Origin of the sequence: Bacillus sp. MT(2024), from assembly GCF_036362845.1 — a bacterium.
GTDB lineage: Bacteria > Bacillota > Bacilli > Bacillales > Bacillaceae > Bacillus > Bacillus velezensis.
In genome coordinates this window covers 230687-288357 of the sequence record NZ_CP143632.1, presented here as the reverse complement: position 1 = coordinate 288357, position 57671 = coordinate 230687, and the positions used below count along the sequence as shown (strand labels likewise).

Here is a 57671-nt window from a genome sequence, read left to right as displayed (position 1 = left end):
CTGCTCCTGAACCTGCTTTTGTTTGTTGAAATAGTGGATAATAAACGTGACCACAAACGCAGCGATGATGATTCCGAAGAACACCACGTGCGGCATTTCATAATCAAAGGCGCTCGCCGCCATTTTCACGGCGATAATCCCGATCAGCACAAAAGCCGTGTTTTCAAGCTCAGGGATTTTATCAATTAACACAAGGAATACTTTTGCGACTGTACGCATCATGAGAATGCCGAGCATACCGCCGATCAAGAGCACCCACACTTTTTCCGATACCGCAAACGCGGCTAAAATGCTGTCAACAGAGAAGGCCAGATCCATTAACTCAACTGAAACGACAGTGGCCCAGAAAATTCCGAACGTACGGACCATCCATGAATTTTTCTTCATGCCTTCCGTATCGTCATCACCTTCTCCGATCCAGAAATGCTTAATGACGAGCCAAGCCAGGTACAGCGCGCCAAGCACTTTGATCCACCAGAACTTAATGAGCAGCATCCCGATTCCGATAAAGATAAAACGGAAAATATATGCCCCGAACAATCCGTATGTTAATGCTTTCTTCCGTTGTTTTTCAGGCAGATGCCTTACCATAACCGCAAGCACTAACGCATTGTCGGCCGACAGCAGCCCTTCCAGCAGAACCAAGGAACCGATCAGCCCCCATGATACAGGGTCAGTCAGCACCTCACCCCACATTTTCCAATCAAAAAAGGAAGCGTAGGTCGACATAATATGATGTAGAAAATCCAAGTTTTTTCCTCCTATTTAGTAAAACGGTAATTTCCTGCTTACACCTGCAAGCCGTAATTCCGGCAAAGTGATGCCAGACCGCCGGAAAACCCGCTGCCGATGGCGTTAAACTTCCACTCAGCCCCATGGCGGTAAAGCTCACAAACGACAACCGCCGTTTCAATCGAGAAGTCTTCCCCTAAATCGAAACGAAGCAGTTCATTCTGGCTGTTTTCATCGACGACGCGCACGAACGCGTTCGAAACTTGTCCGAAATTTTGGCCGCGCGCTTCCGCATCATGAATCGTGACGGTGATGCCGATCTTTTCAATATTTGCGGGTATTTTTGAGAAGTCGACGATAATTTGTTCATCGTCTCCCTCGCCCTCGCCCGTCCGGTTGTCTCCCGTATGGATGACGCCCCCGCTCGGGTGTTCCAGGTTATTGTAGAAAACAAAATCAAGATCATTTACACAGTTGTCATGGGCATCGACAAGAAAAGCCGACGCGTCAAGGTCAAAGTCATGCCCTCCGGAGTACTTGTTCGTATCCCAGCCTAAGCCGATCACCGCTTTTGTAAGACCGGGGTTCGTTTTTGTCAGATCAACACGCTGTCCTTTCGCCAATTGAATAGCCATGTGCCGTCTCTCCCTTCTGTGCTTGATATGGTTTTAGCCGATTTGCAGGCCGTAATCTGTCGCAATACGGGCCAGTCCGCCTTGATAGCCTGAGCCGATCGCGGAAAATTTCCATTCGCCGTTATGTCTGTAAAGCTCTCCTGCGATAATGGCTGTTTCAATTGAGAAATCTTCAGCCAGATCGTAGCGGATCAGCTCTTCATTTGTCTCTTCATTGACAATGCGAACGAACGCGTTGGAAACTTGTCCGAAGTTTTGGCCGCGCGCTTCCGCTTCATGAATCGTGATGACGAATGAAATTTTGTCAATAGCGGCAGGCACCGCGCTCAGGTTGACCCTTACGCTTTCGTCATCGCCTTCGCCCTGGCCTGTGAGGTTGTCGCCTGAATGTGCGACAGAGCCGTTTCCGCCTTCAAGCTGATTATAGAAAATAAAATCATCGGGCGACGCGCATCTTCCTGCTTCATTTAATAGAAAGACGCTGGAATCTAAATCAAAATCATGTCCGCCGTCGTATTTGTTTGTATCCCAGCCAAGGCCGACAACGACTTTAGAAAGACCCGGATTTGTTTTAGTCAAATCTACTTTTTGTCCTTTTGCCAATGAAATTGCCATGTGTGCACTCTCCTTTTTATCGTTTAGGCGTATCGGTTAACGATATCGCCGATTTTTGTATCGTTTGTGCCTTCTCCTACCGCGGCGAATTTCCACTTGCCGTCCTCGCGGTAGATTTCAGCCGCGATCAGGCTCGTTCTGCCTGAATAGTTATCTCTTAAATTGTACGTCACCAGTTCTTCGCGATTAGCCTGATCAACGACGCGGATGAACGCGTTTTGAATCATGCCGAAGTCCTGTTTTCGTCTGACGCAGTCGTAAATATTGACGACAAACACAAGTTTATTAATCTGAGCGGGCACTTTCGCCAAATCGATGAGAATTTGTTCATCATCGCCGTCGCCTTCACCCGTCAGATTGTCACCCGTATGTACGACACCGCCGCACCGGCTTTTCAGATTGCCGAAATAGATGACGTTTTTGCTGTCTGTCATTTTATCATTTTCAAGCATCAGTACGGAAGCGTCACAGTCGATATTGGCACCGCCTCCGCCGAACAGCTTTCCGAAAAAGCCGCCGGATGATACAGGGTCCCAGCCGAGTCCGACCAGCAGTTTTGACAGGCCGGCTTTTCCTTTTGTTAAATCAATCCGCTGTCCTTTTTGTAAAGAGATCGCCATATGATTCACTCCTATTCTGTAAGGGTGCCGCTAAGCACGCCGCAAGTGCGCATTTTTACTAAATTCCGGGACAAGAATCCCGGTGTTTATTAAGATATACGTCTTTTATTATATCAAAGTTTCATAAAACATAAGAATTTTTGGCGAAAAACGGCGAAAAATTACTTCCTATATTCTCCTTCGTTCCGGAGAGAATAGAGAAAACAAAGAAATTGACGGGGACTGAACATTTTTCCTATCCTTGTATCAATACATGTCAGGAAAGGGGCAGACGAGTGATTGATTTAAGCATACTTGATCAGGCGCCCGTATCCAAAGGAAACGGGCCGCACGAGACGCTCCGCCGTTCAGCGGAGCTCGCCCGCCTCAGCGAAGGTTGGGGCTATAAGCGGTACTGGTTTGCCGAGCATCACGGCACAAGAGGGCTCGCAAGCGTTTCGCCGGAAATTATGATCGCTCATACCGCCGCAGCCACAACATCCATCCGTGTCGGATCAGGCGGCGTGCTGCTGCCGCAGTACAGCCCCTATAAAGTCGCGGAAACTTTCCGTCAGCTTGAGGCGCTGCATCCGAACCGGATTGACCTTGGGGTCGGACGCTCACCGGGAGGCACGACGAAAATCCGGCTCGCCCTCACAGACGGGGTAAAGAAAAGCATGACCGAGTTTAACAGGCAGCTTCAGGATTTATCATCCTTTCTGACAGATTCGGTTCCCTCGGACCATGCTTATGCCGGAATAAAAACAGCGCCCTTGATTGAAACAGCCCCGCAGCTTTGGGTGCTCGGCCTCGGGGAAAACAGCGCCAGACGCGCCGCTCTTCAAGGTGCGGGCTATGTCTTCGGCCATTTCATTAATCCGGAACGCGGGGAAAAAGCCTTTCAGATCTATCGGGACCATTTCCGGGCTTCCGCCCATTTTTCCGCTCCCGCCTCGCTCTGTGCCATTTTCGTCATATGCGCAGCTACGGATGAGAAAGCGGAAGAACTCGCCTTAAGCCAGGATTTATGGCTTCTTCGTGTCGGAAAAGGCGCCGACAGCCGCGTGCCGAGTGTGGAAGAAGCGAAGGCTTATCCGTATTCGCCGGAGGACCGTAAACAGATTGCAGAAAACAGGAAGCGGATGGTGATCGGCTCACCTGCCGCAGTGAAACGCCGTCTGCTTGAACTTTCCGAACGTTATCAGACAAAAGAGATGATGGTGCTGTGCAACGTCTTTGATTTCGAAGCAAAAAAAGAGTCATATGAGCGTCTTGCTGATATATTTCTGTAAAAAAAAAGCCGCCAAACGGAGCAGCAGATGAAACTGCTGCACCGCTTAACGGCGGTTTTTTCGTTCTTTTCCTTTTTTAAACGCATTCCAAATCCCCTGCAGCATAAAGCCGAGCAGAAGCAGAATGATTAACAGTAAAGTGATTGACGGCCCCGGAGGCGTTCCGAGCTGGTACGAAGACGTCAGCCCCATGAACACACTGAAAAGAGAAATAATAATGGCTGCCGCAAACACCCATTTAAACCCTTTGGCGATACGGATTGCAAAAGCCGCGGGCAGTACGAGGAGCGCGGAAACGAGCAGCACGCCGATAATCGGAATAATGACCGAAATCGCCAGCCCCGTCACGATGCTGAATGACATTGACAGGAGGTTTGTGTTAATGCCTGATGTCTTCGCCGTCGCCTCGTCAAAGGTAAGCAGATAGAGCGGTCTGTTTAATATAATGAAATAAAGCAGAATCAGCAGGGTAATGCCTCCGATAATATAGACCTGCTGCTGGCTGACCGTGACAAGCGATCCAAATAAATATTGATCGATGCTCATCGATGCGCCGCCTTTTGACAGGCTGATCAGAAACATCGCAAACGACAGCCCGGCCGCCATTAAGATTGCGATGGATACCTCTGAATATGTACGGTATGCCCGCCGCATATATTCGATGCCGATCGCTCCGATCGTGACGACAACGATGCTCGCCGCCGTAATATTGGTACTGAGAAAAAAACCGATGGCCACGCCCGACAATGAAATATGAGACAGCGTATCCGCCATCAGCGCCTGTCTTCTCAGCACGAGATATACGCCTAATATCGGCGCCATAATTCCGATCATGCTTCCCGCTAGAAAAGCTCGTCGCATGAATTCCAAGTCAAACATTTCCATCCGCCTTTTTCTCCCCTCTCAAGCCGTATGACTTTATCCAAATACTGCTGTACTTCGTTTTGTTCGTGTGTCACCATGACGACGGTGCGGTTGTGATTTTTCACCTGATGGTGCATAAATTCGTAGAAACCCTGTCTGCTTTCATAATCAACCGCGGTTGTCGGTTCATCAAGCATCAGCAGATCCGGATTGCTTGCAAGCATTCTCGCAATGCAGATTTTCTGCTTCTGTCCGCCGGATAAATCGCCGATTTTCCGGTGGCGGAAATCCCACATTTCCACCATCTTCAGCGCGTTTTCCACCTCGTGGTGATCCGTTTCGTTCAATCGTTTAAACCATTTTCCTTTCGTATAACGGCCTGATTGCACAAGCTCCAGAACTGTGCTTGGGAATCCTGCGTTAAATGAAGAAATCTGCTGCGGAACATAGCCGATTGTCAGGCGTTTTCCGGCTGCGTTTTTTTTACTGATCTCGGCCGTTCCTTCCCAAGGTCTGAGCATGCCGAGCATGACTTTCATGAGCGTCGATTTTGACGCGCCATTCGGTCCTGTAATGCCGACGAATTCGCCGCTTTTGATTTCCAGCGACACACCGTCAAGCACGGGTGTATGCGAATAACCAAAAACGATATCCTGTAATGTAACGAGATTCATGCTGACCTTCCTTTCCCGCATAGAAATAGTGTGCACCCCGCGGCGCACACTATGTTATTTAACCAATAGCGAATCTTTCAGTGCATCAAGGTTTTTCTCCATAATGTCGATATAACCGATGCCTTTATCCCGTTCTTTTTGGCTTAAACCTTCCAGTGTATTGAGCACTTCCGTTTTCGCGCCGATTTCACCGGCAAGTGTATCTGCAACTTTAGGCGATGCAACTTCTTCAAAGTAGATGATCTTCACATCATGCTTTTTGGCAAACGTTTTGAGATCCGCCAGTTTGGCCGCACTCGGCTCTTCTTCAGGAGAAAGGCCTGCAATCGCGACTTGTTTTAAGCCGTATTCTTTGGCGAGATAGCTGAATGCTGCGTGCTGTGTGATCAATTCTTTTTTCGACGCTTTATTTAATGTTGTACGGTATAGTTTATCAAGATCCTGCAGTTTTGCAATATATTCTTTACTATTTTTCTCATAGTATGCTTTATTCTTCGGGTCCTGTTTTACGATCTGCGCCGTAATGGTTTTGACCTCTTTTTGCGCAAGAACCGGGCTGAGCCACACGTGAGGGTCCATGCTGCGGCTGTGGTCATGACCGCCGTGTCCATGTTCCTCTTCCTCTTCATCCGAACCTTCGAGCAAGTCAATTCCTTTCGACGCCTTTACAAACTTCGCATGATCAGAGCTCATGCTTTTTTCCGCTGAAGGAACCCATGTCTCCATATATTCGCTGTTGTATACGAAAAGATCGGCGTTTTGAATGCCGGCGATATCCTTCGGCGTCGGCTCCCAATCATGGGGTTCGACCGAAGACGGGATGAGAATGTCTACATCGCCTTTGTCTTTGACAATTTGTTTCGTGAATTCGTACATAGGATAAAAGGTCGTCACGACGTGCAGTTTGCCGCTTTTCGAAGAACCTGACGAACCTTTCGAAGATGAATTGCCGCAGCCCGCCGCGATTAAAAAGCATGCCGCAATGACAATGATTCCGCTCCATTTTTTAAACAAGCCGTTTCCCCCTGTTCTGTAAATCAGAATGATGACGATTTCCAAAGCGTACTTTCTCGTTCATTTGTTACCTATACCATAATAAAACGAAGTAATTACGTTTTGCAAGAAATTTTTTTCTAAATTGATAACCGATTTACCTAAAAAGCCCCCGCCATGTATGGACGGGGGCGTCGTATCACATATCAGGCAAGCAGATAGACTCTTGTTTCATAAGGGCGGAATGTGATGCGGGATTCCGCGCCGCCGTTATTTTCATAGTTGCTGAGAAGCAGCTCGGCCCTTTCAGGTTCGGAGCCGTCCGGCCAATAAAAGGCGGCTTCTTCTTTCGATACGTTGCTGATGGACATGAGTTTTTGTCCGTTTGCCTGTCTTTCATACACAAACAGCTGCGGGTCATCGGGAAACAGCAGCGTGTAGCTGCCTTTTATGATATCAGCATACTGTTTTCGCAGGCGGATCAGTTTTTTGTAAAAGTTCAATATAGAATCGGGATCATCCTGAGCCTCGGCAGCATTGACGGTTTTGTAATTGGGATTGACCTTCAGCCACGGTTCGCCCTCCGTAAATCCGGCATTCTTGCTGCCGTCCCACTGCATCGGTGTACGGGCATGATCGCGGCTTTTCGCCATAATGGACGCCATGACTTCTTCTCTGTCACGGCCCATTTCAAATACCCTTTTATGATACATATTGACGGTCTGAATATCTTGATAATCCTCTATTCTGTCAAACGGAGCGTTTGTCATGCCGATTTCTTCCCCCTGGTAAATGTACGGCGTGCCTTTCATGAAATAAAGCAGGGCGGCAAGCATTTTGGCGGATGCTTTGCGGTATGTGCCTTCGTCTCCGAAACGGGATACGATCCGGGGCTGGTCATGATTGCACCAATACAGCGTATTCCAGCCTTGATGTTCCAGTTTTTCCTGCCAGTCTGTGAGCACTTTCTTCAAATCGGCCAGCTCAAGCGGTTTTACATCCCAATGCTCTTGGCCCGGCTTTTGATCAAGCTCCATATGCTGAAAATGAAAAATCATATTCAGTTCATGCTCATCGGTTCCCGTGTAGACCAGTCCTTCCTCAGGCGTCACTGATCCGGCCTCGCCGACCGACATCACGTCATATTTAGAAAATACCGCTTTCGTCATTTCTTTTAAGTAATCATGTATCCGTGCTCCGTTTGGCCGGAAAGGCTTCGGATCGGCCCGGCGGGCGATGTAATCTTCATATGGCGGCAAGTATTCTTTTTTTGACAGAAGATGAAGCTGGTCTATTCGCAATCCGTCCACGCCTTTATCGAGCCAAAATCTCATCATCTCGTATACTGATTGCCGAACCTCGGGATTTTCCCAATTCAGATCGGCTTGTTTGACGGCGTTCATATGCAGGTAATATTCGCCCGTATGTTCTTCGTACTGCCAGACGGATTGTCCGTAATCCGACACCCAATCGGTCGGCGGGCCGTCCGCGGTGCCCGGCCGCCAAATATAATAATCGCGGTATTTGCTGTCCGGATTCATTTCCGCCTCTTTGAACCAAGGATGCTCTGTTGATGTATGATTTAAAACGAAGTCCATCACAAGCTTTAATCCGCGGCTGCGGCATTCTGCAAGCAGATCGTGAAAGTCCTCCATCGTTCCGTATGATTCCATAATCGCTTGATGATCCGTCACATCGTAGCCGTTATCGACGTTTGGCGACGGATAAATCGGGCAGATCCATATCACATCAGCGCCAAGTTCTTTTATATAATCGAGACGCGCGATAATCCCCCGCAGGTCGCCTATGCCGTCGCCGTTCGTATCTTGGAAGCTTCGCGGATAGATTTGATAGACAACGGCGTCTTTCCACCAGTCACTCGCCATCTTGCGGCCCTCCTGTTTTTTAGAGAACCATTTCCTTTATGATCCTTACCTAAACAAAAAAGAGAAGGTTTCCCCTCCTCTTTTATCTTTCCAGCTGAGACGGATAAAGCGTCATGCCTCCGTCGACGAAAAGTGTCGTTCCGGTCACGTAACTTGCTTCCTCAGACACCATCCAAGCGGCGGCCGCGGCGACTTCTTCCGGTTTTCCGAAGGCGTTCATCGGAATTTTTTTCAGCTGGGCCTGTTTATGTGTTTCATCTTCCAGATCCTTATTGGACTCTGTGGCGATCGTTCCGGGAGCGATGGCATTCACCCGGATGCCTTTGTCTGCGTAATTGAGCGCCATCGTTTCCGTCATCATTTTGATACCGCCTTTGGATGCCGAGTACTGCACGTTTTCAGGACGCGGTATTTGCTGATGAACGCTCGATATGTTTAAGACCGTTCCTTTTTTGCCGCGCTCGAGCATATGTTTCAGTGCCGCTTTCGCCCCCAAAAAGGTGCCGGTCACGTTGACGTCGATGACCCTTTGCCAATCCTCCAGGCTCATTTCATGGGGCATCGCTTCGGCTCCGTTAAAGCCGGAATTATTGACCATCACGTCCACGCCCCCGAAATGCTCCTGAGCGGCATTAAACAGCGCCTGAATCCCTTCTTCTGAGGAGACATCGGCTTTTACGGTGACGGCTCTGCCTCCCGCTTTCTCAATGATGTCCGCCGCTTCTTCCGCTCCGGCGGAATCACCGAGGTAGTTCACTACCACATTCATCCGCTCCTTGCCGAAGCGTTCGGCAATGGCTTTTCCGATTCCTTTCGAAGAACCTGTTACGATCGCTGTTTTTCCCTGTAAATCCTGATACATTGTCTCATTTCCTCCCTGATGTTAATACAGAGCATGTACCCGGTTTTAATCGGCTGAAAACAAAAGGAATCATAAAAAGAACGATGAAACCGAAGCTCCCTCGTTCTTTTTTTCATTATGCGTAGTTGTTCATTTGCAGCCTTTTTTGCACGCCGACAAGCCTGCTGAAAAAATAAGATGCCGCTTTGTAGTTCTCCCGTTTATGAAAGAAATGAGCCGCGTCCTGAAGCAGTTCCTCTGTGTCAGCCAACAGCTCCTTTGATTCCAGGATGTCAAAATACTCTTTGAGCGAATCCTGTCCGCCTTCCCCCTGATAAAGCTCTTTAATCAGACGGAATTTCGTCATATAGATCTCATCTTCCCAATCCGCCGCGCTTCTCATGCCCCGCGCGCAGCTGGCGGCGGCTTCACTGTATTTTTCCGTTTTAAAGTAGATATGTGTGAGTGAAAAAACAGCCTGGATGACCTGCCGGAAGCTGTGTGCTTCAAATCCGGCAGCCGCCCGTTCAAAATCCTCCGCCGCCTTGCAAAAGTCACCCAGACTGTACATACAGTGCCCGATATTATAATAGGCCGCAGCAATCATATATTGATCATCAAGCCGCTCCGCGTGCTCCAAGGCGCATTCGAGGTATTCCAGCGCTTTTTTATGCTGCTGGGCGTCCATCAGATTTCCGGCAATGATAAATTTGCACTGCACCCTTCTCATTCCGTATAATTCATATTTCTTGTAAATATCAAGCGCCTGTCCCGCGTAATTCATCGAAAAGAAAGTCTGCTTGATATGATAGTACACCTCAGAAATTTTATACAGAAACTCGGCTTTCTCTATGTCATCTTCCACATATTCAAGCTTTTCCTCAGCCCGCTTATAATGAGAAATCGCTGAGATGAAGTTTTTCTGCTTAAATTCATACATTCCTCTGAAATAGTAAAAATAATATTCCAGTAAGCCGGTCAGCTTTTGCTGGTTCATCTCAATCTCAGTGAGCATTTCAGAGAACGGAGGCTGGCAGTCGCCGTCTTTCATGGGTTTTAATTTATCCAGCATGATGCGGTGCCTAAATTCCATCAATGAAAAATACAACAATAAATCCTGATTTTCTTCCATATCTTCGAGTTCATATTGAATCTCCCGCTTCAGCGCTTCAGCTTTATCGGCTTCAAACGCGCGGATCAGCTTATACCATTCATTCATCTTAACGGCCACTTCTTCAGATGGAATCTTGGATTTCATAGATTTGCCTCCTTCCTCCGGCTACTAATTATGTTATATTTTATCATAGCAAATTTATGGCAGTGAGCAAACAAAGATTTTAATCAATTAAAGAAAGAGAGAATTCACCATGAAACTACCAGTCAGAATTGCACTGCTTTTGATCCTCTTCTTTTCCGCAGACCTATGTTTTTCCTATGTGCAGAAAGAACTGAGGCCGCAGACGGCATTACAAGATAGAGCCATTCCAAGCGCTCTTCATCCGCTCGTGAAACAGAATGCGGAGCTATTGCGGACGGCCGCTCTGAAAAAAGGCATCACCGTCGTTATCACAGAGGGTTTCAGATCAATTGAGGAACAAAACGAATTGTACCGTCAAGGACGTTCAAAAAAAGGAAATATCGTCACCTACGCAAAAGGCGGGGAATCTTACCACAATTACGGCCTTGCGATCGACTTCGCCCTGCAAAAAAAGGATGGAAGCCTGATTTGGGATATGACGTACGACGGAAACCGAAACGGCACGCCCGATTGGCTTGAGGTCGTATCGATTGCCAAAACGCTCGGTTTTGATTGGGGAGGCGATTGGAGAGGCTTTAAAGATTATCCTCATTTACAAATGATCCCTGGCTAATAAAACCTTTTCTTTTTTCGCTTTTGCGCATCAATGTACGGAGGATAGACCGGCCTGTACACAAGCTTATATCCTTCATTGCCGGACGGCGTAAAATCGCGCTGCCACTCCAGCCGCAAATGGAAATCGGATAAAAAAGCGGCCTTCGCTTCTTCGGGAGTAACGGCCGGCACCGGATTGATCTTCTCCAGCTGCTCCGGGTCAATGTCAGGCGCCATGTAAGCTTCCACAAGCCCCGTTACGGGACTGACAAGTATTCTCGCAGCGCCGAACCGCAGCGGAATATCCTGATGCCATACGGAAAAATGGAAGCGGAACCTGCCCCTTCCGTCCGTTTTCAGCGGGTTCATTTTAAAAAACTCGTCCGCTCTCGGATAAAGCTTGTATAAAAATTGAAGCGCGACGGTCTCACACTCTTCCGCAGAATAAAAGGCCGGGCCCTGATGCTCAATAAAAGATTTAAAGGCTGTCATTTTCCCTGTCTTTTTGTCCGTTTTCATCTTCATTGTATTTTTGTTGCTGCTTTCAAAATAGCTTTCGATACTCAAATCTTTCCGTTCCGGAACCGACCCTTTCCGCCATGTCGTTCCGATCTCATCCCCGAGATCGCGCCGGCGCGTCTGAACCATATCCGAGGTAAACCCCATCAATTCATCCAGGCTGATTTCCCGTTTATGTTCAAACGCGGGAAGCGGTTTTGCCGGCTCATTCCTGTCTTCGCAAAGCTGCTGATCCGGCACGATATCATCTTCACCGGCCGGATAGCTGTAAGCCGGCAGAATCGGTTCATAGACGAGACGCGGTATTTTCTCAAAATTGACCACATCATAGACGAGACTGAATGTCAGCACACTCATATAATGCGAGACGACTTTTTCCCGATCGACAAATGTTTCCGGGACGGGCGCTTCACCCTTATCCCCGTAATAGATAAACTGCACGACGAAGCCGCTCCTGGTTACATCAACGAAAAAACCTGAATCGGGAAGCGGCCGGCCGAGCACTTTTTTTGTATAGATAAATCGGATGCACCCATTGCGTTCTTCCCTCGCCTGAAAGATGAAATTCATAAAAGTAAGCGGGCGGTGTCTCGCCGCAAACCGAAGAGCCGTCAGCTTTAATTCGGCGTCTGACAGCTGCATGTCTGAACCCGGACAGTCGTTGCGTGAGTATGTAAGCAAAGATCCGTCGTCGCCCAGCTCAATCGTTACCGTTTTATCCGGATGGTTACGATCTTTCCATATATAATAGGCTCTCGTTTTTTGTTTTTCATCATAATCTTCTATTTCAAGCTCATAGTGCGGCGGTATGTTCCCGATCTCCAGCGCTTTTTTTCTCAGATGTTCTTTCAGCAATGGGGTCATCCTTTCAGAAGAGTGTATAAAAAAGAACTGTTTTTAATTATATAAAAACGTCCTTATCCTTTTAAAGGGAAGAAAGTGCCTTTTATGTGTCTATTTTTAGCAAAGAGGGAAAAGAGCCGTATTCAGAGCGGCTGTTTCCCATACAAAAGTCACATTTCCCATGAAAGACCCGGGACGAACGCCCATGACCTTCAGCCTATTAAACTCGTGATCACTTCTCCCGTATGAGCCTCAATAAACCGCGGGAAAACCGGCTTATATACGAGCCTGTACACTTTTCCGCAGCTGCCGTCTTCGTAACAACGATCCCAAGCGAGCTCGGCTTTGATGGCCCGGCGGATCGCGTCCTTCGCCTCTTCCATTGTCAATGAAGGAACGGGATCAATTTCCTCGAGCTCTTTCGGATCAATTTCCGGCGGCATATAAAACGTGACAAGACCCGTCTTTTTGCTGACGCAGATTCTCCCCTCTCCGAATCGCAAATCAACGCCGCCTGAACAAGCCTTATATGTAAGTCCCACGTTTTCTCCTTCATCATCCGGCTCATCATATTGAACCCGGAAATACTGATCCGCTTCCGGAAACATGGCGAACAAAAAGCGGATGGCCATGTGATGGCATTCTTCCTCGGAAAACTCCGGTTCGCCTTCACTTTGTATAAATGACATTACCCCGGTGAGCCGGCCCGATTCTTTATCATACCTTGTTTTCAATACATGTTCATTCCGCTCTTTTAACAGACTTTCTAAGCTTTTATCTTTCCGTACGGATTTTGTTTTTTCAGGACGCCAGGCAATGCCGATGCGGCCGTCCCCAAGATCGCTTTCCCTCTCTTTATAAAAACCGTCGTGCAGCCCGATCATGTCATTGATGCTCATCTTTTCCACTTCAGGTGCAGGGCATGAAATCGGGACATACGGCAGCGTGCCGTCTTCCAGCTCTTCATATTCGTCTATTTCTGCATTCTCTTCCTTCAGGTCAGCCGATATCGGCCGCGTCGGAGACACGATTTCATAGACGAGATGGGGCTTGTCATCCCCCTGCACATAGACGGACTGATGCAGTACGGTGAACAACAGCTCCGCTTCAATATGTTTGACAAAGTGAGCCAATGCTTCCCGCTTGTCCGCAATTGTTCCGGGTCTTAAGAGATTATCGGCCTTCCCATGGTAAGAAAAGCCGGTTACTTCCCCTGTCAAAGACAGGTCGACGTAAAACCCGGTCAGCGGAAGCGGCAGACCGTCAGCCATCTGAACATAGGAATATCTCACATCACCATCATTGGCGGAGCCGCTGTTTTCCAATTCGAACTCAGCCAATGCCCCCGGACGATGGGTTTCTAAAAACGCCCGCATCCGTTCTTCTATGTCCGATTCCGAAAGAGCCGGCAGATCAGTCCGGAAAGCCGGACGGGATAAGGATTTCAGTTTTCCGTCCCGGTCTAGTTCAACCATGATGCCGGCTTCCGGATCATTCTTATCTTCCCACCAAAACAAAACCTCATCTTCCTGGTATTCTTCCACATTACTCTCGTAGCGGGCAGGTACGTTTCCGATCCGGAGAGCCAGCTGTTTCAATTCTTCTTTTTTCATCATAACACTTCCTTTTCTTCCAAAAATATTGATGATTACCAAGACTCTTTTATACAAAACTAGTATAATTAACCTGTCTGTCTTCATGACTATTGAATTAATCATTATAACAACAGGGGGTAAACCAGATGTCCATCAAAAAAATGAGCGCCGTGTTTTTCATACTGCTTCTCACGGCATTTACCGCCGCATGCAGCAGCGAAACGAGCGGCGGCCAGGAAAGCAGCACGGCGAAAGTGAAAATAAAAGAGACGGCATGGGCCGCTTCAGACGATACTGAACATCCGGCCGCGCTGAAAGTAACGGTCACCGTCAAAAATACGGGCAAAGACCCGCTTACCGTCAAAAGCAGCGACTTCTCGCTTTATCAGGATGACGCGAAAACAGCGGCGGCCGATAAGGATGACCAGATGCAGAGCGGCACGCTTCATGCGGGCAAGACAGTGACGGGCAATCTGTACTTCACGGCTGACGAAGGCAAATCATATGAATTGGTATATCAGCCGCAGGCAAAAGACGCGAAGCCTTTATCTTATAAACTGAAAGTCAAAGGCACAGCCTCAAACGCAAAACCTGACCCGGCGGACGCATTATCCGCATACATTGATGTGATGCTGTACGGCAAGCACAATAAAGATTTCACCCGCCTGACCGGTGTAAATGAAAAAATGACGGCCGCCGCATATCAGGAATCGGCGAAAGCCAGCTTTATCGCTTCTGCAGGCATTTCACAAGAACAGGCGGATTCAAAAGCCATTTCCGCTATTATTGAAGCCATGTCATCAGCGCTTCGGGATAACACAGAGCTCAAGGTGCATACCAAATCCATGTCAGGCAAAAAAGCCGTCCTTGAAGCAAAAGTGACGCCGCTTGATATGTCTCCGCTTGCGGGCCAGCTGCAAGACCGCGTGCAAGACTATGCCGGAAAGCACCCCGATGCTGATGAAAACGAAATTGTCAGCCACCTGCTTTCTGTCTATCCGGAAGAGTTTATGCGCCTGAAACCGGCTTCTTCTTCCGTAACAAGAGAAATCGAGATGAAGAAAAACGCCCGCGGCCAGTGGTATCTGGATACAGACGCGGATCTGGAAGGATTGACAGAAGCGTTTTTGAAAACGTCCTGACAGCAAGAAAGGAAATAGCGCAGGCTATTTCCTTTTTTTATTTTCACTTGAAGATGTCACTGATATATTGAACCTCATCCTCGGTCAACTGCACATCAAGCGCGCCCAGATTGTGTTTCAGCTGGCTGGGGCGTTTGGCTCCGGGAATGATCGCATCCACCGCCGGCTGCGACAGAAGCCACGCGAGTGCGATATGCGCTGTCTGCGCCCCTTTTTCTTCCGCAACGGACCGAAGCTTATCCACTCGCTCCAGGTTTTGGTGAAAAGCTTCTCCCTGAAACGGCGGCCTGTTTTTTCGGCTGTCCTCAAAGACTGTGTCTTTTGTAAACTTTCCCGTCAGCAAGCCGGAAGCAAGCGGAAAATAAGGAATAAAAGAAATGCCGTTCTTTTCACAATAAGGCAGCAGATCATGCTCCGCCTCACGCTGAATCAGTGAATATTCCGATTGAAAAACCTCTAAATAACCGTCGGCGTTAAACTCCTGCAATTGCCGGAAGCTGAGATTGGACGCGCCGATTGCTCTGATTTTCCCTTCGTCCTTCAGTTCTTTTAGCGTGCCCGCCACTTCGGAGAGCGGTGTTTTGCCGTCAGGGAAGTGGACGTAATACAAATCAATTACGTCTGTTTTCAGCCGCTTCAGGCTGTTTTCCGCCTCACTCCGGAGAAATTCACGGCTGTTGTCCAGCTCGATTTGTCCGTTGACCTCTTTGTGCGCGCCTTTTGACGCAATCACGAGGCTGTCCCGCACGCCGCGCTCTGCAACAACTTCACCGATTAACTCTTCGGAACGCCCCAAACCGTATATAAACGCCGTATCAATAAAATTGACGCCGCCGTCCAACGCTGTGCGGATGAGTTCTTTTCCCGTTTCATCATTAAGATTCGGAAACAGATTATGTCCTCCGACCGCATTAGCGCCAAAACCGATACGCTTTACCCGTAAATCCGTCCTGCCCAGCGTACGTGTCTCATCCATGGCTCAGGCTCCCTTCCTTTTATCGCTCTGTTTAGTATTAGATAACCGGTAAGAATTATCCTGCCCCGAGAGCATTTCTGCAGAAAAAACCTTGAAAAGCATGTGCCCTTCAAGGTTTTTTGGCTGTGTATTAAGATGTCAGAGCTGCGGCGAAGCGTTCGGCTTCATCCGTGAGAGCACCCTCAATTTCCTTATAACGGCTGGAAATCGTTGAGGCGCTGACGCCGTACTTCTTCGCCAGCTTAGCTTGAGAAACGGACGCGCCGTTCAGAGAAATACTGTTTACGTAATATTCGACCGCCGCCGCGAAAGCTTCCGGCTTTCTGATCGTCGGTGTTTTTTTGACACAGAACGTTTTCCACAGGTCAATAACGGCCGGAACCAGCTCAGCCGGGTATTCATCCCCGCTCAGGCCTTTTTCAATAGCGTCCGCCGTTTCCTTCTCCATGTCGTTCGCCCACTCTGTCTGTTTTTCTTCAGCAGCCTGCTCAGGCTCTTCCGCCGTTCCTAAAAGAGCGGCCAGCACAGTGTCGAAGTCCTCCTGCATAAAGCGCTCAGGCGATTTTCCTTCCGCAAGGGCCGGGGCAGCCGCCTTTTTCACTTTGCTGATTAGAGCTTCGGTCCGCTTCACAGGGAAGATCGTAAACTGCATGAAGAACTCCGCTTTTTCCGCTTCGTGGATCGGATAGCCGAGAATCAGGCTTCCCGCCGGCGGAAGATCCTGCTGGCTGACGTCCATTTCCACTTTGAATTGTTTTTTCGTCATCACATCTTCAAAGTGAATCATTCCTTCTTTCACATCTTCAAGCACCATAACCGCTGGTGTCATGCTTTTCCATGATTCAACGATTTCCCGTGTTTTCGGGCGGTTGATGCCGCCGGCTTTTTTCTGAAGATATTCTTCAAAAATCGTCTTGCCGCCTGCCAGCGGACGGAAGAAAATTCCCCAGATGCCGAGGTTGAAGACTCCGATGTCTTTAGTCTGTCTGTCCAGCTCCGTAATGAACTCATGCTGGTTAATAAATGATGATATGCCGTCTCTATGTGCTGTAAAGGCGTACTCCATTAAGCTTTCCTGAATCTGTTTCGCTTCTTTTGCCGCGATGTCTGCCGGAATGGCAGCTTCTTTGCTTCCGCAGCATTTTTTATATTTCTTCCCGCTGCCGCATGGGCAAGGGGCATTTCTTTTCACTTTTCCCACAATAAACCCTCCGAATTCTGATATAACTTTATTATTTTAACAAAAATAACTTCAGAGGGCTTGGTTTACGGCGAAAAAAGAATATGGAAGAAAAAAAGACCCCGGGATATTCTCATTCTCCGGGGGCTTTGAAACTGTTAATTTGTATTTTGTCCGCCGCCATTCAGACCTTCTTTAATCAGCCCGTTTACTTGGCTGTTCATCAAAAGTCCGATGTGTCCGACACCGTGAATCTGCACGTTTTTCCCGCCGATCAGTCGTGACAGCGGGTTCAGGACAATCAAGTCCGCTGAGCTGTAAATCGATGTATATAAAATCTTTTGGTTCGGATCAGTCCCCGGAAGCGCCCGGTTGGTCACAAGGCCGTTCGCTCCGCCGAGTGTGACGACGTTTGCGATTTTGTCTCCGCCGTCAAGATTTTTAATGTAATAGAGCGTGTTGGCGCCGCCCATGCTGTGCGCGACGATATCGACTTTTTTCGCACCTGTTTCGCTGAGCACTTTTTTCACGTAATTGGACAGTCTCGGCGCATTGTGTCTGTTGTTTCCGGTTTTGTCTAAGAAATCAATGGCGTACATCTCTTTTCTTGACCAGCCTTGGGATGCCAAATATGTTTTGATTCCCGCGAAGTTAAAGGACGCCCCGCCGATTCCGTGGACCATGACAACAGGGTTATGCCCTGAGGAGGCTTTCGATACGGTCGGCTGGAAGGCAAATACGGAAATGACGGACAGCATGCAAACTGTAAGAATCGCTAGGATTTTGCTTTTGATTTGTTTCATGAACTTTCCTCCTGCTATGTAATATTTTTGCAATTTTCATTCTATTAGAGAAGGAAAGGAAAAAATAGTGTATTTTTTACTGTTTTCAACAATTGAAAAAGAGGCGAAAAAATGAGAAAGACGCCCCTTTCCCGAAAGCACCCCTATGCTTTAATACGTCATACCGAAAAAGGAGAGAACACCCGGTTCTCTTCTCCTAGTACTCATTGAAATAGGTTTGAATCCGCTTAGGATCATGCGTTTTTGTCAGCGCGAGCATGAGAAGAATCCGCGCTTTTTGAGGGTTGAGAGAGTTTGAAGCTGTCAAATGGTCTTTTTCATACTCTCGATTAGGTGTTACCGTTCCGTTTCCCGTTCTTGTGGAACGGACGACCGCCAGCCCGCTTTTGACCGACTTTACGGCGCCTTTTAGCGCCGCATCAGACATTGAGCCGTTTCCCGGGCCTGCAAAAATAATGCCTTGCGCCCCTGATTTTGCGGCGGCTTCAAAGAGATAGCTTCCGTCATTTTGATAGCCGTATATAATATCGACCTGCGGCAGTTTATCAAGTTTATCTATCTTGAAATCTGTATCCTTCGTATGCTTTCGGGTGATGATGTTATTAAAATAGACGTCATCAGCAATTGTTCCGATATAACCCATTTCTTCCGATTTGAAAGTGTCGGTCGCGGTTGTATTGGTTTTTGTCACATAACGCGCCGAAGCGATTCTGTCATTTAATACGACAAGCGTCCCCTTGCCTTTCGCCTCAGGCGCAGCCGCTGTTTTTACCGCGTTATATAAGTTGGACGGCCCGTCCGCTCCGATCGCCGTGGACGGCCGCATTGACCCGGCGACAACAACGGGCTTGTCACTTTTGACTGTCAAATTGAGAAAGTAGGCGGTTTCCTCAAGTGTGTCTGTTCCATGTGTAATGACAATGCCGTCTGTATCATCAGACTTGAGCAGCTTGTTTACCCGTTTTGCAAGTTTCAGCAGTGTCTCGTTATTCATATTCTGGCTGCCGATATTCACAACCTGTTCTCCGCTCACATGCGCGACCTCTTTTATCTCCGGAACGGCCTGAATCAGGGCATCAACTCCGATTGCCCCCGCCCGGTACTCCGTAGCGGACGTCTTCGAAGGAGCAGCGCCTGCAATTGTGCCGCCGGTGGCAAGAATTTTAATATTCGGAAGTCCGTCTTTTTTCGCAGAGGCTGCGGCTGCCATCTGGGGCGGTGTTTCTTTCGTTTGAGGAGATTGGGAGCAGCCGGCCGCGATGAAGAGCAAAGCCGTGATAAATGTAATGAAGGGCATGAATTGTTTTTTCATTCTTTTCTCTCCTTTTCTTTATTTATGAAGATTTTCCTCTCACCGGTCAACGCGCTTGTCAGGCAACCTTCCGAAGAAAATAACCGTTAAAAATTCTTGACACCGTCATGCGAAATCCAGATAATAGACCAGTCACTATATTTTAAATTTGTCACAAATCAGTAAGGTGGGAACATTATGAGCTATGGAGATTCTCGTGAAAAAATCCTCGCCGCGGCAACCAGGCTGTTTCAGCTTCAGGGGTATTACGGCACGGGACTGAATCAGATTATTAAAGAAAGCGGTGCGCCGAAAGGTTCTCTTTACTATCATTTTCCGGACGGCAAAGAGCAGCTCGCCATTGAGGCTGTCAATGAAATGAGCCATTATATCCGTATGAAAATAAAAGAAAGCCTTGATGCCTATCCTGATCCTGCGGAAAGCATTCAAGCGTTTTTACAGGACTTATCAAGCCAATTCACATGTCCGGAGAATTTTGAAGGGTTTCCTGTCGGTTTACTGGCTGCCGAGACTGCTTTAAAGAGCGAAAAGCTCCGGCAGGCCTGTCAAAGCGCTTATCAGGAATGGGAGAATCTGTTCGCGGGCAAATTAAGATCAGCTGGTTTTTCTGATGAGAAAGCGGCGGAAATCAGCACTGTTTTAAATGCCATGATAGAAGGCGGCATCATTGTGTCCTTAGCCAAAAAAGACAAAATGCCGATCCTCCATATTTCTAAACAAATCCCCAACCTGCTGAAGACATAAAATACGAGAGACATGTACGTATAGAAAGAGAGGAGAATGATTTTGGAAAACGCTCAGCCTTCCAAACAATATAAAGTCATGCCGATCATGATTTCTTTGCTGACGGCAGGGTTTATCGGCATGTTCAGTGAAACGGCGCTGAATATCGCCCTGACTGATCTGATGAAGGAGCTACATATCACTCCTGCGACCGTCCAGTGGCTGACGACGGGCTATCTGCTCGTTCTCGGTATTCTTGTGCCGATATCAGGTCTGCTTTTGCAATGGTTTACGACGAGACAGCTGTTTATCGTTTCACTCGCTTTTTCCATTATCGGCACGCTGATTGCAGCGCTTGCGCCGAGCTTTCCGTTTCTTTTGGCGGCAAGAATCGTGCAGGCTTTAGGAACCGGGCTGCTGCTGCCGCTGATGTTTAATACAATCCTCGTCATCTTCCCGCCGCATAAGCGCGGAGCGGCGATGGGGACGATCGGGCTTGTCATCATGTTCGCTCCTGCGATCGGTCCGACATTTTCAGGGCTTGTGTTAGAGCATTTGAACTGGCATTGGATTTTCTGGATTTCCCTGCCGTTTCTTGTGTTGGCTCTTTTATTCGGCATCGCCTACATGCAGAACGTGTCTGACATTACAAAACCGAAAATTGACGTGCTTTCCATTATACTGTCTACGATCGGGTTCGGCGGCATCGTATTCGGATTCAGCAATGCGGGCGAAGGATCAGACGGCTGGTCAAGCCCGACGGTTATCGGTTCGCTCACTGTCGGCGCGATCGCGCTCATCTTATTTTCCATCAGGCAGCTGACAATGAAGCAGCCGATGATGAATCTGCGCGCTTTCCGCTATCCGATGTTTGTTCTCGGTGTCGTGATTGTGTTCATCTGTATGATGGTTATCTTATCGACAATGCTCCTATTGCCTATGTATTTACAAAGCGGACTGATGCTGACGGCGTTTACGTCCGGGCTCATCCTGCTGCCGGGCGGTATTTTAAACGGCTTTATGTCTCCGGTGACGGGGCGTCTGTTTGATAAATACGGGCCGAAGTGGCTTGTCATTCCCGGGTTTGTCATCACGGCAACTGTGCTTTCGTTTTTCTCAAACATTAACGGCGCTTCAACGGCGCTTCTGATTGTCGCGCTTCATACATGCCTGATGATCGGTATTTCCATGATCATGATGCCGGCGCAAACGAACGGCTTAAATCAGCTGCCGCCGGAATTTTATCCGGACGGAACAGCCATTATGAATACGCTCCAGCAGATGGCCGGCGCAATCGGCACTGCGGTGGCGGTCAGCATCATGGCTGCCGGCCAGAAGAATTATATGAGCACCGCGAAAAACCCGAATGATCCTTCCGCATACTCTCACGCGCTGATTGCGGGCGTCCAGCACGCCTTTATCTTCGCGATGATTGTCGCCGTTGTCGGCTTGATCAGCGCTTTCTTTATGAAACGGGTCAAAGTGAATCATTCATAAGAAAACAGCAGGCTCCCCGTGAGTCTGCTGTTTTTTTATATACCGCGCGCTTCAGCCAGTTCATCAATCGCATAGATCAGATCGTCAGCCGTGTTATAGAAATGAGGCGCCAGCCGGATGATTTGTCCGCTGGGTGCGCATACGATGTTTTTCCGCCTCAACAGCGCAGCCGTTTCCGCCGCTTTTTCATCCCGTATGGAAATCATGCCGGGTCTGTCATCGGCAGACGGCGGCCCTGTGAGATTCAGTCCTTTTTCAGAAGCGTATTCATACGCAAATGCGCTGAGTTTTTTTACTTCTTGGTGAATACGGTCTGTGCCGGCATCGTTTAATAGAGATAAAGCCGCCTGTGCCGCATATATGCTGATAAATGCCGGGGTCCCGGTCTCAAAGCGTTTGGCTCCGTCCGCATAAGAAAAACGGGTTAAATCCGGCATCGACGCCCGCTGCTGCCCGAACCACCCGGTGACTTTCGGCTTCAGCCGTTCGGCAAGTTCCTTTCTGACATAAAGAAACGCCGTTCCCGGTATGCCGAGCATATACTTTCTCGCGCCCGCGGCCAGCATGTCAACTCCCCATTCTTTTACATCAATCGGGATGTGCCCCGCAGATTGATAAGCATCGACAAAAAGAAGCGATCCCTTCTTTGCGGATATCTCGGCAATGCGCTTCATATCCTGGACAAACCCCGACGTATATGACACATGGGGCACACAGGTGAAAAGCGTCTGCTCCGATATGTACGTCTCATACCGCTCTAACGGGATCATTCCATCTTCAGACGGCACGACTGAAAGCTCCATCTCAGTCTGTGCCTTCAAAATGTGGGCGATCGCAGGAAAATCCAATTCCGTATACACCGCCTGTTTCTTTCGGCAATCCGTTAAAGCAGAAACGACGGCAGAGACAGCAGCCGTTACTGAAGGTAAAACGGCGATTTCTTCAGGATGGGCGCCGATCAATTTCGCAAATTCACACCTTGCCTGCTCCGTACGTCCAATGGCTTCTTCCCAGTTTCCGCCATGCTGAAGCAGGCTTTCCTGATAGTCATTGACCGCTTTTGAAACCGGCAGGGCAAGAGCGCTTTGAGAGCAGCTGGCGAGCATCGTATGTGTGCGGAGCGCCGGAAATAAAGATCGGTATTGCACCAGAGGCGAATTCAAGACATGTTTCCCCCTTCGGCAGGAATATATGTCCATTATAGAGTATGGTAAAAAGAAAAGGAGGGTTTTATATGGAGAAAAAAGTATTGCTGACAGGCTTTGACCCGTTCGGCGGGGAAACGATCAATCCTTCATGGGAAGCGGTCAAACGGCTGGACGGTGCCGCTGAGGGCCCCGCCTCTATCGTATCTGAACAAGTGCCGACCGTTTTTTATAAGTCTCTTGCCGTGCTGCGCGAAGCGGTCAAAAAGCATCAGCCTGACATTATCATTTGTGTCGGACAGGCAGGCGGCAGAATGCAGATCACGCCGGAACGGGTCGCAATCAATCTGAATGAGGCGCGCATACCGGATAACGAAGGAAACCAGCCTGTCGGGGAAAACATTTCTCAAGGCGGTCCCGCAGCCTATTGGACCGGCCTTCCGATTAAACGGATCGTTGAGGAAATCAAAAAGGAAGGCATTCCCGCGGCTGTATCCTACACGGCGGGGACGTTTGTATGCAATCATCTCTTTTACGGGCTGATGGATGAAATCACCTGCCATCATCCGCACATCCGCGGCGGGTTTATACACATCCCGTACATTCCGGAGCAAACCTTGCAGAAGTCTGCGCCGAGCCTCAGCCTGGATCTCGTGACAAAAGCGCTCAAAATCGCCGCGGTGACCGCCGCGGCGCATGAGGACGATATTGAGACCGGCGGAGGCGAACTTCACTAAGCTGCAGACGGCGGCGCCTCGGCCCATTTCTTCCGGTAAACGATGCGGGACAGCGTCACACTGATTTCATAGAGGACGAGCAGCGGAATCATGACGAGAAAGTCAGACATAAAATCCGGCGGCGTAATCAGCACCGAGACGACGATCAGCAAAAAATACGAAAGCTTCCGCGCCTTTGCCAGCCGGGTTGGATTCACGATTCCGAGCCGTGTCAGAAACATGACGGCCAGAGGCATTTCAAACAAAAATCCGAACGGCAATGTAAGATTCAGCATAAAGGTAAAATACTTGTCCGCCGTAAATACCATGTCAAAATGGCCGGCGGATAATTGTGTTAAAAATCCGAGCACAATCGGAAACAGCACAAAATACCCGAAGGAAATTCCGATAATAAACAAAAGCGAAAGCCCCGGAATGTAAAGCAAAGCGGCGCGGCGTTCAAACGGGGTCAAAGCCGGCGCCGTAAACCGCCAGAGCTGAAAGGCCGCAACCGGAATCGCTGCCGTAAGGGCGCATATTCCCGCAATCATCATATACACCCATAAAATCTCGCTCGGCCCTAAAACGGCCAGCCTGCCATCCAAATCCTTGATCAGCCAGTCATAAATATCCTGCACAAACCAGCAGGCGCCGATAAAAAACACGAGAAAGGCGATAACGGTTTTAATGAGACGCTGCCGGACTTCCTCTAAATGCCCGATCAAGTGGGTTTCTTTTTTATCCAATCGTACATCCTCCTTATAGAGAAAGAGGCAGAAGCGGATTCGTCTGCCCCCATGTCAGGATTCAGCCTGCCGTTTTGTCTTTCTCAGCCGTCTGCTTGTCCGGCTCTTCATTTGAGACCAATGTTTTTGCGGCGCTTTTAAATTCAAGCAGCGTGCGGCCGGCGGCACGGCCGATTTCCGGAAGCTTTGAAGGTCCGAAAATGATGAGAGCGATGACGAAAATCAGGATCAACCCGGGAATGCCGATATTTGAAAACATGAGTGCGCCTCCTTATTGTGAGATTTTGGCCCGTTTCTTTCTCATTTGCTTTTCATGCGCATTGTTATGGGCGAAGAAACGATCCTCTTCCACCTCGTTTGACTGCTTTAAACCGCCTGCAACCGCCGCTTGAGAGACCTTCCGAATCCCCGTCTGGTCTTTTTGATAAATGAATGAAGCCCGCGTGGAAACCTCAGCCCCCGGCTCCGTCACGTACGGCACCACTCTGTAATCCGCTCTCCATTGGGCAGGCGTCACCGTACAGCGGACATAGCCGCGGTAATCGTTGAAAAACTTAATATGCGGGTTTTGTTTTAAGATCTGATCCGTATCGGCCCGTTTATCCGCCCCGTTTCCTCCAGATGTAATGGAAGTCCCGACGAATTCGACTCCGAAAATTTTTGAATTCGTTTGATTAAAATCGGTATGCAGGTTTGACGCCCAGCTTGCATGAACATCACCCGTCAGCACGATGACATTGTTCAGGTTTTTGCTTTTTATAAAATTGATGACCCGCTCCCGCTGAGCCGGGTAGCCGTCCCATGAATCCATGCTGTATATCGGATTGGCGGTTGTTCCGAAATTCCATTGCGCAAAAAAGATTTGCTGCGCCAGCACATTCCACTTCGCTTTTGAGGCGGCTAAATTTTCGAAGAGCCATTGCTCCTGCTCTGTCCCCATCAATGTGCGCTTCGGGTCTCTCCACTCATCAGAAGGCGGCTTATTCCCGTCACCGTTGGCCTGATCATCTCTGTACTGTCTTGTATCAAGCACATTGAACGATGCTAAATTGCCATAAGAAAATTGCCTGTACAGCCGCATATCAGGACCGTTCGGCAATGACATGCGCCTGAGCGGCATGTGTTCATAATAAGCCTGATAAGCTGCGGCCCTCCTGAGCACAAACGCTTCAACGGATTGGCCTTTTTCAGGGATAACATTGGCATAATTGTTTTCCACCTCATGATCGTCCCACGTCACGACCCACGGAAATGCGGCGTGGGCGGCTTTCAGATTGGCATCAGAGCGGTATTGGGCGTGACGGTTGCGGTAATCTGACAGTGTGTACACTTCGGCGCTGCTGTGCGTCCTGACATTTCCCGTTTTTGACACATATTCGTTCGGTCCGTATTCATAAATGTAATCTCCGAGATGGAATACGAGATCAAGCTTTTCCTTCGCCATATGTTTATACGCCGTATAATAGCCGTGTTCATACTGCTGGCATGAGGCAAATGCAAACGTCATGGCGGATACGTCAGCGCCTGGAGCGGGCAGCGTTTTCGTCCGGCCGACGGGACTGAGCTCATGCCCGCTTTTAAACCGGTAATAGTACACTTTATTGGGCTTGAGCCCGTCCGCCTCGACATGGACGGAGTGTCCGAGATTCGGCTTGGCCATTTCCGTTCCGCGTTTGACGATGTGACGGAAATGTTCATCTGCGGCGATTTCCCATTTTACCGGCACGGCCTGCTTCGGCATGCCGCCCCCATTCAGCGGGTCAGGGGCAAGACGCGTCCAGAGAATGACGCTGTCAGACAGCGGGTCGCCGGAAGCTACGCCGAGGGTGAACGGATAGTTTGAAAATTTTGGAGCGGCATTCACTTCAAACGCGCCGATGGATTGCGCGATCGCTAACCCAAGGGAAAGACCGGCGATTTTCCCGGCGCCCTGTATAAATGCGCGGCGGTCAAACGTATTGTTCTGAAAGCTTTTGTTCTCCAATTCCTTGATCCATTCATCTAAACGGCCGTCATGTGTCATGTCAGTTCCCCTTTCGTCTTATTGATCGCCCTTATTATAAAAAAGAAATGTTAAACCGCTATGAAGAAGTGTGAAGGGTTTGTAAGGCTGAAAAATGAACGGCGGGAGACATTTTTCACATTGTTTCGACAAACCTTGCCCCGCCGGAAGAAAACCCCCTCTGTTTCTTTTTGGCTTGTCATCCGTCAAGCGCACTTTTTTCCTATTTTTCTTCACAAAACATTAAAAAAACACCGTTCATTTTAAGAACGGTGCGCCCGGGATCAAAATGTATTGTATACGTTTTCGCACGTCTCACCTGTCGGCTGATAGAAGCAGTGGGATCTGAATCTGGCGACAAACGGCTGGCCATACCAAGTCTGCGGGCAGTTGCCCGGCGGCTTAAAGTACCACAGACTGAACTTAGCCGGCCAAAACCGTTCTCCGTTAATGTTCCTGCGGGCAAGCCTCCGCTCGGATTCACGCGGTCTCTGGTAAAAGTATCCGTGAGTCACCGCTTCAAACGCGTGCGGCTGAAACACCATCTGCCTGATGGTGCGCAGGCCTTTAAAATCAGAACAATTCGCCCGCACCCGATTGATTCCCACATTGCCGACCAAAAGCATTCCCTGCTTCCCTTCGCCTTCCGCTTCCGCCCTGAGCAGCCTTGCCATTAGATCGACATCGGCGCTCGACGCTTTTACGACTGCCATCATGACACCTCCCGTATTTTCTCCTTTCATCATATTCAGCCGCGGCCCAGTGATGACAGCCAAAAGCCAGAAAACAAATGTTCACGAAAAAAGGGTTTATATTTCACGTTATGAGGAAACATACTAACATGATTTCCATAAGGAGGAATTCGCATGGAACACATTAAAGCGCTTGCCATTAAAGGCATTATGACCATCATTATTCTGTATCTGATACTCGGCTTAGGTTTTCGCTTTACATTCGGTGACGTGCTGCTGATGACCATTGTGCTGGGAGCCGTTTCCTACTTTACGGGCGACCTGTATGTGCTTCCGAGATGGAATAATATCACGGCGGCGTCCGCTGATTTCGGAATCGCGTTTCTTGTTGTCTGGCTGATGGGAATGCCGCTGTCCATGGGCATTTCCGGAGGAAGACTGGCGTTTGCCGCTCTTATTTCCGCCGTCATCATCGCCGTCGGAGAATATTTTTTCCATATCTATCTGATGAGAAAAGACTTGGGAGGGTCCCGTTTTTTAGAACCCCGGTCCGAATAATGTAAAAAAGGCCGGATAACGGCCTTCAGCTTGTAGAGAAAACGATGTTTTTTCTGCAAGCTTTTTTGTTTTGTGCTGTTTCTTTACATATTCATTTGATTTCAGGTGCAGAAAAAGGACATCTATGTATTTATCAATTTTTCGAAGCAGGTGATCCTCTTCGACGAGTTGGTCAAACAGAACGAATTCGGCTGTGTTTTGAGAAGCGTCTCTTGTGCGGGTCTTTTATTTTATGACAGGGAAATGGATATTTTAAGGGGAAAATAAAGGCTGTCGAGATTTCCTCGACAGCCTGAGCCCCTTAAAGGGGGGCTTTTTATTTGTAAAGTATAAACACTTTATACATCTTGATATAACTGATAAACCCTTTTCAGCCTTTCTTCGAGCTGTTCAAAATGAACAAAGCGGGCTTCTCTCAGAAACTCAGTCCCATCAATGAACAAAAGAAGCACGGGGACAGTGAAGACTGAAAACCTGCCGGCAACCTCTTCTACCTCGTCAGCGTTGGTATGCCCCAATTTGATATTCGGAAACTGATCCAATACGTTTCTGAGCTGCGGCAGAACAGCGTGACATACTGTACAGGCAGGTCTTGAAATGTAGATAAAACTGAATTGATGCTGCTTAATAAAATTCTCGATAGAATCTAATGAATGTAAGTCTGTCAGCTCTTTCATCAAAACCCTCCTTCAAATCGGCTCGTCTTTCATGACCAAGCTCATCAATACTCGTACATTCACTATACACATTTATATGGATCATATCCTCTTTTTTGCGATTCAGAGCACCTTAACGTCGTGCTTGAAAAATAAAAGAACAGTTACCGCTTTTCAGTAACTGTTCTTAGATACTTATATTAAAAATGCAAAGCGTACGCCCCTGAACCGATGAGTGCAACTCCGATGGAGACGGCAATCAGCACCACGTTATATTCAAAACCGCCGGCACCGTTCGCAAACCCTTTCGCTCCATGAACTTTTACAATGGCACCTAACATAATGATCGTTATGATAGCAGCTCCAAGCGGGAGGAATACACCTAAAATAAATAAAATTCCGCTTGCGAGTTCCCCGAGACCTGATAAAGCGGCCGCGGCATTGCCTGGTTTAACTCCAATTGACTCGAACCATTGTCCGGTTCCTTTAATCCCGTATCCGCCAAACCAGCCGAATAATTTTTGTGATCCATAAAACAGAAACACCACACCAATCATGATTCGAATAAGTAATAGTCCTGCATCTTCCATTTTTATCTCTCCTTATTTTTCATATTATATGATGTGCTGCAAGGCAGCTTGTTTACCAACAGTCGCTTCCAGCAAACATCTGTTGAATATATGTCTCTTTCTTTTTCTTCATGCGTCAGCAGTCATTAAGACTAATCTAATTCCCTTACTTCAAACGGCAGCAGCCCTTGTTCAATTTGTGCCCGATGCGGTTCATACTGCTCAGGGAGCATCAATTTTCCCCCCATTGTTTCTTGTGATTCATCATGTGCAAAGCCCGGCGGATCAGTTGCGATCTCAAATAAGATTTCCCCATGTTCTCTGAAGTAAACCGCATTAAAATAGTTTCTATCCTGAACAGGAGTTACACCATATCCGTGCGCAGCAATGAATCTTTGCCAATCTAATTGATCTTCGTCATCCTGAGCCCGCCAAGCGATGTGATGCACTGTGCCGACACCCATTTGTCCGCGGCCGATCGGCGTTAATTTAAGATCAATCACATTCCCGATATCACCGACAGAACGATAACGAACAAAGTCTCCTTCCTTGCCGACTCGCTCAAGCCCCATGATGTTTTCCAGCAGTTCACCTGTTTTTTCAGGCTGTGCTGATAACAGGGTTGCACCGCCAAAGCCTTTAATGGCAACATCCGGGGTTACATCTCCGAAAGTCCACGTATTGGCCTCCCCTGCTTCTCTTTCCACGATTTCTAAATGCAGGCCATGCGGGTCATCAAATTCTATATATTGTTCTCCAAAACGCTCGATTTTGGTGTATGGCACGTTGAACTTTTCAAGTCTCTTTTCCCAAAATGCCATGGCACCTCTCGGCACGACGTAAGATGTCACGCCAACCTGTCCGTCTCCAATGATGCCTTGACGGGCGTCCGCCCACGGAAAGAATGTGATGATTGTTCCCGGCTTCCCGCCTTCATCCCCAAAATAAAGGTGATACGTACCCGGATCATCAAAATTGACCGTTTGCTTGACCAATCGCAGCCCCAGCACTCCAGCGTAGAAATCAGCATTCTCTTGAGGGTGACCGACAATTGCTGTAATATGATGGATTCCCATCGTTTTTTTAGCCATTTTTATGCGCTCCTTTACAAATATTTAAATATACTCCACAAACTCATTCACAGGCTTTCGGTAGCCGCGCGGCCTTCTGCTTTCTATTTTTTCTTTCCCGATTGTAATCATCATGACGACCTCAAATTGATCATCTATATTCAAAATCTGTTTCACGGCTTCAGGATCAAACCCTATCATCGGACAGGTGTCCCAGCCTTTTTCCTTAGCAGTCAGCATAAAGATCATCGCAGAAAGTGAAGCATTTCTTATCGCCTCATCTCTCTTAAACAGTTCTCCCCTGTTTTCATAAAACGAAACGGTGTCTTGAACCATGTGATCATACTCTTGTTTATTTAATACCCCCAGCATCTTCAACCCTTCATAGATGCCAGCCGCTTGCTGATATGCCTGCTTATCCCCTAAAACCAAAAGAACCGCTGATGAGCTGAACACTTTATATTGTCCGTTTGCGGCCTGCTTCAGCTTTTCTTTTACCTCCGGGTCAAGAACCGTCACATATTTTGTATGCTGCAAATTAAAAGCTGATGGAGCCAACGCAACCAATTCAAACATTTCGTTGAGCTCATCTCTTGTGATTGGATGTTCTGGAAGAAAGTTGCTTGCAGATCTTCTTTCATTCACCAGCTGTACAAATTCAGCCATTTCTCTCGCACCCCCCTTTATCTCGAATTCGAGATATTATGGTATAAAAAATCAAATAGCATATGATCAAAAAACGAAACGATCGGCAGGTTCTTATCCTGCACTCTAATTAAATTACCTTGAATTAAAATATTTTGAATTCAAGATAATAATAAATTATAAATATTCAAATGTCAACAGTTCATTTTTAAATTCAGCGCAATTTTGTTTATGTACTATTTAGCCCTGCTCCAACTTTTTTTCTGTCACCTTATTTATTAGTAAACAGGAAACAACCTTGCTATAGACCCACTCGAAACTGAATTGATATGATAAGCAAAGTGATTACACAAGAAAGGATACGGAGAGCGAATCAAAAGCGCTCCTATTTTTTTGTGCAGTTTTATAGGAGGAAAAAATGACAAGTGAAAGAGAACAAATAAGCAAAAAAGTTGCTTTGATTGCATTGATAGCCAATCTGATCTTAATGGCAGGAAAGATCTTTTTTGGACTGATAGGCGATAGTGAAGCAGTTTTTGCCGACGGTATACATTCTGCAGCGGATGTCGTGGCTTCAATTGCTGTCCTGGCCGTCATCGGTATTTCTAATAAGCCGCCCGATCAAGACCATCCTTTCGGGCATGGCAAAGCTGAGGTCATCAGCGAAGCGATTGTAGGAATCATATTAGTGCTCGTTTCCGTGTATATTCTGATAGAAGCGATTTCGTCCTTTGTTGAAGGTCCAAGCATCCCGCAATACAGCGCATTGTTTGCGGCTCTGATATCCTACGTGGCTAAGCAGATCTTATATCGTTATTCGATCAAACAAGGGGAAAAATGGAACAGTAAAGCGATTATAGCGATTGCATACGATCATAAAGGCGATATCGTTGCCTCTCTTGCCGCTTTTATCGGCGTCCTATTGGCGATTATCGGGAACACACGCGGATGGTCCTATCTGTTGTACGCCGATGCAATTGCCAGTGTCATCGTGGCGTACCTCATTTTTAAGATTTCAATGGAATTAATCAGGCCGTCTGTTGATGTTCTCATGGAAAAAAGTGTCGATCCCGAACTGATAGAGGAATATAAAGCGGTTATTTTGCATTGTCCTCAAGTCAAACGGCTCGATAAAATCCGAGCGAGAGAACACGGCCATTATAAATTGCTTGATGTCCGGTTATCTTTGGATCATGATTTGACGATTAAGCAGGGACACGATATAGCCCGGGAAATCCGAAATGAAATCAAAAGACACTTTTCAGATGTTGAAGAAGTGCTCATCCATGTGAATCCTTATTTTGAAGAATGAAAAAGCAGCTTGTAGAGAAAACGATGTTTTTCTACAAGCTTTTTTGTTTTGTGCTGTTTCTTTACATATTCGTTTGATTTCACTGATCCATATGCTTTCTGATAAAATGCAGCAGCGTGTTTCCTTGAGCGGTCAATATGACGCCCTTCGCGCCGCACTTCGGACAGGGCACACCTTCTTTCTCCTCGCCGGTTCCTTCACAATGCGGACACGTGAGCTCAAGATCGTCGGTTGCGATCACCATGAATATCCCTCCTTTTTTGATTGTCTGTCCGTCTCCAGTCACTTTCCATGGCCATCACCTCCTTAACAACGCAAAAAAACCCCGTCCATCAAAGGACGAGGTTTTCGCGGTGCCACCTTTATTAACGGCTGAAAAGCCATTCTCTCAAAAAGTACAGAAACTCAGGGTTTCAATACTCCTTTCTTGATAACGGGGAAAGAATCCCGGCACCGCCTACTGTCATTTCAGCGCAGCAATTCAGAAGCCCATTCGGCACCGGACGGGGATCGGTTCACAGCGGCCACCGACTCTCTGAACCCCGCGCGCTGATGCGTACTTACTCTTCCTCAGCATTGTTCATCCGTTCTATGATTTTAAAATGTATCATACGCTGTCATCCGGCGGAAGTCAATAACCTTTCGGATCGGACAGGCCGAGCATGTCCCGCGCCATTTGCATATGCTCCTCTTGCCCCGTCTGAAGCGCGAACTTCGCCGTTTCCACAGGGTAAGCGGCCTGCCATTCTGTCACATGCTCCTGCATTTTCAGCCAGACGCGCCCGCCTTCAGCTTCGTAGCTCTTCATCAGCCGTTTTGTTTCTCTTTCTCCTAATATCACTTGATAAAGGACAAAATCCTTGGCCGGATCGGCAACCTTCGCCTCCGTCCAATCGAGGAGACCCGTCACACGCTGATTTTCGCCGATCAAAATATGCGGAGGATGCAAGTCGCCATGGATCAGCGCGGAAAAATCAGGCCAGTACGAGCTGTCATTTATCCACGTTTGCCATCTTTTCCAAAGCTGTTCTGAAACCCCGATTTCTTTTTTTATATGATCCATTGATTCCGCCGCCCTTTGCCTGACGTCATCCGGTTTTATAATTTCAATTCCGGATCTGGAGGCCGCATCCGGGTCTGCCCCGTGCAGCCCGGCTAATGCCGCGGCAAGCGAGCCGACAAAACCGTCTGAAGGCGGCTCGTGTTCCATATTCCAGACATACTGTTTCTTATCCAGATCAATTGCGGCAGCCGGTATTCCGTCCAGTTTCGGATAAGCGATCAGTTCCGGTGTATGAATCCGCCAATCGGGGACTGATACCGCGGCATGGCTGCGGAGAAACGCGAGAACATCGCTTTCTGCAGCCGCTCTTTCGATAACATCGGGACGGCGCGGCTTTCGGAGCACCCATGTCATGCCGCTGTCATCTTCAGCAAATACGACTTGGAAGTCCATACCCGTTTCATTTATATCCGCCCCTTCATATTTTAACCGTAAGCCATTTTCCTTTGCGATGTTCAGAACGGATTCTATTTCCCTTTGTTTTGTCATTTCGTTTCCCCATTTCCCTTATTTACTGACACAGAGCTTCGCCTTTAGGCGGAGGAGAAAGAGATGTGTGAAGACGCCAAAAAGAGGGCGGCATAATCGCCGCCCCCTCACTATTACTGTCAGGTTCCTTATTCAGGCAGACAATCCCGGTTTCCTCCGCGCTCAAGGCAGAGACTTTGACACTATTTCATTAGTGCGAAAACCGGAATTTGATCAGCCATCAGGATCCCTCCGTTCCTTCTTAGTTAACATTATTTTACACAAAAACCTTATATACGTAAACCCTATTTATCAGCTTACCGGCTGCCTCCGCTGACAAATTTTGATCCTTCACGTAAATCTTTCGCCTCCAAAAAAAAGACGTGAATGAATTTTTTCATATTCACTTTAACCGGAGAAAGCGGCACGGTTTCCTTGGCCTGCATTTCTTTCATTCTCTTGCTGACAGCGGGGAAATCAAAGAATTTCGAGGCGTAATATTCAAATTTGGGGTTTGAAAAATCAGTTGTGCCCAATGAAGCGAAATGGTTTAACGAATGAATGATGGCCCTTCTGATCCGCTGTTCCGAGGCTTTGATTTCTCTGTTAACCTCGGCTTGTGCCGCCGCAGGCCCCAGCTTCCGGATGGCGGCGTTTGTAAACATCTGCTTTAAAGACGGGATGTTTCTTTCCGCCTGTTCATCCTCAAATAAATAGTGAAGGACGGCCATGAGGTCATGCGCCCCGCTTTCTCCCACGATGCCTAATTCCGATAAAAGAAATTTTCCTGTTTCTTTGATTGATTTCTCGTGCATCCCCCCCGGCCCGCTTTTTTTCGGCTCATTCCGCTGAATAAGACGGCTTAATGAATGTTGGATGTCGCCGATCGATGTTTCCAGTTCAATCCGCTCTTTTACTTTTCGCAAAACGGTGACGATCTCGATTTTGTTGATCGGTTTATGGATAAAGTATTCGATGCCGAGAGAATAAGCTTCTCCCACCATTTCCTTTGCCTCCACCTGCGATATCATCACTGCTTTTCCGTTGTACGACCCCTGAAGATGCCGTATCGTCTCAATCCCGTCCCGACCCGGCATCAGCAGATCAATTAATAAAATATCGACTTGTTTGAAATGGAGATAATGCCCTTCAATCTGGCTTCCGTCCTCTGCCTCACCGACAACTTCGCCTAAGTCCTCATCCTCGATCATCTGTTTTAAAATGGAACGGATCGCCCGGTCATCATCAGCTATAAAAAAACGCATATTATGAGTTCATCCTTTCTGCAATCAAATGCTTCACCGGCAGCTTAATCGTAAATATGACGCCTTTTGGCTTGTTATGAAAGGAAATGTCTCCGTCAAGTTCGGTTACGATTTCCTTCACGTATGAAAGCCCGATGCCCGTTGAAGGTGTGCCGAATTCATCGTATTTGGACGTAAAACCGGGATCATAAACGACCTCTCCGATTTTTTCCGGAATGCCGGGACCGTCATCTTCCGCCTCAAATTCAGTCATCTCTCCCTCAGCCCTGCGCAGTGCGAGGCGGATCTCACCCCTGTCACCCATGGCTTCGACGGCATTGGCGGTCAGGTTATTTAAGATCGACAGGACGGTAAAGACGTGATAATCGGGGTGTTCTCCTTCAATCACGCTTTTGAATTGAATGTCTTTGCCTAAAGATTCGGCGTATTTTTCATTGATGCGGATAACGAGGCCGACCAGATCGGCGGCCTTCATGTAATCCCGGAATCTCTCATTTGAAATCAGCTTCGACAGGCCGGCGAATATTCGCTGATTGTCTTTTTTCACTTCATGAATTTCTCCCGCAAGGCGCAGCATTCGGCTCCCGAGCTCCCGGTCGTTCCCGCTCATTTCCCGATACAGCTGATAGGATTCTTTCGTCACATGCTCCGTCGTTTTTAACGTTTTTTTCAAATGAATCGTTTCTTCATATAAGTTAGATACAATCATCAGCATGTGCTCATGCTGCTTTCTTGTTTGTTTTTCCCTGACCTGAGATTCGTGCAGCTTCATCACGTTGAAAAAACTCAGCACAATAAATGTGTGAGAAACAGCGATAACCGCGATATCCGCCAGCTTGTCCGGCATCATAATCTGCTTGCCGCCGGAAAACTGAACCGTCATTTCAACGGCATCGGACGCCATTTCAATGAGAAAACCGAGAAACCCGATCATGAGCGGCCGATCCCAAAAAAGCCTGACCTTCAGCACATAAAACAAACAGGCATATGTAAAGTAAAAAAAGAAACTGGGATATTGGCTGAAAAAAGCCGCCGTAAATCCGGCATGCTCTCCTCCCCAGCAAGCCAGGCCGATTCGGAATGCCACAACGGCTGCACCTGTCAACAGCCCTGACAATACCGCCGGCACATGCCGAAGCAGCAGCAGAAAAAAGAAAAAAGCCGGGGCGCCGAAGCTGATCCGATATACCTCATTCAGGGGGTAAAATTTCAGTTCCCCCGCCAGCGGCACGGTGATCAGCATAAGGGCGAAAAGATAGCCGTCTTTTTTCAGTAAATAGTCGAGCCTGATCATAATCACTTCCTTCTTCTGTCTATTTTGAACAAGACCGATACAGTCCGCAAATTTCTTTAGACCCGAATGGCGGGACACTCCGGCTGATTTATAAATCTATCGGCTTATTTTAAGAATGATTTTGTCGTATTTTGTATGATTCTGTAGATGTCATTATACATTAACATGGAACACGCTATTTTTGAAAACGTTTTCCAAGACCCGTTTCCGCTTCGGACAGGCTTGCAATAGAGGAGGAATGTTATGAAAGATATGGTCAGAGAGCGCCTTGAAAAAGAGGAACTGGCTTCACTTTTACAAGATTGGGTCGAGCATTACCGACCGTTTTCCGTCAATGGAAAAAGCGCAAATTATATACCCGCCCTCGGAGAAATCAACGACTCTCAGCTGGGCATTTGCATATTAGAGCCGGATGGCTCAATGATTCATGCCGGCGAATGGAATGTCCCGTTCACATTGCAGAGCATCTCAAAAGTCATCAGCTTTATTGCCGCCTGCATGTCCAGAGGCATTCCTTATGTGCTCGATCGTGTGGACGTGGAGCCGACGGGTGATGCGTTTAATTCTATCATCCGGCTTGAAATCCATAAACCCGGGAAGCCCTTCAACCCGATGATCAATGCCGGCGCCATTACCGTCGCCTCGCTGCTTCCGGGTGAAACGGCGCATGATAAATTAGAATATCTCTTTTCCGTTTTTGAAAAATTAATAGGAAAAGGGCCTCACATTCACCAGGAGGTCTTCCGTTCTGAATGGCAGACCGCGCATCGGAACCGAGCGCTCGCCTACTATTTAAAAGAAACGAACTTTCTCGAGGCGGATGTGGAAGAAACGCTTGAAGTGTATTTAAAGCAGTGCGCCATGGAGAGTACAACCGAGGACATCGCTTTAATCGGATTGATACTTGCCCATGATGGCTACCATCCGATCCGACGGGAACAGGTCATTCCGAAAGATGTCGCGAAACTCGCCAAAGCCCTGATGCTGACGTGCGGGATGTACAATGCGTCAGGCAAATATGCGGCTTTCGTCGGCGTCCCGGCCAAAAGCGGGGTATCCGGCGGCATCATGGCATTGGTTCCCCCAAGCGCCAGAAGAGAGCAGCCTTTTCATAACGGCTGCGGCATCGGCATTTACGGTCCGGCCATTGATGAATACGGCAACAGCCTGACCGGCGGCATGCTGCTGAAACATATCGCACAGGAGTGGGAGCTCAGTATTTTTTAATCAAACGAACCAAGAGGTGATTGGATGCAGGAATTCCTTGAAAATGTAATCGGCTCGGCAAATGATTTTTTATGGTCAAAACTGTTAATCGTACTGCTTCTTTCTCTGGGACTGTTTTTTACGTTCAGATCAAAGGGTCTGCAAGTCCGCATGCTGAAGGAAATGATCCGGGTTTTGAAGGAAGGCGCGGCCGCCCGGACAAAAAACAGCATTTCCCCGTTTCAGGCATTTTGCATCAGTATGGCGGCGCGTGTCGGAACAGGGAATATTACCGGAATCGCCATTGCGATCGCACTCGGCGGTCCGGGCGCTATTTTCTGGATGTGGATTATCGCAGTCATCGGTTCGGCTTCAAGCTTTGTTGAAAGCACGCTGGCCCAAATTTATAAAGTAAAAGATCAAAACGGATTCCGCGGCGGACCTGCCTATTACATGGAAAAAGGCCTGAAGAAACGCTGGATGGGCGCGCTGTTCGCCGTATTAATCACACTGTCATTCGGGGTTGTTTTTAATTCCGTTCAATCCAATACGATCAGCGTCGCCTTTCAAAACGCATTCGGCACCAGCCGGCTTACATTGGGCATTATTTTAATCTTGGTTTTCGGCGGCGTAATCTTCGGCGGCGTCAAACGAATTGCGAAAATGGCGGAATACATCGTAGTCGTCTTGGCCGTTTTATATATCGGTGTCGCTTTCTTTGTCATTCTGACGAATATCACCCAATTGCCCGGCGTTCTGTCGCTAATCGTAAAAAATGCGTTCGGCATTGATCAGGCAGCGGGCGGCGCTTTAGGTGCGGCCTTGATGCAAGGTGTAAGACGCGGGATTTTCTCAAATGAAGCGGGTATGGGAAGCGCTCCGAACGCGGCGGCGACAGCTACGACGAGCCACCCGGTGAAACAGGGGCTCATTCAGGCATTCGGCGTCCTGACGGATACGCTCGTCATTTGTACAAGCACGGCGCTTATCATTTTATTTTCAGACGCTTATCACCAGCCGGGACTGAGCGGCATCGCGCTTTCTCAGGCTGCCTTGAGCGATCATGTCGGCGCGTGGGCGTCAGGTTTCCTTGCCGTCTTAATGCTTTTGTTCGGCTTCAGCGCTCTGATGGGCAACTATTATTACGGAGAAACCAATATCGGATTTTTAAGCCAGAACAAAAAATGGCTGTTCATTTACCGTATCTGCGTGCTCGGAATGGTACTGTTCGGCTGTATTTCCAAAGTCCAGCTTGTGTGGGATATGGCTGACTTGTTCATGGGTTTAATGGTGGTCGTGAACTTAATCGCGATTTTCCTTCTGTCGAAAAAAGCGTTTGCCGCTTTGAGCGATTATGCCCGGCAAAAGAAAGCCGGAAAGGACCCCGTCTTTTACAGAGATGTGCTCCCTGATGATGACGGGATCGAATGCTGGGAGTATTCAGATATCGCGAAAAGCGCGAAAGGCAAACACATTTCCTAAACAAAAGGTGTTCAGGCAGCGTCCTGAACACCTTTTTTCCGCCGGTTCATTGACAAAGAGAATAGCGTCCATTACCCTTTTTATATATTTTCAGTAAAGTCAGAAAGGAAGGCCTATGAATCCCATTACACAAATATTAAATGAATACCCGGTTATGATCATAGACGGCGCGATGGCAACCGAGCTTGAGCGGATGGGCTGTGATTTACATGACGATCTGTGGTCGGCCAAAATTCTTTTGGAGAGACCCGAACTGATCAAACAGGTGCATGCAGAATATTTTGCCGCCGGCGCTGATTGCGCGATCACCGCCAGTTATCAATCGACAATTGAAGGATTTGCAGCGCGCGGCATCCCGGAAACCGATGCGATACGTCTCATTCAGACATCTGTTGAACTTGCCGCACAAGCACGCGATGAATTTTGGGCGCATGAAGAAAACCGTTTACACCGGCCCAAACCTTTGGTCGCCGCTTCTATCGGACCTTACGGCGCGAGCCTCGCTGACGGCTCTGAATATCGCGGGCATTACGGACTGACGGAAGATGAGCTGATCAGCTTTCACCGCCCCCGGATGAAAGCCCTCATAGAATCCGGTGCCGATCTTTTGGCCTGTGAGACCATTCCGTGCCTGTCAGAAGCAAAAGCGATCACAAGGCTGCTGGAGGAATTCCCCGGCACTTGTGCATGGATCAGCTTCAGCGCTAAAGACGGACGGCATATCAGCGAAGGCACGCCTATTTCCGAATGCGCGTCCCTGCTTGACTCCTGCAGCCAAATCGCAGCGATCGGCATCAACTGCACACCGATCGAACATATTCCGCCGCTGATAGAAGAAATCAAACGGGCAGCATCCAAACCGATTATCGCCTATCCGAACTCCGGTGAACAATATGACCCGGTGACAAAAACCTGGAAAGGCGCAGCGTGCGAAAACCATTTCGGAAAAAGTGCGCAAAGCTGGTACGAAAACGGCGTGAGCCTGATCGGAGGCTGCTGCCGGACGAAACCTGAGGACATCCAAGCCATTGCCGATTGGGCCAAGACCTTAAAAACAACTTGACTAATCGGAATAGTTTGTATATTCTATTCAAAAAGCCGGTTCGCCGGAATCTCGTGCCGTTCGCCGGCATGAGATTTTTTATTAGAACGGCCCTCGCAGAAAGTTGGAAAACAATGAACAACAAGAACGAGACGAATTTTCAGAGAAGTATGAAAAGCAGACACCTCTTTATGCTATCACTCGGAGGTGTGATCGGAACGGGGCTGTTTTTAAGCTCTGGGTATACCATTCATCAGGCGGGTCCGGCGGGCACCATTTTCGCTTACCTTTTGGGCGCGGGCATCGTCTATCTTGTCATGCTTTGCCTCGGTGAACTGTCAGTGGCCATGCCGGTGACGGGCGCATTCCACACCTATGCGAAGACCTATATCGGGCCCGCGACGGGCTTTACGGTCGCATGGCTGTACTGGCTGACGTGGGCGGTGGCGCTGGGCTCTGAATTCACGGCGGCCGGGCTCTTCATGCAGCGCTGGTTCCCGCATACTTCAGTTTGGATGTGGAGTGCGGTATTCGCTCTTTTCATCTTTTTATTAAACGCCTTCTCCGTGAAATTTTTTGCTGAATCGGAGTTTTGGTTCTCAAGCATTAAAGTCTTAGCCATCTTACTGTTTATTTTATTGGGCGGAGCGTCGATGTTCGGCCTCGTCCCGATGAAAAGCGGTGAGGCCGCACCTATGCTGTCGAACTTTACGGATGGCGGCAGCTTTTTTCCAAATGGCTTTTTCCCGATACTGATGACGATGCTTTCAGTAAACTTCGCCTTTTCAGGGACGGAATTGATCGGAATCGCCGCCGGGGAAAGCGCCGATCCGGAAAAAACCGTTCCGCGCGCCATTAAGACCACAGTCTGGCGGCTGGCGCTTTTCTTTATCGGAACGATTTTTGTGCTGTCAGGGATGATCTCCATCAAGGAAGCCGGTGTGATTGAAAGCCCGTTTGTCACGGTATTTGACAGAGTCGGCGTGCCTTATGCGGCCGATCTGATGAATTTCGTCATTTTAACGGCGCTTCTGTCCGCTGCCAATTCAGGGCTGTACGCGTCATCACGTATGCTGTGGTCCCTGTCTAAAGAAGGGGAGCTTCATCCCGCCTTTGCCAGGCTGACCTCTAAAGGCATTCCTTTTAACGCTCTGATCTTCAGTATGATCGGCGGCATTCTGTCATTGTTGTCAAGCGTATTTGCAGCGGATACAGTCTATCTTGTTCTCGTCTCTGTCTCAGGATTTGCGGTAGTGGCTGTGTGGATGAGCATCGCCGCCTCGCAATTTTTGTTCAGAAGACGGTTTCTTAAAGAAGGGCACCAGCTTTCAGACTTGAAATACAGGACGCCGGGATATCCGGCCGTACCGATAGCGGCCTTTCTCCTGTGCCTCGCCTCCTGTATCGGCATCGCTTTTGATCCGAACCAGGCCATCGCCCTTTATTGCGGAATTGCCTTTATGGCCGTTTGCTACACCGCTTATTACTTGAAAAACCGGAAAAGCAGAGCCCGCGTGCAAGCCGTAAAATCCCAATAACCAAAAAAAGAACCCTGCGGCGCAAGGGTTCTTTTTTCATTTATACTTCAACCACCCATCTGAACGAATCCCGCACCTTCCCGACTTGGATGCCGGCAATCGTTTCATAGAGCTTTTCTGACACTTCACCGATCAAACCGTTATTCAGCTCAATCGTTTCTCCGTGAATGTGCAGCGCGCCGACCGGCGAGATGACGGCCGCGGTTCCCGTACCGAATACTTCTGACACCTCGCCTCTCATTGCAGCCTCATAGATGTCATCAATGGCGACCTGTTCTTCCCTGACACGGATGCCCCAGCTTTTTAACAGCTCTATCACAGATGCGCGTGTGATGCCCCCGAGAATGCTTCCGTTTAACGCCGGCGTTACGGCCTCTCCGTTTATGATGAAAAAGATATTCATACTCCCTACCTCTTCGGCATATTTCTTTTCCACCCCGTCGAGCCAAAGCACCTGATCGTACCCCAGTTCTTCGGCTTTCCGCTGAGCCTGTAAGCTGGCCGCATAATTTCCGGACGTTTTGACGTCGCCCACTCCGCCGGTGACGGCGCGCACATACTCATCTTCCACATAAATACGGATCGGTTTCAGCTGATCGCCGTAATACGAACCGACCGGCGTCAGAACAACCATGAACTTATAACGCTTGGAAGGCCGGACGCCTAAAGAAGGCTCAGTCGCAATCACAAACGGACGGATATATAAAGAGGTTCCTTTTTCTATCGGTATCCATTCCCGCTCCAGCTCCACCAATTGTATCAATGCTTCCAGCGCCAGCTTCTCGTCAAGAGGCGGCATGCTCATCCGCCGCAACGATTTATTCAGCCGTTTTATATTTTGGTCAGGACGGAACATCAACACCCGTCCGTCTTCTGACCTGTAAGCCTTCAGCCCTTCAAATACGGCCTGCCCGTAATGGAAAACCGATGCGGAAGGATCCAGATGGACCGGTTCATAAGGTGTGATTCTCGGATCATGCCACCCTCTCCCCTCTTCGTAATCCATGACAAACATGTAATCTGTGAAGTACTTGCCAAATCCCAATGAAGCGGAATCCGGTTTTTCTTTTCTAGCTGTGACCTTACGTCTTTCAATCAGTTGATTCAACAAAAGCACACCTTTCTTCTAATTGTTTAAATTTTCAGTCTTCTCTGGGCTGCATGTTTTTTCTGTCCCGAATCTTGTATGCACAGATATATGAGAATGCAGTTGACCATATCATATCAAATATACCACTTATAAGAGGATAATTATCAAAATTTTTAATATTTTCAGCGGAAATCTTTCTTTATTCTTATGCTCCTTCATTTTTTTCAATGAGGACTTTCTGTCATATTCAATGATTGCGCTTACATAATGTAAAGCAATCCTTCCTTTCGCACAGTCAATAATGTGACAAATTTATGGCGGAGAGGAAGGTGGTTGCCGCCTGCTTCACGAATTACGTAAGAAATGCGCAAGTAAAAGGGGGATTCGCTTGAAAAAATTTATCGCATTCCAGATTTTGATCGCTTTAGCCATCGGAGCATTGATCGGCCATTTCTTCCCGGATTTCGGGATGGCGCTGCGGCCTGTAGGAGACGGATTTATCCGCCTGATTAAAATGATTGTCGTGCCGATCGTGTTTTCGACCATTGTTATCGGAGCCGCCGGCAGCGGCAGTATGAAAAAAATGGGCAGTCTCGGCATCAAAACGATTATTTGGTTTGAAGTGATTACGACGCTCGTTCTGGCGCTCGGTCTGTTATTGGCGAACGTGCTGAAGCCGGGAGTCGGACTTAACCTCTCTCATCTTGCTAAAAAAGACATTCACGAGCTTTCCGGCTATACGGAAAAAGTAGTCGACCTGAAACAAATGCTTCTTGATATTATCCCCGTTAACATCATTGACGTTATGGCGAAAAATGATCTTCTCGCCGTCATTTTTTTCGCGATCCTATTCGGTGTTGCCGCAGCCGGCATCGGCAAAGCCTCCGCACCTGTCATGAATTTCTTTGAATCCACGGCAAATATTATGTTCAAGCTGACGCAGATGGTGATGGTCACCGCTCCGATCGGCGTTCTCGCCCTGATGGCCGCCTCCGTCGGGCAATTCGGAATCGCGCTTTTGCTCCCGATGCTGAAGCTGATCGGCACTGTGTTTCTCGGGCTGTTCCTGATACTTTTTGTTCTGTTTCCGATCGTGGGGCTTATCTTTAAAATCAAGTACTTTGAAGTGCTGAAAATGATTTGGGATCTGTTTTTGATCGCTTTCTCCACGACAAGCACAGAAACCATTCTGCCTCAGCTGATGGATCGGATGGAGAAATATGGCTGTCCGAAGCGGGTCGTCTCCTTTGTGGTTCCGTCAGGTTTATCGCTGAACTGTGACGGCTCCAGCCTCTATTTATCGGTGTCCTGTATTTTCCTGGCGCAGGCGTTTCATGTGGAGATGCCGCTTTCTCAGCAGCTTCTGATGATGCTTGTGCTCGTCATGACAAGCAAAGGCATTGCCGCCGTCCCGTCAGGCTCACTCGTCGTGCTTCTGGCGACAGCGAATGCGGTCGGTCTCCCCGCGGAAGGCGTCGCCATCATTGCCGGTGTCGACCGCGTCATGGACATGGCGCGAACCGGTGTCAACGTGCCCGGCCATGCGGTCGCCTGCATCGTCGTATCCAAATGGGAAAAAGCTTTCAAATATAAAGGACCTGTCACGGCAGACCAGACCGCACGGACAGAAAGTATGTAAACACAAAAAAGACCACCTCATTGGTGGTCTTTTCTATTAATCAATCGCCGCATGATCCTCTTTTTCAATCAAAGCAAGGCGTTCATTGATTTCTTCCTGAGTCATTTCGTGCTCTTTCACATACATGTTGCGTTCGTTCGTACGGCATTCGTGACTGCAGCTGCGCATGTATTTGTATTCATTCTCAGGTGTGCAGATCATTTTTTTATTACATGCCGGATTTGCGCAGTTCACATAACGCTCGCACGGCTCGCCCGTGAAATAATCTTTTCCGATGATAACGTGCTCTACGCGGTTGACCGGTACGCTGATTCTTTCGTCAAACACATAGCACTGTCCGTCCCACAGCTGCCCTTGCACTTCAGGATCTTTACCGTAAGTGACGATACCGCCGTCAAGCTGGGACACGTCTTCAAAGCCCTGCTTCAGCAGCCAGCCGGAAAATTTCTCACAGCGTACGCCGCCTGTGCAGTACGTGAGGATTTTTTTGCCTTCAAGCATGTCTTTGTGTTCTTCAATCCAGTCCGGCAGTTCACGGAACGCCTCAATATCAGGTCTGACCGCTCCGCGGAAATGACCGAGATCATACTCATAGTCGTTTCTGGCGTCGATCACGATCGTGTCAGGATCCTGCATTTGCTCATAAAAGTCTTTCGGTTTCAAATGCTTGCCCGTCGTGACATTCGGATCAACATCATCTTCGAGACGAAGCGTCACCAGCTCTTTTTTATGGCGCACAAACATTTTGCGGAATGCATGGCCGTCAGCCTCGTCAATTTTGATCGGCATGTCGGCAAAACGCGGATCAGCTTTCAGCGCATTCATGTATTGATCCGTCTGTTCAACCGTTCCGGACACCGTACCGTTAATGCCTTCTTCAGAAATCAAAATACGGCCTAACAGACCGAGCTCCTTACAAAACTTCAAATGCTGAGCCGTGAACTCTTCAGGCTCATCAATCTTTACATATTTATAATAAAGTAAAACTCTATATTGTTTTTCCATGATTTATACACCCTGTTCAATTATATTAATGATCACGCACACTATACTATATCATACAGGAAAACGGGCGAAAGATGAACATTTCCGTCCGTACTCTTTCTTCCAGTCACGCTTCGCCTTTTAAAACCTGCTGAAAATAAAACCGATACGTATTGCGCAAAAAGGTCTCAAGCGAAAGGCCGGCCGCGGTCTGATACTTGCCGATAATAAACGGAAAACGGTCACGGCCTTTTGCCCGCAGAAGATCCGCGCTGTCTTCAGCCAGTTCTGAGATGAGCGCCTCAACAACAGGCCGGCATGCTTCCCGCACCGCTTCAAGAATTTGCTGATCGCCTGTATGCCGGTACTGTTCGATCAGCTTTCCCAAATCCTTTTCTTCCATAAAGTTCACTTCCTTACACCATATAAAAAAGAGGAGCAGCTTTTATAAAGCGGACGCCTCCTCCTGTGACTCCGCATAACCGATGATCTGACCGACCTGTAATTCACGGCCTTCAGTCAGGTTATCCGAAGGGGTAAACATATCTTTCTCGAATACTAAAATAACGGTCGATCCAAATGAAAAATAGCCCAGCTCTTCCCCCGTCTCAAGCCGGTTTCCGGTGTTTGTCTGAACGATCGAGTTAATATTCATCGCACCTACCGGAATCATGAGCATCTGCTGATCAGCACGGGTCAGCTCGTACACATAACGGTAATTTTTTGAGAGCACATCTTTCCCGTACTTTAACCCCATCGTATTAACGGGATAGGAGCGTTTCCCCAGCTCGGCCAGCTTTTGATACGTGCAGCTGACGGGAGAATGGAAGCGGTGGTAATGTCTCGGGCTCAGGTAAAGCACGGCAAAACACCCGCCGTTATACTTGTGATCGGCGCTTTTAAACCCCGTCAGTTCAGCGAACGAATAATCCTTCCCTTTTACCATGAAAGTTTGATTGGGATTAATCATGCCCACCGTCTGAACGACGCCGTCCACCGGGCTGACGATGGCGTTCTTCTCTTTTGCCACGGGGCGGAGATTCAAATTAATATCACGAATGAAAAATGACGCCAGTGAATCAAAGTCAGAAGCCGTGCGTTCCGTTTCATTCCAGTTAATGCGATAGTGTTTGGAAAACAGCGGAATCATCGGCTTGCTCAGTTTCGATTCACAGAAGTTTTTAATGAGATAAGACGTCAATCGATTATTAGTCAGTTCAATCAATGAACGGTAAAGAACTTTAGCGGCAGTATTAAACATTGATTACTCCTATGAATTTTCCTATAGTAATAAAAATAAAACACCATAAAAACGCTCCGATGGCGGCGAAGCATAAGTAGGTTTTGAATTCCATTCTGCCGATTCCGGAAAAGTAGCAGGTCACGTGTCTAATGCCGGGGATGAAATAGCCTAAAATAATGGTGTACGGCCCGTACTTCTTCATCCACCTGTCTACTTTCTCCATCCTCTTTTCCTTCAGGCCGACCCATTTCCCAAACTTATTAATAAACGGGCGGCCGGCTTTTCTGCCGATGAAGTAGCTGATAATCATCCCAAGGAGCGCTCCGATAAAGCTGATCAGAATGGAGAGCCCGTAATTCAGCACGTTTAAATGAGCGAAGTAGCCCACAAGCGTCATCATGACTTCATCCGGAATAGGCAATCCGATAATACCGAGTGTCAGCATAAGAAAAATCGCGATATATCCGTAATCGGATATTAATTGCTGAACTAATTCCATCTTCTGCTCTCCAGGTTTTCAGGCGCCTGTTTTTTAAAGTGCGGAAATTTAATGTTGCTGACCATTAAATAACCGAGCGCGATCGTTCCCGCCCCCAGAAGAAAAGCGTTATTGATAAAGCTCAAAATGACAAGACACATACCCGCAAACGGAATCGGCATCCCGATAAACGTCGGCAGCTTGCTTTGTTCAATATTAAATCTGGAAAGACGGATCATCCCGCAGATGCTGTAGGAAAGCGCGATTAAAATTCCGATGAACGGAAGCGTATATAGTGAAACACTGTAAGCGAGCATGGACGGCGCTACGCCGAACGTCACGAGATCAGCAAAAGAGTCAAGCTCTCTTCCCATCTCCGATACCGCGTTCAGCTTACGGGCGGCCAAACCGTCAAAGAAATCAAGAAACATCCCGGTGAAAATAAAGATCACCGCAGAGTGTATATTATGATACAAAAGGGAATGAATCGATAAGAGCCCGCAAATGAAATTTCCAATTGTAATCATACTAGGTATATAATTCACAGTTTACACAAACCTCCAATTAAAACCATATCAAATCGGACTGCGTATGCATAAAGAATACATTTTAAGGAAACATAAAATGAAATTCTTTCAATGCTATCATTCAAATTCTTTTATTATACAGCATTTGGTGTTATTTGAACAATCTAATCTGGTGATTTTTGTTTTTTCGCCGTTCATATTAAGGTAAGCAATCATGGTTTCCTCTATTCCGGATTACCCTGCTTAAATATTCCATGCTGCGATCCGGATTGTCCGTTCTTGATGAATGAAAAGCCGTATGATGTATTGTTATTTCCTTCTCCGGGAAATGAGAACATTACATATAACGATTGCGGACATAAAAAGTTTCAAGAATTAAAAAGCCGGCACAAAACGGCCTCATACATTATCTCACAACCCCGTTTTCCAGTATATAGTCTGTCCAAACAAAAAAGGCGCCTTACCATTACGGTAAAACGCCTTTTAAGATCATTTTATGTAATTGATAAATGACTGAGTGCTTCGGCCGCTCTTTCTCTGGCCTCTTCAACGGTCTCGGCTGCAGAAAGCGCAACCGCCATACGGCGTCCGACTTTCGTGACGGGTTTACCGAATACGCGGACCTGAGTGCTTTTTACCGCCAAAGCTTTCTCCAAACCTTCAACCGCATAATCAGCAAGCTCTTTTGGCGCCTTCAGCGGACGGCTTGCCCCCGGCGACAGCTGAGTGATTTCCGGAATCGGGAATCCCAATATCGCGCGGACATGCAGCGCAAACTCTGACAAATTTTGCGTCACAAGCGTAACGAGCCCCGTATCATGCGGACGGGGAGACACCTCGCTGAAATATACTTTATCTTCAGTAAGGAAAAGCTCCACCCCGAACAAACCGTATCCGCCGAGCTCATCCGTTATGCTTTTCGCAATGTGTTTCGCCTCTTCAATCTGCTGTTCCGTCATATGATGAGGCTGCCATGATTCAATATAGTCACCGTCTTTTTGTTCATGTCCGATCGGCGCGCAAAAGGACGTACCGTTCGCCGCGCGCACTGTCAAAAGAGTGATTTCTGACTCAAATGGAATGAATTCCTCAACGATGACCCGGCCGTTTTTCACCCGGCCGCCTTCCATTGCCATGTCCCAGCAGCTTTTCAGCCCGGAAGCCGAGCGGCACACGCTTTGCCCTTTTCCGGAAGAGCTCATCAGCGGCTTTACCACGCACGGAAAGCCGATTGTTTCTGCCGCTTCTTTAAATTCTTCATATGTATTCGCGAATTCATAGCCGGCAGTCGGAAGATGAAGCGTCTCTGCCGCAAGCCGTCTGATGCCTTCACGGTCCATCGTCAGCTTTGCCGCACGCGCATTCGGAATGACGTGAAACCCTTCTTCCTCAAGCTTCAGCAGCTCATCCGTCGCAATGGCTTCCACTTCCGGCACGATCAGGTCCGGTTTTTCTTTCTCAATGACTTCTCTGACCTGCGCTTTATCAAGCATATCAATCACATAGCTTTTGTGCGCGGCCTGCATGGCGGGAGCATGCTCATAGCTGTCAACGGCTACAGTGACAACCCCGAGCCGCTGCGCTTCAATGACGACTTCTTTCCCCAGCTCGCCTGATCCTAATAACAACATCTTCTTCGCCTGATACATGTCCTTTGGCCCCTCCCTTTCTATACCCCACTCATTATAACGGAAATATTCAAAAAATAAAGACAAGACAGATTACAAGCTCTACCCTGTCTTTTGTGCTGATTCGAGCGATTCAATCGCCGCTGACACGTCCTTCTCGCAATATTGCCCCATTAAGCATAACGATTCTTCCGCCCGGCAGGCGTGAGAAGCGATGCGGCGCTTTGCTTCCTCATGGTTGTCAAGGATGCCGAGATCACAGAGACTGACGGGGAAACCGAGCCGGCGGTAAAACGGAAGCAGCTCTTCAATCTCATGTCTCCGATTCTCAAGCGCGAGCTGCACCAATATGCCGTAAGCAACCTTCTGGCCGTGCAGCACCTGATGTGTCTCCTGAAGAAAACTGAGGCCGTTGTGGACCGCATGCGCCCCTGCCATCCTGCACAAACGGCCGCCATACCCGCCGACCGTTCCCGCAAGCATAATGATCGTTTCCGCCGTATGGATGAACGGCACGGACAGCTCGCCTTTCTCCATGCTTACGACGGCGGCTTCACTGTAACGCAATAACAGATGACGGATATATTCCGCCTGTCTCAGCCCCGCCTGCGCCATCAGCGGCGGCGCCTCCTCCGTATTTCTGATGACCGCCTCGGCCTCATACCATTTCGCCAGCGTATCACCGATCCCGCTTTTCATATATTCAATGGGAGAGGAAAGCAAAAACAGCGGATCAACAAGCGTCAAATAGCTTGAACGCTTGTGATAATCAACTCTGATAAAATTGCCGCTCTCATCATATATGACACTCAACGGCGTACTTGCCGCACACGTCCCCGCAATGGAAGGAACCATCACAGCCTCAATATCAAGCCGGTCTGCCGCCGCTTTTGCCAAATCCAAAATCGTGCCGCCTCCGATACCGATGATCACATCCGCGTCTTCCGCCTGCTCACAGACCTTACGCACCGCCTCAGGTGAACAGTATCCTTTGTGCTGAATCACATCCCAGGAAGAACCGCCGCCGTAATCGGAGAACGCCTGATAAGATTTGATTCCGGTCACAATAACGGGTTTTCTGAATGTCTCCAGCAGCCCCGGAAGTTCTTTTGCGATTCCTTCCTTGCATATGTACTGATTCGGGCCGCTTCGCACGATATCTTCAGGCTTCATTCGAATCTCTCCTTTGGCTGGAATTTATATATATTTTCTCACTTGTCAGAAAATACATCAACCGGAGGTGCGTCAGCGCTTCGCTTCTTCCGCCTCCAAAAACAGCTCATCAAGCCGCTCCAAAGCCTCTGCCTTTTCAAAACTGCTGAACCACAGATCATCATAAGAATCAAGGATGCGGTAATGGTGGGAAATCAAATGCTGCTGCAAGCGGAACTCGCCTTTTTTCTCGATGGCTTTCCACCACACCTTGCCGCCCATCGTCTTCCCCTTCGGCCTGTCAATTGTGCGGTGAGCAACCGTTTCAATGACCTCCAGCGGATCATCTCCTAATACAGATTGCAGTGTTTCACTTGATCTGAAAAGCGCGCAAACCGCCACAACGTGCGGCCATTCCGCAAGCGCCCGCCCTTTCTCAATCTGCACCAGCGACTTTTTAGAAAGGCCGATCACATCCGCCATTTTCTCCTGTGTGTAGCCTCTCTCCGACCGGATTTTCTTCAGCTGGACTGAGACAAGCTCAGTCATATAATCTTGATCCATCTCAACCTCCATTTTTATCAATATAGCCATTTTACACCGCGGCACGCCTTTTTTATATCAGAACATTTTCAAACGAATCAAAAGGACCCGGGATTGGCTTTTCATTGAAGCGATGTACCTTTCCGCATAATCCAGAATGATGCGGTGAATACAAACGTACGCCCGAAGAGACAGGTGGGGCCCTCCTGGCGGTTGAGGGAGAAAATAAAAAGCTGCCGCAGCTGCGGCAGCTAAAACATTATAAGCTGAAAATCAAAATTATGAAGCGAATACAATCCAACTCGCACTATAATTGACACGTTTTTTCGAACCTTGATTGACCATTTTAAATCTGTATGAATCTCCTTTTTTTAACGAAGGTGTTTCAAAATAAGTCGTTCCATTTTTCTTTGCATTGGCGGTTTTGATTGTTTTCCAGGCACCTTTGCCGTTGACTTGCTTTTGGACGTATATTTTATACGTGCCCTTCCCTTTACTGTTGGATTTAAAAGTCACGGCTCTCAAGCTGTACTTTTTTGTCGTCTTAGTGAATTTAGGGTGATAGGTATTGATCACATAGTTAGTGAAATACCCGCTTTTATAAGTATGAAGCCAGTCTTTAGCCTCTGCTTTTTGCGGAGAAGAAAAACCCATAAAACCAATTCCGCTGATTAAAAGAGTAAAAATAATGATGAGCGACTTAAAAATCTTTTTGCTTTTCATCGAGAAAACCCTTCCTTCCTGTAACTATTTACCCTATTTATGTTAATGACAATATAGCTAATCATAAATCCGTCCAACTAACCATTTTGACTGCAGGAAGAGGTATGAACAGCCCTAAAAATGACTATATGACTACTACTTATGATTCTTGTTATTTTTGATTAAGTGATAATGTTACTTTAAACCGCTATCCATTTTGCTGTTTTTATATCAATTGTCATAGAGAGATCTTTTCCTATCAATGCCTCTCTTTCGGCGTTTGTGCTGCGATTGTATGATGGGGCTGTCCTCGGACAAACTCCTGCGCCCATGACAAACTGTCATACGTTTGCCACCTATGAATGAACGCACACTACACATAATGGAGGGATTGCAATGGACGAAATGGTCCTGGAAACACAACAATGGCTGAATGAGACGTACAAAGGCAGACATGGGTACAACAAGGTGCCGGAAAACGGAAAAACAGGCTGGGATACCATTTACGGTCTGACACGGGCGCTTCAAATTGAGCTTGGTATTTCAGAACCCGCCGATAACTTCGGACCGACGACACAAAGATTGTTTAAACCGCTGAAAAAGCAGGCTCCCGATTCTAAGCCGACAAACATGAATTACATTCTGCAAGGGGCGCTGTGGTGTAAAGGATTTAACCCGGGCGGATTTTCTGGCGTTTTCTATGAAAATACCGAAAGCGCTGTAAAAGAGTTTCAAAAAGCGGCCGGACTTACTAAGCAAGACGGCATCGTCACGGCACTCATTATGAAGGCTTTGCTGGATATGAGCGCTTTTCGGTTAGTAGCGGGAGGCGACAAAAGAATCCGCCAAATCCAGCAGAACCTGAACCGGGATTACAATGACTACATCGGCTTGATGCCTTGTGACGGCTTATATGCCCGCGATACAAACAAGGCTCTCATCTATGCTCTGCAAAAAGAAGAAGGCATGAGCACAAGCGTCGCCAATGGATTTTTCGGGAACGGAACGACCAGCTTATGTCCTACCTTGACTCCCGGCGATTCACGGACAGGCTTTGTTTTGATTGTGCAATACGCGCTTTACTGTAATGGGAAATCATTTGACCCCGGTGAATTCGACGGAAAATACGGCGTCGGAGTTGTATCGGCAGTGAAAGCTTTCCAAGAATTTATGTGTCTGCCGCAGACAGGTTATGCGGACATGCCGACGATTAAAGCTTTATTATCAAGCTCAGGCGACACAACACGGGCTGCTTCAGCTTGTGACACCGCTGCCATTTTGACGGCAGATACGGCTAAAACTTTGCGTGAGAATGGCTATAAGATCGTGGGAAGATATCTGACCGGGAATGTGCGGACGAGCAGCGGACTGACATCGAAAGCGTTAACGTCAAAAGAACTTTCCGCGATTTTCAATGCCGGCTTAAGCGTGTTTCCGATTTATCAGGACGGCGGCTATGAATCTTCTTATTTTGTAAAAGACCAAGGAACGAGAGATGCGTACAGCGCTGCATCAGCCGCCCGAAGATTAGGTTTTCCGTCAGGAACGACCATTTACTTTGCCGTCGATTTTGATGCGTATGATTATGAAGTCACGGATAAAATCATCCCTTACTTCCAAGAAATCAAGTCAGCTTTTATGAAAATGCAGGCGTTCTCAACTGCGCCGAAATATGAAATCGGGGTATACGGACCGAGAAACATTTGTATCCGGACGTCAGAAGCAGGTCTGACCAAATATAGCTTTACGGCTAACATGTCGACCGGATTCAGCGGCAACCTCGGATACCCGATGCCGAAAAACTGGGCTTTTGATCAATTTTATGAAGGAACGATCGGAAGCGGAGCGGGAAAAGTCGCCATTGACAAAGACGGATACTCCGGAAAAGACTCGGGTGCAAGCAGCGTCCATCCGCCTTCTGATCCTGTGTATGATGCAAGACTGCGTACACTGACGGACATTTTAACAACCATTCCTGCTTTAGAAAATATATCGAATCTTGCGAATGCCATGTTTGAATTCGACAAGACAGAAACCATTTATACATCACCTGAAATGGATATTCTTTTATCTACTTCACTTTTGGCAACAGTGCCAAGCGAAGGTTCTCCCAACACAGTTACCATTACAAACGGCAAACCGGGAGCTTATATTACCGGTCTGATGGGAGATTCACAAGTCTCTTTTACAGCATCACAAATTGATTCCTATCAAAACCTGCTTAACAGTCTGAGCTTGTCAGTCCGCAACGGTTATTTAGAAGTGTATGTCAATCCGTCTGCGGGATCGCTGAATATTCAATTTAAAATTTATACACCTGATATTCCGGTCGGTGACAGTGCTACAACTGGACTAACAACTACCATTACATTTAAAATAAAACAAAAGAGCTTCAGGCTGCCGGATTCCGAAGAGGTGTACTCTCCGGATTGGGATTCTGTCGTGAATACCATGGCTATTGCAGGCGCAGGAATTATTGTTATTGTAGGGATCGGTGCTTTAGTCGTTTTAGCACCTGAATTAGGAGGAGCTGCAGCCTTGTTCAGCACAGTTTTATCACTATTTCTATAATTGAACAGGCAGCTCCTTGCTCCAGGAATGCTCAATGAGTATTCTTGGAGTTATTTTTAAAGGAGGATTCGCATGAAGATTGATATGGAGACATACAAGGACACCGTTCAAAGAATAGAAAATGATTTGATTCCGCGAAGTCAAAATGACAAAGAACTGCTTACATATCTAATGAAACAAGATTCGCTCACACTGAATCAAATGAAAATGTGTTTCACTGAACCGCCCCTCACATTCCGACATACTGTCAAAATCGTATGTACAGTCACTTTCATCACATTATATATCTTTTTTTTCAGCACTCATTTTAATGAATTGATTGAAATGGTTCTGCAGATGGTTTTTGGCCTGGCCGGCCTTGTTTGGATTTTTGCTGTATTTCCGTTTTCAAGGAAAATCCAAGTGTCTGACCGTTTCAGACAAAAATCTGAAAACACCCGTATCACCGGAATGATAGACTTTGTCCTCGAACAACGATACAAAGACATGATCAGTTAAAAACCCCTCTGCTTAAGGGGTTTTTTTTATGATGCAATCCCTTCACCCCCCTTATCAAAAAAGGCTCTTCCCCTTTGGAAATAACCGGAACACCCAATTTCGTTTTCAATATAATGAGGTAGTGGATCTGCAAAGAAAGAAGGGCGACATGATGGGTATCATTAATGGCAAAATGTTCATTGACCGATTAAATCAGCTTGGAAATGAGATTTGGCTTGATGGTGAAAAGATCGAGGGACAGATTTCTGAACATCCCGCATTTAAGGGCCTTCTGGAAACGAAGCGCTCTCTTTATGATTTGCAAACGAAACCGGACATGATAGATCAAATGACTTACAGTCTTCCCGGTAAAAAAGAACGGGCCGGGCTTTCATACCTGCAGCCGAAAACGAAAGAAGACGTAAAAAGAAGAAGAAACATGTTCGAACATTGGGCCAGGCACACGCACGGAATGATGGGACGAAGCCCGGATTATATGAATACCGTGCTGATGAGCTTCGCCTCCTCTGCCGCGCTTTTGAAAGACCGCGATCATTGTTTTCCGGAACATGTTCAAGCGCTGTACGAACGCGCTGCCGCACAGGATCTTTCTTTTACGCACACGTTTATCACCCCTCAGGTGAATCGTTCACAAATGGGCGTAAACGTATCGCCGACACCTATCTCGGCAAAAGTCGTCGATAAAAATGAAAAAGGCCTCATCATACACGGCGCGCGGATTTTAGCCACACAAGGCGGCCTGACGGATGAAGTGCTCGTGGTTTCTCTGCCTAAGATGTATTTTGAATCGGATGAAGCGTTCGCTTTTTCAATTCCTTCCAATACAAAGGGAGTAAAATTTATCTGCAGGGAATCTTTCGTACTCGGAAAATCATCGTTTGATTATCCGCTCAGCTCAAGATATGAAGAAATGGATTCTATCGTTGTATTTGATCACGTTTTGGTCCCTTGGGAACGCGTATTTTTTTACAATAATTACGAGGCGGCTTTTGATTTTAATATGAAAAGCTCTTTTAACGCCTTCGCATTTCATCAAGTTATCACGAGACAAATTGTAAAGACGGAGTTTCTCCTTGGCCTCGCCCAAACGCTTGTCGATGCGATAGATGTAGGCGAATATCAGCATATTCAGGCTAAGATGGCTGAGATCATCACCGGTCTGGAAACGATGAAAGCCCTTTTGGAAAAGTCGGAGAATGATGCGGAAACAGACGAATGGGGTTATATGCGTCCGAGTGTCACTCCGCTTCGTGTGGTCAGCGCGATTTTCCCTGACATCTACCCGCGCTTCACGGAAATCATCCAGCTGATCGGGGCAAGCGGAATGGTGACTTTGCCGACTGAAAAAGCGTTCCGTTCCGACATCAGAGGAGACCTTGACCAATATTTGCAGGCGGCCGAATTGAACGCTGAAGACCGGGTAAAAGTGTTCCGCCTCGCATGGGATTTGACCATGAGCCCCTTTGGAACAAGGCAGACACAATATGAGCGGTACTTCTTCGGTGACCCCGTCCGCTTAGCCAGCCATCTGTACAGAAGCTATCCGAAAGAAGAACAGACCGCGGTCATCAAGGAATTCCTGCACATTCATAAATAAAACAAAGCAGAGATGTGTTCTCTGCTTTTGATAGCTGGATCGGCTGCCGCCGATCCTATTTTTTATTTTGGCTGATCACCACCATCGTAATATGCGATAACGCGAAAGAGACGAGCGTGTACACGACGGCCCACCCGATAAACGAGAAATTCAATATGGTAAAGGTGCATATAAGGCAAACGGCCAAAGCGGCAGCCGGCATAATGAACGCGTTTTTAAACAGGTACGTTCCGGCGACTGACAGGATGATGATACAAAGCGGCAGAACACCGAACGCAAAATCCAATTCATCAATCAACAGATGCACTCCCTTCGCTTTTCTTAGTTCGGCCTAACACATCTTATGCCTGAGTACAAAATCGAGTACCTCAAATCTTTCGCGCTCCGGCTGATATTCCCTCCGGTTATTTATTCAAAAAAATGAAAACTTTCCTTAAAGCGTTTACATTCACGCCAGACTGTGATAATTTAAGAAAGCGCTATCATATACAAGTTAATGATTTTTGGATGGAGATGAGGAGAACCAGGAAACCGCGCCCTTTCATAAGGGTGATTTCTGGTTCTTTTTGTCATTTTCAAGGAAAGGAGTCATACATACATCATGATAGACGTTCAGCAAAGGGGAGGATATGATGTTTCAATTGTTCAAGCCGGCTCCGCATATTGAGAGATTGGATGATTCAAAGACGGATGCGGCCTATAAACGGCTCAGGCTGCAGGTATTTTTGGGGATTTTCATCGGGTATGCCGGGTATTATTTACTTCGCAAAAACTTTGCCTTCGCTATTCCTTATTTTCAGGAACAAGGGTTTTCAAAAGGGGAACTTGGCTTGGTGCTTGCGGCCGTATCAATCGCTTACGGCTTCAGCAAATTTATTATGGGGATGGTGTCTGACCGCTGCAACCCGAGGTATTTCCTTGCGACAGGTCTGTTTTTGTCAGGTGTCGTCAACATTTTATTTGTTTCCATGCCATGGGTCACGTCAAGCGTGACGATTATGTTCATTTTTATGTTTATTAACGGATGGTTTCAAGGGATGGGCTGGCCGCCTTGCGGACGGACGATGGCTCATTGGTTTTCCATCAGTGAACGCGGAACGAAAATGTCGATATGGAATGTCGCCCATAACATAGGCGGAGGTATTCTCGCCCCGCTCGTGACTCTCGGCATCGCCATGTTTGTTACTTGGAAAAGCGTATTTTTCTTTCCGGCGATTATCGCCATCGTCATTTCATTTGTGATTGTTCTTCTCGTTCGGGACACGCCGCAATCCTGCGGGCTTCCGCCGATTGAAGAATACCGGAATGACTATCCGAAACATGCGTTCAAAGACCAGGAAAAAGAGATGACGACCAAAGAAATTCTTTTCAAATATGTGCTGAATAATAAATTTCTGTGGTATATCGCATTTGCCAATGTCTTTGTTTATTTCGTGCGGTACGGTGTCGTTGACTGGGCGCCGACTTATTTGACGGAAGCGAAAGGGTTCTCTCCTGAAGACTCCAGATGGTCTTATTTCCTTTATGAATATGCGGGAATTCCGGGAACGATTTTGTGCGGCTGGATCAGCGACCGGTTTTTCAAAAGCCGCCGCGCACCGGCCGGCGTGCTGTTCATGGCCGGCGTATTTATCGCTGTATTGGTCTACTGGCTTAACCCTGCCGGTCATCCGCTCATCGATAATATCGCGCTGATCAGCATCGGATTCTTAATCTATGGGCCTGTCATGCTGATCGGACTTCAGGCCATTGACCTTGCGCCTAAAAAAGCGGCGGGAACGGCAGCCGGCTTAACCGGGTTCTTCGGCTACATCGGAGGCTCTGCTTTCGCCAACGCCATTATGGGTTATGTCGTAGACCGGTTTGACTGGAACGGCGGCTTTATCATGCTTATCTCCTCATGTGTGCTGTCCATCGTCTTCTTGGCTATGACGTGGAATACAGGCAAGCGGGCGGAGCATGTGTAAGAAAACAACA

57 protein-coding genes and 1 other annotated feature (1 of these 58 cut by a window edge) are annotated in these 57671 nt (G+C 47.8%); of the genes, 17 read left to right on the top strand and 40 right to left on the bottom strand.

Annotated features, from left to right (window positions below; all coding sequences use genetic code 11):
- The 4 genes in view from VP472_RS01575 to VP472_RS01560 are tightly spaced (at most 38 nt apart) and all read right to left on the bottom strand, a layout consistent with a single transcriptional unit that may run on beyond the window.
- A protein-coding gene (locus VP472_RS01575) for a TerC family protein (RefSeq protein WP_003156644.1) crosses the window boundary here: on the bottom strand, positions 1–750 show its 5' portion. Its footprint begins 24 nt before the window's first position; only the first 750 of its 774 coding nucleotides appear in the window; its start codon is at positions 748–750; its stop codon lies off the left edge, out of view.
- Positions 751–788: 38 nt separating this feature from the next.
- Positions 789–1367 (bottom strand): TerD family protein, encoded by a 579-nt coding sequence (locus tag VP472_RS01570; RefSeq protein ID WP_003156645.1) that lies wholly within the window; start codon positions 1365–1367, stop codon positions 789–791.
- 33 nt (positions 1368–1400) lie between these two features.
- Positions 1401–1982: a TerD family protein gene (locus VP472_RS01565; RefSeq protein ID WP_003156648.1), complete on the bottom strand. Its 582-nt coding sequence runs from the start codon at positions 1980–1982 to the stop codon at positions 1401–1403.
- 23 nt (positions 1983–2005) lie between these two features.
- A complete protein-coding gene (locus VP472_RS01560) occupies positions 2006–2602 on the bottom strand; it encodes a TerD family protein (protein ID WP_146276068.1) in 597 nt (198 codons plus the stop codon).
- A gap of 275 nt (positions 2603–2877) precedes the next feature.
- On the opposite strand from VP472_RS01560, the gene VP472_RS01555 reads away from it, so the two are divergent.
- The gene (locus tag VP472_RS01555; protein WP_003156651.1) at positions 2878–3873 is read left to right on the top strand and encodes an LLM class flavin-dependent oxidoreductase; all 996 of its coding nucleotides are present in this window, start codon (positions 2878–2880) and stop codon (positions 3871–3873) included.
- A 45-nt stretch (positions 3874–3918) separates the two neighbouring features.
- Here the strand turns inward: VP472_RS01555 and VP472_RS01550 are convergent, their stop codons facing one another.
- The 6 genes from VP472_RS01550 to VP472_RS01525 all read right to left on the bottom strand — a co-directional run bounded on the left by VP472_RS01550 (position 3919) and on the right by VP472_RS01525 (position 10389).
- Complete coding sequence (locus VP472_RS01550) at positions 3919–4758, bottom strand: metal ABC transporter permease (RefSeq protein ID WP_003156653.1); 840 nt, start codon at positions 4756–4758, stop codon at positions 3919–3921.
- Positions 4716–5411 (bottom strand): metal ABC transporter ATP-binding protein, encoded by a 696-nt coding sequence (locus tag VP472_RS01545; protein WP_003156655.1) that lies wholly within the window; start codon positions 5409–5411, stop codon positions 4716–4718. Before VP472_RS01545 ends, VP472_RS01550 begins: the two co-directional genes overlap by 43 nt.
- Positions 5412–5465: 54 nt before the next feature.
- Positions 5466–6425: a metal ABC transporter substrate-binding protein gene (locus tag VP472_RS01540; RefSeq protein ID WP_003156656.1), complete on the bottom strand. Its 960-nt coding sequence runs from the start codon at positions 6423–6425 to the stop codon at positions 5466–5468.
- Between the two features lie 185 nt (positions 6426–6610).
- Positions 6611–8290: a glycoside hydrolase family 13 protein gene (locus VP472_RS01535; RefSeq protein ID WP_146276066.1), complete on the bottom strand. Its 1680-nt coding sequence runs from the start codon at positions 8288–8290 to the stop codon at positions 6611–6613.
- Between the two features lie 82 nt (positions 8291–8372).
- Entirely contained in the window at positions 8373–9152 is a 780-nt protein-coding gene (locus tag VP472_RS01530) for a glucose 1-dehydrogenase (RefSeq protein WP_146276064.1), read from the bottom strand.
- Between the two features lie 115 nt (positions 9153–9267).
- Complete coding sequence (locus VP472_RS01525) at positions 9268–10389, bottom strand: response regulator aspartate phosphatase (RefSeq protein WP_146276062.1); 1122 nt, start codon at positions 10387–10389, stop codon at positions 9268–9270.
- Between the two features lie 109 nt (positions 10390–10498).
- Here VP472_RS01525 and VP472_RS01520 point away from each other — a divergent pair, with 109 nt between their 5' ends.
- The gene (locus VP472_RS01520) at positions 10499–11002 is read left to right on the top strand and encodes a peptidoglycan L-alanyl-D-glutamate endopeptidase CwlK (RefSeq protein WP_146276060.1); all 504 of its coding nucleotides are present in this window, start codon (positions 10499–10501) and stop codon (positions 11000–11002) included.
- On the opposite strand, the gene VP472_RS01515 is transcribed toward VP472_RS01520, so the two are convergent.
- A complete protein-coding gene (locus VP472_RS01515) occupies positions 10999–12357 on the bottom strand; it encodes a YcdB/YcdC domain-containing protein (RefSeq protein WP_060563027.1) in 1359 nt (452 codons plus the stop codon). The genes VP472_RS01520 and VP472_RS01515 overlap by 4 nt on opposite strands.
- A gap of 200 nt (positions 12358–12557) precedes the next feature.
- Positions 12558–13958, bottom strand: coding sequence for a YcdB/YcdC domain-containing protein (locus tag VP472_RS01510; protein WP_146276058.1), 1401 nt, complete (start codon positions 13956–13958; stop codon positions 12558–12560).
- A 128-nt stretch (positions 13959–14086) separates the two neighbouring features.
- On the opposite strand from VP472_RS01510, the gene VP472_RS01505 reads away from it, so the two are divergent.
- The gene (locus VP472_RS01505) at positions 14087–15082 is read left to right on the top strand and encodes a DUF5105 domain-containing protein (protein ID WP_123117589.1); all 996 of its coding nucleotides are present in this window, start codon (positions 14087–14089) and stop codon (positions 15080–15082) included.
- A gap of 43 nt (positions 15083–15125) precedes the next feature.
- Here the strand turns inward: VP472_RS01505 and VP472_RS01500 are convergent, their stop codons facing one another.
- The 4 genes from VP472_RS01500 to VP472_RS01485 all read right to left on the bottom strand — a co-directional run bounded on the left by VP472_RS01500 (position 15126) and on the right by VP472_RS01485 (position 19353).
- Positions 15126–16058 (bottom strand): aldo/keto reductase, encoded by a 933-nt coding sequence (locus tag VP472_RS01500; protein WP_070081327.1) that lies wholly within the window; start codon positions 16056–16058, stop codon positions 15126–15128.
- A 130-nt stretch (positions 16059–16188) separates the two neighbouring features.
- Complete coding sequence (locus tag VP472_RS01495; RefSeq protein WP_003156670.1) at positions 16189–17259, bottom strand: helix-turn-helix domain-containing protein; 1071 nt, start codon at positions 17257–17259, stop codon at positions 16189–16191.
- Positions 17260–17396: 137 nt separating this feature from the next.
- A complete protein-coding gene (locus VP472_RS01490; RefSeq protein ID WP_070081325.1) occupies positions 17397–18041 on the bottom strand; it encodes a lipase EstA in 645 nt (214 codons plus the stop codon).
- 196 nt (positions 18042–18237) lie between these two features.
- Positions 18238–19353 (bottom strand): type II asparaginase, encoded by a 1116-nt coding sequence (locus VP472_RS01485; protein WP_077721752.1) that lies wholly within the window; start codon positions 19351–19353, stop codon positions 18238–18240.
- A gap of 177 nt (positions 19354–19530) precedes the next feature.
- On the opposite strand from VP472_RS01485, the gene VP472_RS01480 reads away from it, so the two are divergent.
- On the top strand, positions 19531–20097 hold the full coding sequence (locus VP472_RS01480) for a transcriptional regulator LmrA (RefSeq protein ID WP_070081323.1): 567 nt from the start codon (positions 19531–19533) through the stop codon (positions 20095–20097).
- 36 nt (positions 20098–20133) lie between these two features.
- On the top strand, positions 20134–21573 hold the full coding sequence (lmr(B), locus tag VP472_RS01475; RefSeq protein ID WP_146276055.1) for a lincomycin efflux MFS transporter Lmr(B): 1440 nt from the start codon (positions 20134–20136) through the stop codon (positions 21571–21573).
- A gap of 35 nt (positions 21574–21608) precedes the next feature.
- Here the strand turns inward: lmr(B) and VP472_RS01470 are convergent, their stop codons facing one another.
- Positions 21609–22736: an aminotransferase class V-fold PLP-dependent enzyme gene (locus tag VP472_RS01470; RefSeq protein ID WP_146276054.1), complete on the bottom strand. Its 1128-nt coding sequence runs from the start codon at positions 22734–22736 to the stop codon at positions 21609–21611.
- Between the two features lie 71 nt (positions 22737–22807).
- On the opposite strand from VP472_RS01470, the gene pcp reads away from it, so the two are divergent.
- Complete coding sequence (gene pcp, locus VP472_RS01465) at positions 22808–23455, top strand: pyroglutamyl-peptidase I (protein ID WP_146276052.1); 648 nt, start codon at positions 22808–22810, stop codon at positions 23453–23455.
- Here the strand turns inward: pcp and tatC are convergent.
- From tatC to VP472_RS01445, 4 genes are all read right to left on the bottom strand, one after another.
- A complete protein-coding gene (tatC, locus tag VP472_RS01460; RefSeq protein WP_070081319.1) occupies positions 23452–24180 on the bottom strand; it encodes a twin-arginine translocase subunit TatC in 729 nt (242 codons plus the stop codon). The genes pcp and tatC overlap by 4 nt on opposite strands.
- A gap of 61 nt (positions 24181–24241) precedes the next feature.
- A complete protein-coding gene (locus tag VP472_RS01455; RefSeq protein ID WP_003156681.1) occupies positions 24242–24439 on the bottom strand; it encodes a twin-arginine translocase TatA/TatE family subunit in 198 nt (65 codons plus the stop codon).
- 12 nt (positions 24440–24451) lie between these two features.
- Positions 24452–26203 (bottom strand): alkaline phosphatase D family protein, encoded by a 1752-nt coding sequence (locus VP472_RS01450; protein ID WP_153986643.1) that lies wholly within the window; start codon positions 26201–26203, stop codon positions 24452–24454.
- A gap of 263 nt (positions 26204–26466) precedes the next feature.
- Complete coding sequence (locus VP472_RS01445) at positions 26467–26895, bottom strand: cell wall hydrolase (RefSeq protein ID WP_003156683.1); 429 nt, start codon at positions 26893–26895, stop codon at positions 26467–26469.
- A gap of 153 nt (positions 26896–27048) precedes the next feature.
- On the opposite strand from VP472_RS01445, the gene VP472_RS01440 reads away from it, so the two are divergent.
- Positions 27049–27432, top strand: a complete 384-nt coding sequence (locus tag VP472_RS01440) for a DUF2512 family protein (protein ID WP_003156684.1) — start codon at positions 27049–27051, stop codon at positions 27430–27432.
- A 338-nt stretch (positions 27433–27770) separates the two neighbouring features.
- On the opposite strand, the gene VP472_RS01435 is transcribed toward VP472_RS01440, so the two are convergent.
- From VP472_RS01435 to VP472_RS01420, 4 genes are all read right to left on the bottom strand, one after another.
- Entirely contained in the window at positions 27771–28109 is a 339-nt protein-coding gene (locus tag VP472_RS01435) for a thioredoxin family protein (protein ID WP_071392173.1), read from the bottom strand.
- A gap of 179 nt (positions 28110–28288) precedes the next feature.
- On the bottom strand, positions 28289–28678 hold the full coding sequence (locus VP472_RS01430; RefSeq protein WP_003156689.1) for a DoxX family protein: 390 nt from the start codon (positions 28676–28678) through the stop codon (positions 28289–28291).
- A gap of 131 nt (positions 28679–28809) precedes the next feature.
- On the bottom strand, positions 28810–29748 hold the full coding sequence (locus VP472_RS01425; protein WP_146276048.1) for a ring-cleaving dioxygenase: 939 nt from the start codon (positions 29746–29748) through the stop codon (positions 28810–28812).
- Between the two features lie 24 nt (positions 29749–29772).
- Entirely contained in the window at positions 29773–30393 is a 621-nt protein-coding gene (locus VP472_RS01420) for a nitroreductase family protein (RefSeq protein ID WP_070081316.1), read from the bottom strand.
- A 397-nt stretch (positions 30394–30790) separates the two neighbouring features.
- On the opposite strand from VP472_RS01420, the gene VP472_RS01415 reads away from it, so the two are divergent.
- Positions 30791–31684 carry a cation diffusion facilitator family transporter gene (locus VP472_RS01415; protein WP_058906537.1) on the top strand — a complete coding sequence of 298 codons (894 nt, stop codon included), beginning with the start codon at positions 30791–30793 and terminating at the stop codon, positions 31682–31684.
- 79 nt (positions 31685–31763) lie between these two features.
- On the opposite strand, the gene VP472_RS01410 is transcribed toward VP472_RS01415, so the two are convergent.
- From VP472_RS01410 to VP472_RS01395, 4 genes are all read right to left on the bottom strand, one after another.
- Positions 31764–31928, bottom strand: coding sequence for a tryptophan RNA-binding attenuation protein (locus VP472_RS01410; RefSeq protein WP_071392177.1), 165 nt, complete (start codon positions 31926–31928; stop codon positions 31764–31766).
- Between the two features lie 88 nt (positions 31929–32016).
- Positions 32017–32267: a binding site (T-box leader), on the bottom strand.
- A gap of 48 nt (positions 32268–32315) precedes the next feature.
- Positions 32316–33236, bottom strand: coding sequence for a macrolide 2'-phosphotransferase (locus tag VP472_RS01405; protein WP_146276046.1), 921 nt, complete (start codon positions 33234–33236; stop codon positions 32316–32318).
- Between the two features lie 296 nt (positions 33237–33532).
- Entirely contained in the window at positions 33533–34480 is a 948-nt protein-coding gene (locus VP472_RS01400) for a glutamine utilization two-component system response regulator GlnL (RefSeq protein ID WP_069013085.1), read from the bottom strand.
- Position 34481: 1 nt separating this feature from the next.
- Entirely contained in the window at positions 34482–35774 is a 1293-nt protein-coding gene (locus VP472_RS01395) for a two-component system sensor histidine kinase GlnK (RefSeq protein ID WP_146276044.1), read from the bottom strand.
- 243 nt (positions 35775–36017) lie between these two features.
- On the opposite strand from VP472_RS01395, the gene VP472_RS01390 reads away from it, so the two are divergent.
- From VP472_RS01390 to VP472_RS01375, 4 genes are all read left to right on the top strand, one after another.
- On the top strand, positions 36018–37001 hold the full coding sequence (locus VP472_RS01390) for a glutaminase (RefSeq protein ID WP_146276042.1): 984 nt from the start codon (positions 36018–36020) through the stop codon (positions 36999–37001).
- Between the two features lie 24 nt (positions 37002–37025).
- The gene (locus VP472_RS01385; protein ID WP_003156699.1) at positions 37026–38462 is read left to right on the top strand and encodes an alanine/glycine:cation symporter family protein; all 1437 of its coding nucleotides are present in this window, start codon (positions 37026–37028) and stop codon (positions 38460–38462) included.
- A gap of 115 nt (positions 38463–38577) precedes the next feature.
- Complete coding sequence (mmuM, locus tag VP472_RS01380) at positions 38578–39525, top strand: homocysteine S-methyltransferase (protein WP_146276041.1); 948 nt, start codon at positions 38578–38580, stop codon at positions 39523–39525.
- Between the two features lie 113 nt (positions 39526–39638).
- Positions 39639–41042 (top strand): amino acid permease, encoded by a 1404-nt coding sequence (locus tag VP472_RS01375; RefSeq protein ID WP_162008364.1) that lies wholly within the window; start codon positions 39639–39641, stop codon positions 41040–41042.
- 40 nt (positions 41043–41082) lie between these two features.
- Here VP472_RS01375 and VP472_RS01370 read toward each other — a convergent pair whose 3' ends face one another.
- A complete protein-coding gene (locus tag VP472_RS01370) occupies positions 41083–42150 on the bottom strand; it encodes a branched-chain amino acid aminotransferase (RefSeq protein ID WP_146276037.1) in 1068 nt (355 codons plus the stop codon).
- 370 nt (positions 42151–42520) lie between these two features.
- Between VP472_RS01370 and gltP the strand changes: the two genes are divergently transcribed.
- On the top strand, positions 42521–43771 hold the full coding sequence (gltP, locus tag VP472_RS01365) for a glutamate-aspartate/proton symporter GltP (protein WP_024084845.1): 1251 nt from the start codon (positions 42521–42523) through the stop codon (positions 43769–43771).
- Positions 43772–43807: 36 nt separating this feature from the next.
- On the opposite strand, the gene trhO is transcribed toward gltP, so the two are convergent.
- The 9 genes from trhO to VP472_RS01320 all read right to left on the bottom strand — a co-directional run bounded on the left by trhO (position 43808) and on the right by VP472_RS01320 (position 51049).
- On the bottom strand, positions 43808–44776 hold the full coding sequence (trhO, locus tag VP472_RS01360) for an oxygen-dependent tRNA uridine(34) hydroxylase TrhO (protein WP_025853808.1): 969 nt from the start codon (positions 44774–44776) through the stop codon (positions 43808–43810).
- Positions 44777–44882: 106 nt separating this feature from the next.
- On the bottom strand, positions 44883–45158 hold the full coding sequence (locus tag VP472_RS01355) for a hypothetical protein (protein ID WP_071181507.1): 276 nt from the start codon (positions 45156–45158) through the stop codon (positions 44883–44885).
- A 42-nt stretch (positions 45159–45200) separates the two neighbouring features.
- Positions 45201–46016 (bottom strand): phosphatidylserine decarboxylase, encoded by an 816-nt coding sequence (locus VP472_RS01350; protein ID WP_015239079.1) that lies wholly within the window; start codon positions 46014–46016, stop codon positions 45201–45203.
- Entirely contained in the window at positions 46009–46497 is a 489-nt protein-coding gene (locus VP472_RS01345) for a DedA family protein (protein WP_003156711.1), read from the bottom strand. Before VP472_RS01345 ends, VP472_RS01350 begins: the two co-directional genes overlap by 8 nt.
- Positions 46488–47021, bottom strand: coding sequence for a CDP-diacylglycerol--serine O-phosphatidyltransferase (pssA, locus tag VP472_RS01340; protein ID WP_003156712.1), 534 nt, complete (start codon positions 47019–47021; stop codon positions 46488–46490). The genes VP472_RS01345 and pssA overlap by 10 nt, the downstream gene beginning before the upstream one ends.
- 476 nt (positions 47022–47497) lie before the next feature.
- Complete coding sequence (gene purT / locus VP472_RS01335) at positions 47498–48652, bottom strand: phosphoribosylglycinamide formyltransferase 2 (RefSeq protein WP_070081308.1); 1155 nt, start codon at positions 48650–48652, stop codon at positions 47498–47500.
- Positions 48653–48733: 81 nt separating this feature from the next.
- On the bottom strand, positions 48734–49804 hold the full coding sequence (locus tag VP472_RS01330; RefSeq protein WP_094247279.1) for an iron-containing alcohol dehydrogenase family protein: 1071 nt from the start codon (positions 49802–49804) through the stop codon (positions 48734–48736).
- Positions 49805–49876: 72 nt separating this feature from the next.
- A complete protein-coding gene (locus VP472_RS01325; RefSeq protein ID WP_003156718.1) occupies positions 49877–50347 on the bottom strand; it encodes a helix-turn-helix transcriptional regulator in 471 nt (156 codons plus the stop codon).
- Positions 50348–50605: 258 nt separating this feature from the next.
- On the bottom strand, positions 50606–51049 hold the full coding sequence (locus tag VP472_RS01320; protein ID WP_017419322.1) for a hypothetical protein: 444 nt from the start codon (positions 51047–51049) through the stop codon (positions 50606–50608).
- A 375-nt stretch (positions 51050–51424) separates the two neighbouring features.
- Here VP472_RS01320 and VP472_RS01315 point away from each other — a divergent pair, with 375 nt between their 5' ends.
- The 3 genes from VP472_RS01315 (at position 51425) to hpaB (ending at position 55694) form a co-directional block, all read left to right on the top strand.
- On the top strand, positions 51425–53599 hold the full coding sequence (locus VP472_RS01315; RefSeq protein ID WP_063174905.1) for a glycoside hydrolase domain-containing protein: 2175 nt from the start codon (positions 51425–51427) through the stop codon (positions 53597–53599).
- 72 nt (positions 53600–53671) lie between these two features.
- A complete protein-coding gene (locus VP472_RS01310; RefSeq protein WP_101562654.1) occupies positions 53672–54097 on the top strand; it encodes a hypothetical protein in 426 nt (141 codons plus the stop codon).
- 151 nt (positions 54098–54248) lie between these two features.
- On the top strand, positions 54249–55694 hold the full coding sequence (gene hpaB / locus VP472_RS01305) for a 4-hydroxyphenylacetate 3-monooxygenase, oxygenase component (RefSeq protein WP_146276035.1): 1446 nt from the start codon (positions 54249–54251) through the stop codon (positions 55692–55694).
- 55 nt (positions 55695–55749) lie between these two features.
- On the opposite strand, the gene VP472_RS01300 is transcribed toward hpaB, so the two are convergent.
- Entirely contained in the window at positions 55750–55992 is a 243-nt protein-coding gene (locus VP472_RS01300; RefSeq protein ID WP_003156724.1) for a DUF2651 family protein, read from the bottom strand.
- A gap of 334 nt (positions 55993–56326) precedes the next feature.
- Between VP472_RS01300 and glpT the strand changes: the two genes are divergently transcribed.
- The gene (gene glpT / locus VP472_RS01295) at positions 56327–57661 is read left to right on the top strand and encodes a glycerol-3-phosphate transporter (protein ID WP_003156725.1); all 1335 of its coding nucleotides are present in this window, start codon (positions 56327–56329) and stop codon (positions 57659–57661) included.
- The last annotated feature ends 10 nt before the right edge of the window (positions 57662–57671 follow it).

Excerpts from the sequence above, each read along its gene's own strand:
- VP472_RS01570 (WP_003156645.1), bottom strand. The coding sequence starts at position 1,367 with ATGGCTATTCAATTGGCGAAAGGACAGCGTGTTGATCTGACAAAAACG.
- VP472_RS01565 (WP_003156648.1), bottom strand. The coding sequence starts at position 1,982 with ATGGCAATTTCATTGGCAAAAGGACAAAAAGTAGATTTGACTAAAACA.
- VP472_RS01560 (WP_146276068.1), bottom strand. The coding sequence starts at position 2,602 with ATGGCGATCTCTTTACAAAAAGGACAGCGGATTGATTTAACAAAAGGA.
- VP472_RS01550 (WP_003156653.1), bottom strand. The coding sequence starts at position 4,758 with ATGGAAATGTTTGACTTGGAATTCATGCGACGAGCTTTTCTAGCGGGA.
- VP472_RS01545 (WP_003156655.1), bottom strand. The coding sequence starts at position 5,411 with ATGAATCTCGTTACATTACAGGATATCGTTTTTGGTTATTCGCATACA.
- VP472_RS01535 (WP_146276066.1), bottom strand. The coding sequence starts at position 8,290 with ATGGCGAGTGACTGGTGGAAAGACGCCGTTGTCTATCAAATCTATCCG.
- VP472_RS01530 (WP_146276064.1), bottom strand. The coding sequence starts at position 9,152 with ATGTATCAGGATTTACAGGGAAAAACAGCGATCGTAACAGGTTCTTCG.
- VP472_RS01525 (WP_146276062.1), bottom strand. The coding sequence starts at position 10,389 with ATGAAATCCAAGATTCCATCTGAAGAAGTGGCCGTTAAGATGAATGAA.
- VP472_RS01520 (WP_146276060.1), top strand. The coding sequence starts at position 10,499 with ATGAAACTACCAGTCAGAATTGCACTGCTTTTGATCCTCTTCTTTTCC.
- VP472_RS01510 (WP_146276058.1), bottom strand. The coding sequence starts at position 13,958 with ATGAAAAAAGAAGAATTGAAACAGCTGGCTCTCCGGATCGGAAACGTA.
- VP472_RS01505 (WP_123117589.1), top strand. The coding sequence starts at position 14,087 with ATGTCCATCAAAAAAATGAGCGCCGTGTTTTTCATACTGCTTCTCACG.
- VP472_RS01500 (WP_070081327.1), bottom strand. The coding sequence starts at position 16,058 with ATGGATGAGACACGTACGCTGGGCAGGACGGATTTACGGGTAAAGCGT.
- VP472_RS01490 (WP_070081325.1), bottom strand. The coding sequence starts at position 18,041 with ATGAAACAAATCAAAAGCAAAATCCTAGCGATTCTTACAGTTTGCATG.
- VP472_RS01485 (WP_077721752.1), bottom strand. The coding sequence starts at position 19,353 with ATGAAAAAACAATTCATGCCCTTCATTACATTTATCACGGCTTTGCTC.
- VP472_RS01480 (WP_070081323.1), top strand. The coding sequence starts at position 19,531 with ATGAGCTATGGAGATTCTCGTGAAAAAATCCTCGCCGCGGCAACCAGG.
- pcp (WP_146276052.1), top strand. The coding sequence starts at position 22,808 with ATGGAGAAAAAAGTATTGCTGACAGGCTTTGACCCGTTCGGCGGGGAA.
- VP472_RS01455 (WP_003156681.1), bottom strand. The coding sequence starts at position 24,439 with ATGTTTTCAAATATCGGCATTCCCGGGTTGATCCTGATTTTCGTCATC.
- VP472_RS01450 (WP_153986643.1), bottom strand. The coding sequence starts at position 26,203 with ATGACACATGACGGCCGTTTAGATGAATGGATCAAGGAATTGGAGAAC.
- VP472_RS01445 (WP_003156683.1), bottom strand. The coding sequence starts at position 26,895 with ATGGCAGTCGTAAAAGCGTCGAGCGCCGATGTCGATCTAATGGCAAGG.
- VP472_RS01440 (WP_003156684.1), top strand. The coding sequence starts at position 27,049 with ATGGAACACATTAAAGCGCTTGCCATTAAAGGCATTATGACCATCATT.
- VP472_RS01435 (WP_071392173.1), bottom strand. The coding sequence starts at position 28,109 with ATGAAAGAGCTGACAGACTTACATTCATTAGATTCTATCGAGAATTTT.
- VP472_RS01430 (WP_003156689.1), bottom strand. The coding sequence starts at position 28,678 with ATGGAAGATGCAGGACTATTACTTATTCGAATCATGATTGGTGTGGTG.
- VP472_RS01425 (WP_146276048.1), bottom strand. The coding sequence starts at position 29,748 with ATGGCTAAAAAAACGATGGGAATCCATCATATTACAGCAATTGTCGGT.
- VP472_RS01420 (WP_070081316.1), bottom strand. The coding sequence starts at position 30,393 with ATGGCTGAATTTGTACAGCTGGTGAATGAAAGAAGATCTGCAAGCAAC.
- VP472_RS01415 (WP_058906537.1), top strand. The coding sequence starts at position 30,791 with ATGACAAGTGAAAGAGAACAAATAAGCAAAAAAGTTGCTTTGATTGCA.
- VP472_RS01410 (WP_071392177.1), bottom strand. The coding sequence starts at position 31,928 with ATGGTGATCGCAACCGACGATCTTGAGCTCACGTGTCCGCATTGTGAA.
- VP472_RS01405 (WP_146276046.1), bottom strand. The coding sequence starts at position 33,236 with ATGACAAAACAAAGGGAAATAGAATCCGTTCTGAACATCGCAAAGGAA.
- VP472_RS01400 (WP_069013085.1), bottom strand. The coding sequence starts at position 34,480 with ATGCGTTTTTTTATAGCTGATGATGACCGGGCGATCCGTTCCATTTTA.
- VP472_RS01395 (WP_146276044.1), bottom strand. The coding sequence starts at position 35,774 with ATGATCAGGCTCGACTATTTACTGAAAAAAGACGGCTATCTTTTCGCC.
- VP472_RS01390 (WP_146276042.1), top strand. The coding sequence starts at position 36,018 with ATGAAAGATATGGTCAGAGAGCGCCTTGAAAAAGAGGAACTGGCTTCA.
- VP472_RS01385 (WP_003156699.1), top strand. The coding sequence starts at position 37,026 with ATGCAGGAATTCCTTGAAAATGTAATCGGCTCGGCAAATGATTTTTTA.
- mmuM (WP_146276041.1), top strand. The coding sequence starts at position 38,578 with ATGAATCCCATTACACAAATATTAAATGAATACCCGGTTATGATCATA.
- VP472_RS01375 (WP_162008364.1), top strand. The coding sequence starts at position 39,639 with ATGAACAACAAGAACGAGACGAATTTTCAGAGAAGTATGAAAAGCAGA.
- trhO (WP_025853808.1), bottom strand. The coding sequence starts at position 44,776 with ATGGAAAAACAATATAGAGTTTTACTTTATTATAAATATGTAAAGATT.
- VP472_RS01355 (WP_071181507.1), bottom strand. The coding sequence starts at position 45,158 with ATGGAAGAAAAGGATTTGGGAAAGCTGATCGAACAGTACCGGCATACA.
- VP472_RS01350 (WP_015239079.1), bottom strand. The coding sequence starts at position 46,016 with ATGTTTAATACTGCCGCTAAAGTTCTTTACCGTTCATTGATTGAACTG.
- VP472_RS01345 (WP_003156711.1), bottom strand. The coding sequence starts at position 46,497 with ATGGAATTAGTTCAGCAATTAATATCCGATTACGGATATATCGCGATT.
- purT (WP_070081308.1), bottom strand. The coding sequence starts at position 48,652 with ATGTATCAGGCGAAGAAGATGTTGTTATTAGGATCAGGCGAGCTGGGG.
- VP472_RS01330 (WP_094247279.1), bottom strand. The coding sequence starts at position 49,804 with ATGAAGCCTGAAGATATCGTGCGAAGCGGCCCGAATCAGTACATATGC.
- VP472_RS01325 (WP_003156718.1), bottom strand. The coding sequence starts at position 50,347 with ATGGATCAAGATTATATGACTGAGCTTGTCTCAGTCCAGCTGAAGAAA.
- VP472_RS01320 (WP_017419322.1), bottom strand. The coding sequence starts at position 51,049 with ATGAAAAGCAAAAAGATTTTTAAGTCGCTCATCATTATTTTTACTCTT.
- VP472_RS01315 (WP_063174905.1), top strand. The coding sequence starts at position 51,425 with ATGGACGAAATGGTCCTGGAAACACAACAATGGCTGAATGAGACGTAC.
- VP472_RS01310 (WP_101562654.1), top strand. The coding sequence starts at position 53,672 with ATGAAGATTGATATGGAGACATACAAGGACACCGTTCAAAGAATAGAA.
- hpaB (WP_146276035.1), top strand. The coding sequence starts at position 54,249 with ATGGGTATCATTAATGGCAAAATGTTCATTGACCGATTAAATCAGCTT.
- glpT (WP_003156725.1), top strand. The coding sequence starts at position 56,327 with ATGTTTCAATTGTTCAAGCCGGCTCCGCATATTGAGAGATTGGATGAT.